The organism is Albidovulum aestuarii (assembly GCF_029961185.1).
Taxonomy (GTDB): domain Bacteria; phylum Pseudomonadota; class Alphaproteobacteria; order Rhodobacterales; family Rhodobacteraceae; genus Albidovulum; species Albidovulum aestuarii.
In genome coordinates this window covers 114,238-170,830 of sequence record NZ_JASBQQ010000008.1, presented here as the reverse complement: position 1 = coordinate 170,830, position 56,593 = coordinate 114,238, and the positions used below count along the sequence as shown (strand labels likewise).

54 protein-coding genes and 1 pseudogene (2 of these 55 running past the window's edge) are annotated in these 56,593 nt (G+C 63.4%); 19 read left to right on the top strand and 36 right to left on the bottom strand.

Annotated features, from left to right (window positions below; genetic code table 11):
* Window positions 1-250: the 3' portion of a CaiB/BaiF CoA transferase family protein gene (locus QKW60_RS17015; RefSeq protein WP_282370429.1), read on the top strand. Its footprint begins 869 nt before the window's first position; 250 of the gene's 1,119 nt are visible here — the last part of the coding sequence; its start codon lies off the left edge, out of view; the stop codon is at window positions 248-250.
* A 26-nt stretch (window positions 251-276) separates the two neighbouring features.
* Here QKW60_RS17015 and lpxK read toward each other — a convergent pair whose 3' ends face one another.
* From lpxK to QKW60_RS16990, 5 genes are all read right to left on the bottom strand, one after another.
* The gene (gene lpxK / locus QKW60_RS17010; RefSeq protein ID WP_282370425.1) at window positions 277-1,275 is read right to left on the bottom strand and encodes a tetraacyldisaccharide 4'-kinase; all 999 of its coding nucleotides are present in this window, start codon (window positions 1,273-1,275) and stop codon (window positions 277-279) included.
* Window positions 1,275-2,504 (bottom strand): 3-deoxy-D-manno-octulosonic acid transferase, encoded by a 1,230-nt coding sequence (locus QKW60_RS17005; RefSeq protein WP_282370423.1) that lies wholly within the window; start codon window positions 2,502-2,504, stop codon window positions 1,275-1,277. Before QKW60_RS17005 ends, lpxK begins: the two co-directional genes overlap by 1 nt.
* Window positions 2,505-2,826: 322 nt before the next feature.
* Entirely contained in the window at window positions 2,827-3,606 is a 780-nt protein-coding gene (locus tag QKW60_RS17000; protein ID WP_282370421.1) for a 3'(2'),5'-bisphosphate nucleotidase CysQ, read from the bottom strand.
* Window positions 3,593-4,939, bottom strand: coding sequence for a TldD/PmbA family protein (locus tag QKW60_RS16995; RefSeq protein WP_282370419.1), 1,347 nt, complete (start codon window positions 4,937-4,939; stop codon window positions 3,593-3,595). Before QKW60_RS16995 ends, QKW60_RS17000 begins: the two co-directional genes overlap by 14 nt.
* 186 nt (window positions 4,940-5,125) lie before the next feature.
* Window positions 5,126-6,610, bottom strand: coding sequence for a DUF2125 domain-containing protein (locus QKW60_RS16990; RefSeq protein WP_282370417.1), 1,485 nt, complete (start codon window positions 6,608-6,610; stop codon window positions 5,126-5,128).
* Window positions 6,611-6,751: 141 nt separating this feature from the next.
* Between QKW60_RS16990 and QKW60_RS16985 the strand changes: the two genes are divergently transcribed.
* A complete protein-coding gene (locus QKW60_RS16985; RefSeq protein WP_282370415.1) occupies window positions 6,752-7,366 on the top strand; it encodes an enoyl-CoA hydratase/isomerase family protein in 615 nt (204 codons plus the stop codon).
* 6 nt (window positions 7,367-7,372) lie between these two features.
* Here QKW60_RS16985 and QKW60_RS16980 read toward each other — a convergent pair whose 3' ends face one another.
* Window positions 7,373-7,675, bottom strand: coding sequence for an HNH endonuclease family protein (locus QKW60_RS16980; protein WP_282370413.1), 303 nt, complete (start codon window positions 7,673-7,675; stop codon window positions 7,373-7,375).
* A gap of 53 nt (window positions 7,676-7,728) precedes the next feature.
* Here QKW60_RS16980 and QKW60_RS16975 point away from each other — a divergent pair, with 53 nt between their 5' ends.
* Entirely contained in the window at window positions 7,729-9,042 is a 1,314-nt protein-coding gene (locus QKW60_RS16975) for a mechanosensitive ion channel family protein (protein WP_282370411.1), read from the top strand.
* Complete coding sequence (locus QKW60_RS16970) at window positions 9,030-10,202, top strand: TIGR03862 family flavoprotein (RefSeq protein WP_282370494.1); 1,173 nt, start codon at window positions 9,030-9,032, stop codon at window positions 10,200-10,202. The genes QKW60_RS16975 and QKW60_RS16970 overlap by 13 nt, the downstream gene beginning before the upstream one ends.
* Before the next feature lie 269 nt (window positions 10,203-10,471).
* Here the strand turns inward: QKW60_RS16970 and QKW60_RS16965 are convergent, their stop codons facing one another.
* Window positions 10,472-10,684: a hypothetical protein gene (locus QKW60_RS16965; protein WP_282370499.1), complete on the bottom strand. Its 213-nt coding sequence runs from the start codon at window positions 10,682-10,684 to the stop codon at window positions 10,472-10,474.
* An 8-nt stretch (window positions 10,685-10,692) separates the two neighbouring features.
* Here QKW60_RS16965 and QKW60_RS16960 point away from each other — a divergent pair, with 8 nt between their 5' ends.
* From QKW60_RS16960 to QKW60_RS16935, 6 genes are all read left to right on the top strand, one after another.
* The gene (locus QKW60_RS16960) at window positions 10,693-10,860 is read left to right on the top strand and encodes a hypothetical protein (RefSeq protein ID WP_282370498.1); all 168 of its coding nucleotides are present in this window, start codon (window positions 10,693-10,695) and stop codon (window positions 10,858-10,860) included.
* Window positions 10,861-10,917: 57 nt separating this feature from the next.
* Window positions 10,918-11,139, top strand: coding sequence for a hypothetical protein (locus QKW60_RS16955; protein ID WP_282370409.1), 222 nt, complete (start codon window positions 10,918-10,920; stop codon window positions 11,137-11,139).
* Window positions 11,140-11,532: 393 nt separating this feature from the next.
* Window positions 11,533-11,976: a hypothetical protein gene (locus QKW60_RS16950; RefSeq protein ID WP_282370407.1), complete on the top strand. Its 444-nt coding sequence runs from the start codon at window positions 11,533-11,535 to the stop codon at window positions 11,974-11,976.
* A gap of 59 nt (window positions 11,977-12,035) precedes the next feature.
* Complete coding sequence (locus QKW60_RS16945; RefSeq protein WP_282370405.1) at window positions 12,036-14,708, top strand: cation-translocating P-type ATPase; 2,673 nt, start codon at window positions 12,036-12,038, stop codon at window positions 14,706-14,708.
* A 97-nt stretch (window positions 14,709-14,805) separates the two neighbouring features.
* Window positions 14,806-17,202, top strand: a complete 2,397-nt coding sequence (gene ppsA / locus QKW60_RS16940) for a phosphoenolpyruvate synthase (RefSeq protein ID WP_282370403.1) — start codon at window positions 14,806-14,808, stop codon at window positions 17,200-17,202.
* A gap of 16 nt (window positions 17,203-17,218) precedes the next feature.
* On the top strand, window positions 17,219-17,950 hold the full coding sequence (locus tag QKW60_RS16935; protein WP_282370402.1) for a sulfite exporter TauE/SafE family protein: 732 nt from the start codon (window positions 17,219-17,221) through the stop codon (window positions 17,948-17,950).
* Here QKW60_RS16935 and QKW60_RS16930 read toward each other — a convergent pair whose 3' ends face one another.
* From QKW60_RS16930 to QKW60_RS16890, 9 genes are all read right to left on the bottom strand, one after another.
* A complete protein-coding gene (locus tag QKW60_RS16930) occupies window positions 17,951-18,196 on the bottom strand; it encodes an acyl carrier protein (RefSeq protein WP_282370401.1) in 246 nt (81 codons plus the stop codon).
* Entirely contained in the window at window positions 18,193-19,368 is a 1,176-nt protein-coding gene (locus QKW60_RS16925; protein ID WP_282370400.1) for a dihydrolipoamide acetyltransferase family protein, read from the bottom strand. The genes QKW60_RS16930 and QKW60_RS16925 overlap by 4 nt, the downstream gene beginning before the upstream one ends.
* Window positions 19,365-21,368, bottom strand: a complete 2,004-nt coding sequence (pdhA, locus tag QKW60_RS16920) for a pyruvate dehydrogenase (acetyl-transferring) E1 component subunit alpha (protein ID WP_282370398.1) — start codon at window positions 21,366-21,368, stop codon at window positions 19,365-19,367. Before pdhA ends, QKW60_RS16925 begins: the two co-directional genes overlap by 4 nt.
* The gene (gene acsA / locus QKW60_RS16915) at window positions 21,365-23,110 is read right to left on the bottom strand and encodes an acetate--CoA ligase (protein WP_282370397.1); all 1,746 of its coding nucleotides are present in this window, start codon (window positions 23,108-23,110) and stop codon (window positions 21,365-21,367) included. Before acsA ends, pdhA begins: the two co-directional genes overlap by 4 nt.
* A gap of 9 nt (window positions 23,111-23,119) precedes the next feature.
* The gene (locus tag QKW60_RS16910) at window positions 23,120-24,385 is read right to left on the bottom strand and encodes an ABC transporter permease (protein WP_282370396.1); all 1,266 of its coding nucleotides are present in this window, start codon (window positions 24,383-24,385) and stop codon (window positions 23,120-23,122) included.
* On the bottom strand, window positions 24,382-25,509 hold the full coding sequence (locus QKW60_RS16905; protein ID WP_282370394.1) for an ABC transporter permease: 1,128 nt from the start codon (window positions 25,507-25,509) through the stop codon (window positions 24,382-24,384). The genes QKW60_RS16910 and QKW60_RS16905 overlap by 4 nt, the downstream gene beginning before the upstream one ends.
* Window positions 25,506-27,017 carry an ABC transporter ATP-binding protein gene (locus tag QKW60_RS16900; RefSeq protein ID WP_282370393.1) on the bottom strand — a complete coding sequence of 504 codons (1,512 nt, stop codon included), beginning with the start codon at window positions 27,015-27,017 and terminating at the stop codon, window positions 25,506-25,508. Before QKW60_RS16900 ends, QKW60_RS16905 begins: the two co-directional genes overlap by 4 nt.
* Before the next feature lie 18 nt (window positions 27,018-27,035).
* A complete protein-coding gene (locus QKW60_RS16895; RefSeq protein ID WP_282370391.1) occupies window positions 27,036-28,064 on the bottom strand; it encodes a BMP family lipoprotein in 1,029 nt (342 codons plus the stop codon).
* 95 nt (window positions 28,065-28,159) lie between these two features.
* Entirely contained in the window at window positions 28,160-28,543 is a 384-nt protein-coding gene (locus QKW60_RS16890; protein ID WP_282370389.1) for a hypothetical protein, read from the bottom strand.
* A gap of 115 nt (window positions 28,544-28,658) precedes the next feature.
* Between QKW60_RS16890 and QKW60_RS16885 the strand changes: the two genes are divergently transcribed.
* Genes QKW60_RS16885 through QKW60_RS16875 form a run of 3 tightly spaced genes read left to right on the top strand, consistent with a single transcriptional unit; the run spans window position 28,659 to window position 32,542 of the window.
* Window positions 28,659-31,097, top strand: a complete 2,439-nt coding sequence (locus QKW60_RS16885) for a Lon protease family protein (protein ID WP_282370388.1) — start codon at window positions 28,659-28,661, stop codon at window positions 31,095-31,097.
* Complete coding sequence (locus tag QKW60_RS16880) at window positions 31,090-31,833, top strand: hypothetical protein (protein WP_282370386.1); 744 nt, start codon at window positions 31,090-31,092, stop codon at window positions 31,831-31,833. Before QKW60_RS16885 ends, QKW60_RS16880 begins: the two co-directional genes overlap by 8 nt.
* Before the next feature lie 49 nt (window positions 31,834-31,882).
* Window positions 31,883-32,542 carry a phosphoribosyltransferase gene (locus tag QKW60_RS16875; RefSeq protein ID WP_282370384.1) on the top strand — a complete coding sequence of 220 codons (660 nt, stop codon included), beginning with the start codon at window positions 31,883-31,885 and terminating at the stop codon, window positions 32,540-32,542.
* Here QKW60_RS16875 and QKW60_RS16870 read toward each other — a convergent pair.
* From QKW60_RS16870 to QKW60_RS16825, 10 genes are read right to left on the bottom strand one after another with little or no spacing between them, the layout of a single operon-like run.
* On the bottom strand, window positions 32,493-33,671 hold the full coding sequence (locus QKW60_RS16870; protein WP_282370382.1) for a cation:proton antiporter: 1,179 nt from the start codon (window positions 33,669-33,671) through the stop codon (window positions 32,493-32,495). The two genes, QKW60_RS16875 and QKW60_RS16870, sit on opposite strands and share 50 nt — an antisense overlap.
* Before the next feature lie 4 nt (window positions 33,672-33,675).
* Window positions 33,676-34,074 (bottom strand): CBS domain-containing protein, encoded by a 399-nt coding sequence (locus QKW60_RS16865; RefSeq protein WP_282370380.1) that lies wholly within the window; start codon window positions 34,072-34,074, stop codon window positions 33,676-33,678.
* Window positions 34,067-34,243: a hypothetical protein gene (locus QKW60_RS16860; RefSeq protein WP_282370379.1), complete on the bottom strand. Its 177-nt coding sequence runs from the start codon at window positions 34,241-34,243 to the stop codon at window positions 34,067-34,069. The genes QKW60_RS16865 and QKW60_RS16860 overlap by 8 nt, the downstream gene beginning before the upstream one ends.
* A 9-nt stretch (window positions 34,244-34,252) precedes the next feature.
* The gene (locus tag QKW60_RS16855) at window positions 34,253-35,206 is read right to left on the bottom strand and encodes an FAD:protein FMN transferase (protein WP_282370377.1); all 954 of its coding nucleotides are present in this window, start codon (window positions 35,204-35,206) and stop codon (window positions 34,253-34,255) included.
* A gap of 3 nt (window positions 35,207-35,209) precedes the next feature.
* Window positions 35,210-36,430 carry an NADH:ubiquinone reductase (Na(+)-transporting) subunit F gene (nqrF, locus tag QKW60_RS16850; RefSeq protein ID WP_282370375.1) on the bottom strand — a complete coding sequence of 407 codons (1,221 nt, stop codon included), beginning with the start codon at window positions 36,428-36,430 and terminating at the stop codon, window positions 35,210-35,212.
* The gene (gene nqrE, locus QKW60_RS16845; RefSeq protein ID WP_282370373.1) at window positions 36,427-37,029 is read right to left on the bottom strand and encodes an NADH:ubiquinone reductase (Na(+)-transporting) subunit E; all 603 of its coding nucleotides are present in this window, start codon (window positions 37,027-37,029) and stop codon (window positions 36,427-36,429) included. The genes nqrF and nqrE overlap by 4 nt, the downstream gene beginning before the upstream one ends.
* A complete protein-coding gene (locus tag QKW60_RS16840; RefSeq protein ID WP_282370371.1) occupies window positions 37,026-37,676 on the bottom strand; it encodes an NADH:ubiquinone reductase (Na(+)-transporting) subunit D in 651 nt (216 codons plus the stop codon). Before QKW60_RS16840 ends, nqrE begins: the two co-directional genes overlap by 4 nt.
* Window position 37,677: 1 nt before the next feature.
* Window positions 37,678-38,475: an NADH:ubiquinone reductase (Na(+)-transporting) subunit C gene (nqrC, locus tag QKW60_RS16835; RefSeq protein ID WP_282370369.1), complete on the bottom strand. Its 798-nt coding sequence runs from the start codon at window positions 38,473-38,475 to the stop codon at window positions 37,678-37,680.
* A complete protein-coding gene (locus QKW60_RS16830; RefSeq protein ID WP_282370367.1) occupies window positions 38,468-39,235 on the bottom strand; it encodes an RnfABCDGE type electron transport complex subunit D in 768 nt (255 codons plus the stop codon). The genes nqrC and QKW60_RS16830 overlap by 8 nt, the downstream gene beginning before the upstream one ends.
* Window positions 39,232-40,467, bottom strand: a complete 1,236-nt coding sequence (locus tag QKW60_RS16825; protein ID WP_282370365.1) for a hypothetical protein — start codon at window positions 40,465-40,467, stop codon at window positions 39,232-39,234. The genes QKW60_RS16830 and QKW60_RS16825 overlap by 4 nt, the downstream gene beginning before the upstream one ends.
* A gap of 154 nt (window positions 40,468-40,621) precedes the next feature.
* Here QKW60_RS16825 and QKW60_RS16820 point away from each other — a divergent pair, with 154 nt between their 5' ends.
* Window positions 40,622-41,701, top strand: a complete 1,080-nt coding sequence (locus tag QKW60_RS16820) for a cytochrome c3 family protein (RefSeq protein WP_282370364.1) — start codon at window positions 40,622-40,624, stop codon at window positions 41,699-41,701.
* Window positions 41,702-41,754: 53 nt separating this feature from the next.
* On the opposite strand, the gene QKW60_RS16815 is transcribed toward QKW60_RS16820, so the two are convergent.
* The 4 genes from QKW60_RS16815 to QKW60_RS16800 form a co-directional block, all read right to left on the bottom strand.
* A complete protein-coding gene (locus QKW60_RS16815) occupies window positions 41,755-42,564 on the bottom strand; it encodes an outer membrane protein (protein WP_282370362.1) in 810 nt (269 codons plus the stop codon).
* A gap of 108 nt (window positions 42,565-42,672) precedes the next feature.
* Complete coding sequence (locus tag QKW60_RS16810; protein WP_282370360.1) at window positions 42,673-43,467, bottom strand: hypothetical protein; 795 nt, start codon at window positions 43,465-43,467, stop codon at window positions 42,673-42,675.
* A gap of 109 nt (window positions 43,468-43,576) precedes the next feature.
* Window positions 43,577-44,344, bottom strand: a complete 768-nt coding sequence (locus QKW60_RS16805; protein ID WP_282370359.1) for a hypothetical protein — start codon at window positions 44,342-44,344, stop codon at window positions 43,577-43,579.
* A gap of 162 nt (window positions 44,345-44,506) precedes the next feature.
* Entirely contained in the window at window positions 44,507-44,992 is a 486-nt protein-coding gene (locus tag QKW60_RS16800; protein WP_282370358.1) for an Hsp20/alpha crystallin family protein, read from the bottom strand.
* Window positions 44,993-45,142: 150 nt separating this feature from the next.
* Between QKW60_RS16800 and QKW60_RS16795 the strand changes: the two genes are divergently transcribed.
* Together QKW60_RS16795 and QKW60_RS16790 are read left to right on the top strand one after the other, a co-directional pair.
* Complete coding sequence (locus QKW60_RS16795) at window positions 45,143-46,333, top strand: DUF8173 domain-containing protein (RefSeq protein ID WP_282370357.1); 1,191 nt, start codon at window positions 45,143-45,145, stop codon at window positions 46,331-46,333.
* 25 nt (window positions 46,334-46,358) lie between these two features.
* On the top strand, window positions 46,359-46,790 hold the full coding sequence (locus QKW60_RS16790; RefSeq protein ID WP_282370355.1) for a DUF2267 domain-containing protein: 432 nt from the start codon (window positions 46,359-46,361) through the stop codon (window positions 46,788-46,790).
* A 49-nt stretch (window positions 46,791-46,839) separates the two neighbouring features.
* Here the strand turns inward: QKW60_RS16790 and QKW60_RS16785 are convergent, their stop codons facing one another.
* Window positions 46,840-47,517 carry a helix-turn-helix domain-containing protein gene (locus tag QKW60_RS16785; protein ID WP_282370353.1) on the bottom strand — a complete coding sequence of 226 codons (678 nt, stop codon included), beginning with the start codon at window positions 47,515-47,517 and terminating at the stop codon, window positions 46,840-46,842.
* 180 nt (window positions 47,518-47,697) lie between these two features.
* Here QKW60_RS16785 and QKW60_RS16780 point away from each other — a divergent pair, with 180 nt between their 5' ends.
* Window positions 47,698-48,435 (top strand): response regulator, encoded by a 738-nt coding sequence (locus tag QKW60_RS16780; RefSeq protein WP_282370352.1) that lies wholly within the window; start codon window positions 47,698-47,700, stop codon window positions 48,433-48,435.
* Here the strand turns inward: QKW60_RS16780 and QKW60_RS16775 are convergent.
* The gene (locus tag QKW60_RS16775) at window positions 48,430-49,965 is read right to left on the bottom strand and encodes a PAS domain S-box protein (RefSeq protein WP_282370350.1); all 1,536 of its coding nucleotides are present in this window, start codon (window positions 49,963-49,965) and stop codon (window positions 48,430-48,432) included. The two genes, QKW60_RS16780 and QKW60_RS16775, sit on opposite strands and share 6 nt — an antisense overlap.
* 56 nt (window positions 49,966-50,021) lie before the next feature.
* Window positions 50,022-51,203, bottom strand: a complete 1,182-nt coding sequence (locus QKW60_RS16770) for a site-2 protease family protein (protein WP_282370348.1) — start codon at window positions 51,201-51,203, stop codon at window positions 50,022-50,024.
* 489 nt (window positions 51,204-51,692) lie between these two features.
* Between QKW60_RS16770 and QKW60_RS16765 the strand changes: the two genes are divergently transcribed.
* Window positions 51,693-52,730, top strand: coding sequence for a sodium:calcium antiporter (locus QKW60_RS16765; protein ID WP_282370346.1), 1,038 nt, complete (start codon window positions 51,693-51,695; stop codon window positions 52,728-52,730).
* Between the two features lie 312 nt (window positions 52,731-53,042).
* Window positions 53,043-53,724: pseudogene (locus QKW60_RS16760) on the top strand (IS6 family transposase).
* Between the two features lie 146 nt (window positions 53,725-53,870).
* On the opposite strand, the gene QKW60_RS16755 reads toward QKW60_RS16760, so the two are convergent.
* The 3 genes from QKW60_RS16755 to QKW60_RS16745 form a co-directional block, all read right to left on the bottom strand.
* The gene (locus QKW60_RS16755; RefSeq protein WP_282370344.1) at window positions 53,871-54,884 is read right to left on the bottom strand and encodes a prolipoprotein diacylglyceryl transferase; all 1,014 of its coding nucleotides are present in this window, start codon (window positions 54,882-54,884) and stop codon (window positions 53,871-53,873) included.
* Window positions 54,885-54,954: 70 nt separating this feature from the next.
* Window positions 54,955-56,313: a TolC family outer membrane protein gene (locus QKW60_RS16750; RefSeq protein ID WP_282370342.1), complete on the bottom strand. Its 1,359-nt coding sequence runs from the start codon at window positions 56,311-56,313 to the stop codon at window positions 54,955-54,957.
* Window positions 56,314-56,371: 58 nt separating this feature from the next.
* Window positions 56,372-56,593, bottom strand: partial view of a protein-L-isoaspartate O-methyltransferase family protein gene (locus QKW60_RS16745; protein WP_282370340.1) — the 3' end only. It continues 432 nt past the right edge of the window; 222 of the gene's 654 nt are visible here — the last part of the coding sequence; the start codon falls outside the window, past its right edge; the stop codon is at window positions 56,372-56,374.

Sequence of the window (56,593 nt, the reverse complement as noted above, 5' to 3'; positions counted from 1 at the left end):
GGCGATCACAGCGAAGACGAAAGGCTGGGCGAAGGCCGACCTTCTGACCGCCTGCGAAGCCGAGGGTGTGCCCGCCGGACCGATCAACGATATGGGCGAGGTCTTTGCAGACCCGCAGGTCGTGGCGCGCGGCATGCGGATTGAACCCGGCGGTGTGCCGGGCGTGCGCTCGCCCTTCAATTTCTCCGGTGCGGATCTGGCGCTGGACCGCCCCTCACCGAAACTCGGTGAGCACGGCGGGAAGGACTGATCGGGACAGGTGGGTTCGAACCCGCCTTACTTTTTAAATCCCAACTCTGAGAGCCGCGCATCAAGCGGCGCCCAGTCGTCCAGTTCCAGCCGCACCGGAACGGTCAGGACCTGCGCCCGGAACTCCTGCGGCAGGCGGACGGCGTCCTTCTCCGTCGTCACCAGTTGCGCGCCGAGTGCCGCTGCATCGCTTTCCAGACGCCGCAGGATCGCGGGGGTCAGCGGCTGGTGATCGTCGAGCGGCACCGACCGGACAATTTCGGCCCCTAGGTCGCGGAGCGTCGCGAAGAACTTCTCGGGATGACCGATGCCGGCGAAGGCCAGCACTCTGAGGCCGGGCCAGTCCATACCGGTGGGCAGCGGTTTCAGGCCTCCTGTGAGGTGTGGGATGCGTATCGCGTGCCCCCATCGCGCCTTGAACGCCTCCTGCGCCGGGGGATCGCCGATAGAAAGGATCATGTCGGCGCGGGCAAGGCCCGCCTCAACCGGTTCCCGCAGGGGACCGGCGGGCAGGCAGAGCCCGTTGCCGAAGCCACGCGCGGCATCGACGACGACGATGGACAGATCCTTTGCCAGCGCCGGGTTCTGGAATCCGTCATCAAGCAGGATCGCCCCGGCCCCTGCCGCAGCGGCCGCGCGCGCACCCGCAGCCCTGTCACGGGCGATCCATGTGGGGGTGAAACCCGCCAGCAGCAGCGGCTCGTCACCGCATTGCGTCGCATCATGCCGTCGTTCGTCAACGCGGACCGGCCCCGTCAGCGATCCGCCATGGCCGCGGCTGACGACATGGGCAGTCACGCCCTTGGTGGCCAGTCTCTGCGCCAGCGCAATAACGGTAGGCGTCTTGCCGGTGCCTCCGGCATTGATATTGCCGACACAGATGACCGGAACGCCGGGATGATCGCCGCGCCCCGACGACAGCCGGCGGGCGGTCTGGCTGGCATAGATCCGACCGAGCGGCGACAGAAGCCGGGCGGCAAGGCCGGGTGCTGCGGGATCGCGATACCAGAATCCGGGCGCCCGCATCACACGGCCGCCTTTCTGGCCGTCGCATCGAGCGCCTCAAAGACCGCCTGCGCCACCCGTTCCGCAACCTCTGCGCCACCGGACGACGCCGCCCACGCGTTGTGCGCAAGGATCGCCGCCTTGTCCGCCGCGATCATCTCGCCAACGGCTTCGGCGAGCGTCGCGGCGCTGTCAACCCGGCGCACCGCCCGGGCCTCGGTCAGACGGGCATAGGCATCGGGATAGGGGCCTGGACAGGGTCCATGCAGGATCGCCGAGCCGAGGGCCGCCGGTTCGAACGGGTTTCGGCTGGGCCCGCCTTCGATCAGGGTACCCCCCATGAAGGTCACCGGGGCAAGCCGGTACCAGAGGCCAAGCTCCTCCTCGCCGTCAGCTACGAAGGCCTGCACCTCCGGCTCGGGTTCTTCCTCGCGCGATCTTTCGGCAATCATCCAGCCCACCTGGCGCAGCCTTTCTGCAAGCGGTCCGGCGCGCGCGGGATCTGCAGGTACAATGATCAGCAGCATCCGGTGGGCCAGCCGCATCGCATGGGCGTGTGCAGCGATCACCGCGTCCTCCTCGGCTTCGGTGCATCCGGCGACCAGCCAGATGGGCCGGGCCATCAGCAGTTCGGCCAGCGAGAAGCGTTCGGCCTCGCTGCAGGTCAGCGGTTCGGTGGTCTCCTCGATCCGTCCGGCAACGTCGATCTGCGCAAGCCGCCCGCCCAGACGGCGCAGCCGCGCCGCGCTGTCGGGATCCTGCGCCATGATCCGACGGAATCGCGCCAGAAGCGATGCCGCCATGCCACGCCGCCAGCGCCAGGCGCGTTCATCCGCTTGCGTCACCCGGATATTCACCAGCATCAGCGGGACGTTCCGCCGGTCAGTTTCGCAGATTAGGGCGGGTGGCAGGCTGCCCCCGGCAAGGACGCACAGATCCGGCCGCCAATGATCGAGAAAGACGTGCATCGCGGATTGGTTGTCGGGCGGGCACAGATCGGTGATCGCGCCTTTCGGAAAATTGTCCGCATCAGGCACGCCATCCCCTTCGCGGGTAACCAGCAGGTTCAGTTCTGGCCGCTCGCGGACGAGCTTCTGCGCAAGTTGCCCGAGCCGGCGGGGGGTGGCATCCCGTCCAAGATGCAGCCAGACCAGCAACCCATCGGGCCGGGCCGCCCGCGATGGCGCAGGCGGGACCGTACCTCCCCGTGCGGTCAGCAGATAGAGCGCGAGCGCAATCGAACGTCCCATCGTCGCCTGCGGCTCAGAAATCGCGTTCGCAAGTCGGCCCGCTGGAGGATCGCCTGTGGGCAACATCCGCAAGGCGCTTGGTCATGGGTCGGCTCCGCTAATGGCATGGTTCGCGTCACACTATGCGATGGGGCGTATACCCTCAAGGCGGCGGAAACGTCCGTACCGGGCGCGCTTCGAAGGCGGTGCTTCCGTCCAAGCATCACCGTTTTTGTCGTGGAACGGATCGAACCCGAACCCACCACGCCTGAACACCGCTTTCCGGGTCAGCTCGACAGGGTGCCGGTTCAGGTCATCGTCACCGGAGAGATCGGCTTATTGCCTACGAAATGAGCCCTTCGCGCAGCGAGGTCCACAGCGGCCCCGGTGCGGCGATCACGCCCGGCGCGCGCGGATCGGCGGCGTTGTAGGTCAGGGCCGCGCCGTGGCGGTCTGTCACCGTGGCACCCGCCCGCCGCGCGATCAGGTCGCCCGCCGCGATATCCCATTCCCAGCTTGGCCGCAGTGTCAGCATAGCGTCGAACCGCCCCTCGGCCACAAGGCAAAGCCGCCATGCCACCGAAGCCCGGAACTTGCGGGTGAAGGGCGGAGGGGCGCCGGCCTTCCACAGATCCGGCGACAGGTTGGATTTGGCGGTCAGAATCGTCGCCTCGCCCGCTATGGCCTTGGCTGAAGCGTGGATCGGGGCGTTGTTCAGAGTAGCCGGGCCATCCTCGGTCGCGGCATAAAGCGCCTCGCGCATCGGCAGAAAGACGACAGCGGCGGTGATCCGCCCGCCTTCCGCTACGGCCAGCGAATGGGACCAGCTCGTATCACCCTCGATAAAAGAGCGGGTGCCGTCGATCGGGTCGATGATGAAGCAGCGTTCCGCCGTCAGCCGCGCGCCGTCGTCCGGCGTTTCCTCCGACAGCCAGCCATAATCCGGCCGGGCTGCGCCAAGCTCGGCATGCAGCATCCGGTTCACCGCCAGATCGGCCTCTGTCACCGGCCCGGCGTCTCCGGGTTTGTGCCAGATCCCGGGATCGCGGCGGAAGAACCCCCGCGCGACGCGGCCGGCCTCCTGCGCGGCGTCGAGCAGAAGGTCAAGATCATTCGCCGGCAAGCGTTAGCCCTTCAACCAGCAGCGAGGGGACAACATGGCTCAGATGCCCTCGCGCATCGTTCGCGGGCGTGATCCGCATCAGCACTTCGCGCAGGTTGCCCGCGATCGTGCATTCGTTGACCGGATAGGCGATCTGCCCCTTCTCCACCCAGAATCCCGAAGCGCCGCGCGAATAATCCCCGGTCGTGGGATTGATCGACGCGCCGATCATCGAGGTGATCAGAAGGCCCGTGCCCATCTCCTCCATCAGCTGTTCGCGGCTCTTGTCACCCTGCGTCATCGCGATGTTCGAAATACTGGGCGATGGCGGGGAGGACGGACCGCGCGTCGCATTGGCGGTCGAGACCATGCCGAGCCTGCGGGCCGTGCCGAGGTCCAGCGTCCAGCCCATCAGCACGCCATCGCGCACCACGTCGCGCGCGACAGTCGGTAGACCTTCGGCATCGAAGGGGCGCGAGCCCGAAATGCGCGGCCGGTGCGGGTTCTCATGGATCGAAAGCCCCTTGGGCAGCACCTGCTGGCCCAGCGCATCCCGAAGCCATGACGATCCGCGCATCACCGCCGAACCGTTGGCGGCCGCCAGCAGATGACCGATCAGGCCCGAGGCGATGCGTTCATCGAAGATCACCGGATAGGCCCCGGTCTTGGGTTTTCTTGCGCCTGCCCGTTCCACGGCGCGCGTTCCCGCCAATGTGCCAATATCGGCCGCGTCGGGCAGATCGGACTGATAGGTCCGGCTCTCTGCCGCCCAGTCGCGCTCCATCTTCAGCCCCTCGCCGGTAATGGCGACGGCCGAGACCGACCGCCCGGTGCGGCCATAGCCGCCGGAAAAGCCGTTGGTCGCGGCAATATGGATGTGACGGCGCGAATAGCTGGCCGAAGCCGCCTGACACTGGCTGACGCCTTTGACGGCCAAGGCGGCAGCTTCGGCACGGCGCGCATCCTCCTCCAGATCGGCGGCGGCGGGTTCGGATGCCGGGTCGGTCAGGTCGAGTGCCGCAAGATCCCAGGCCCGCGCCAGATCAGCGGGATCGGCCAAGCCGATGCTATCATCCTCCGGTGCTTCGCGGGCCATGGCGGCGGCGCGCTCGGCCATCTCGGCGATGGTGCGGTCAGAGATGTCAGAGGCCGAGACACAGGCCTGCCGCTTGCCGATGAGGACACGCAGCCCGATCTCGACCCCTTCGGACCGTTCGGCTTGTTCCAGCCTGCCACCCCTGACATCGACCGAAACGGAGGTTCCGTCGATGGCAATCGCATCGGCAGCCTCGGCCCCGGCCTTCGTCGCCGCCGTCAGAAGCGCTTCGGTCAGATGGGAAAGCCGCTCGGTCATCGCTGGGTCCTGCTCTGGATCAATTGTCTAGGACCTAGTCCGGGCCGGAACGACGTGCAAGGGCGACGGGACGGATGTCGGGACGGATGCCATACGCAGGCCATACGCTTGCGGGACGGATGCCATACGCCCGAAAAGAAACCGCCTACCGGATGGCGGGCGGTTCACCTGTCTCAGGTCCGGGTGTTACTGAACCCGCTGCCCGTTGGCATAGACGCCGCCATCTTCCTTGAACTCGATCTTGGAGGTCAGCGTATCCTCACCCGACGGCACCGCGAAAAGACCCAGCATCATGCGCGCGCCCATCGCCTGATCCTCGGGTACGAACCCCATCGCGACAAGCTTGTCGATCAGGCCATTTCCGCCGACCAGTTGCAGGTCAACCGCGCCAAGCGGCTTCGGCATTCCGGCGGTATTGTCAAAGGTCACCGCCCCCGTTCCGGTCAGTTCCGCACCGACGGCCGAGACCTTCAACTCATTGATATCAAGCGCTTCAAGCGACCCCGGCGGCGTCGCGCCGAGCGTTTCGGCCTCTTCCGGGTCGAGGATATTGATCAGCATCTTCGCCGCACCCGACAGGTCGACGATCAGCGTTGCCGGGTCACGCGGCAGCTGCGCCGCCGGGTCGAAAATACCCCAGAGGCCTTCCGACACTTCAAGATCGACGAATTTCATCAGCATACCGAAGGGCTGCGCGTCGTCGCTCTTGGTCACCGGAAGCGTCAGGTTGAACGCGCTCTGCGCGACCGACAGGTCGATCGGCAGCGGGAAGGACGAGACCTGCATCGACATCTTGGAATCGTTCCCCGTCACGCCATAGGACAGGCCAGAGGACGACATGTCGAGCAGGAACGACCCCGCACCCATGGTGGATTCGGCATGCATCGTCTCTTCGCCCTCGGCGAAGTCCATCACATAGCCGCCACCGGAGAACGAGAAAACACCATCGACCGCCCAGCCGGCCTGAATGGCGGCATTCATGTCCTTCATGTCGACGCCGTCGGGCATGATCATGTTGGCGGTGCCGTCCAATTCGGCAAACGAGCCGGAGGTGGAGAACCTGCCTTTGCCTCCCGGATCCTCGGCGGACATTGAGAAGTCGACCTTTTCGGTTCTCATCTCCTGAACCATCTTGCGGTCGCCGACGCTTTGCATCCGCATCATGCCGCTGTTGCCGGTGGCTTTCACGTTCAGCGACAGAGGTACTTCGGCCCCATCTACGGACATACCGCCCATCGCCATGGCGAATTCCGGTGCCGTGTAGTCGTAGGTCGTGTCCTCCGCACTGCCCGACACGATGACCGACAGGCCGGTTTGGGTCATGGTGATCTGGGTCTCGACAGCCTCGCCCGTTGCGGGCTTGGACATGACCGTCATCGGGATGGATTCGGCAAAGGTCATCTCGACCCGTCCGTCCCCAAGCTCTTTGAAGCGCATTTCCCCGACATTGATGGACGCCGTGACTTCCGGCAGTTCGTTGGACAACGTCACGCCGGAAACCACGAGCGTGTCGCCCTGTTTTTCCATTGATTCAGTTGTCACCGCATAGCCGGTATCAGCATAATAGGACTCGATTCCCGTCCAGACCTCCTCGGCCGTGACATCGGCCTGCACGGCGGTCGAGGAGAGGAGAAGCGCGGTAAGGGTCGCCGGACCCGCAATGTGTTTCATCAGCATGCCTGCCTTGTTTGCAATGTCATCCCACAGCATCCAGCCGCGCACGGGCGTGGTCAAGGGCCGCAAGGGGATGGAATTCCACCATCAGGCGCTGTTACAGGGGAACAATCGGGCGATATCAAGGCGGTGGAGCATATGATCCGGCTGGAAAAGAATGGTGGTTTGTGGCGGGTCACATTATCGCGACAGGAAAAGGCGAACTCGCTGACACGCGCGATGCTGGGGGAGCTTGCCGATATTGCCGAGGCGGCGGGCAGCGAAGATGTACGTGCGCTCGTATTGACCGGCGAGGGTAAGGTCTTTTCCGCCGGCGCCGATCTTGATGAGGCGCGCGCGGGGCTTGCGACCGATCCGGTTTGGGAGCGACTTTCCGGCGCCATTGCGTCGCTGCCCTGCCTGACCGTCGCGGCGCTCAATGGTACTGTGGCGGGTGGCGCCTTCGGCATGGTGTTGGCTTGTGATCTGCGGATCGCCGTGCCTGGGTCGAAGTTTTTCTACCCGGTGATGAAGCTTGGCTTTCTCCCCCAGCCCTCCGATCCGGTGCGGATGGCGGCACTGATCGGGCCAGCGCGGGCCAAGATGATCCTGATGGCGGGCGCAAAAGTTGCGGCGGAAGAGGCGCTGGCATGGGGGCTCATCGACCGGATCGTCACGCTGGAAGACGTCGACGCCACGGTCGCGGAACTTACCGCCGACGCGCTTGCGGCCCAGCCCGATCATGTCGCGGGGATCAAGCGCCTCTTCGGCTGATCCGTCCTAGCGCGACCGGCGCGGACCTGGAATGCGCGACCGGAAACCGGGCGGCCGCGAAGCCACCCAGCCCGCGAATTTCGCCAGTCTCGGATGGGCACGTAAAGCCTCCATCGTCGGATAATCGCGCGCCAATTCTGTTTCGGTGAGCGTCGCGTGAATCTCGGCATGGCAGATCGCGTGCAACAGCACCGTCGGTCCGCCCTTGCCGCCCCGTAGCTTGGGTACGAGGTGATGGCGGCTCTGCGCCACGTCCGGCGGGATCGGGCGCAGGCAAAGCGGGCAGATCGGATCGGGTGCTTGTGTCATGGCCGGTTTCTTGTCACAGGATGGGCTGAGCAATCGCAGGGGGCAAGAGCACCATGGAGGGACAGCCAGAGATCGTTGCCAAGGCGCTTGGCTATCTGGACCAGTTCTGGGCCATCGCGATCGACTGGGCAACGAGCCCCGCCGCATGGTCGCAATTCGCGCTTTTGGTCGTATCGTGGGCAATTGCAGTCGTCGTCGCGAAAAAGCTCGGGGTAAGGATCGCTACTTTTGTCGCCCCGCCAACCGGTGCCAAGGGGCCCTTCGCGATCCTGCGGCGGTTTGTGCTGCGCTTCCTGCCGCTGCTGCTGCCGCTTCTGGCCTATGGGTTCACCGCAATCGGCGAAAGCGTCACCCGGTCGATTTTTGGTTCTGGCGCGGTCATCGCCTTCGGTAAGCGCGTCTTCCTGTTCATCGCCGCGCGGGTCTTTGTCGGCAAGGTGATCAGCGACCCGTTCCTGAAACTGCTTGGCCGCTACGTTCTGATCCCTGTCGCGGCACTCTACGTCCTTGGGCTGACCGATCAGGCGGCGGAATGGCTTGAAAGCCTGACGGTGGAACTGGGCAATATCAGCTTCTCGATGATGGCGCTCATTCGCGGTGCGATTGCGGGCAGCCTTCTCTTCTGGCTCGGCTCATGGTCGAACCGGCGCAGCGCCGATTACATCAAGGCGCAGGAGGAACTGCGCCCCGCAACCCGCGAACTGGCGGCCAAGGCGGCCGAGATCACGATCTTCGGCTTGGCCTTCCTGCTGCTCCTCAACATCATGGGGATCGACCTGACCACCGTCGCCGTCCTTGGCGGTGCGCTGGGCGTGGGCATCGGTCTGGGTCTGCAACAGATCGCGGCGAATTTCATCTCGGGCATCATTCTGCTGGTCGAGGGCCAGACAACGGTCGGCGACTATGTCGAACTCGATGGCGGCGAGGCGGGGATCATCGTCAGAATGACCGCGCGAGCTTGTATCCTTGAGACCTATGACGGAAAATGGATCGTCGTTCCGAACGAACATTTCATCACGACCCGTGTGGTGAACTATTCCGATCAGGGCAGCGCCAACCGCTACGAGGTCGCGTTTTCGGTCAGCTACGACACCGATATCAACACTGTGCCCGATATCATCAACAAGGCGGTCTCGGCGCTGCCTTTCGTGCTGTCGAAGCCCGAAGGCCCGGATTGCGAGTTGAAGGGTTTCGGCGAAAGCGGCATCGATTTCAGTGTCGAATACTGGGTCTCGGGCATCGATGACGGGCGCAACAAATATGCCAGCCACGTCCTCTTCGCCGTCTGGAATGCGCTGAAGGATGCCGGGATCGAGATTCCCTATCCGCACCGTGTCGTCGAACTGAAGGGCGGATTGCCGAAGTGACCGATGCCCTTGTAATCGGCGCGGGCCCTGCCGGGCTGATGGCCGCCGAGGCGTTGGCAGCGTCCGGGCGGAAGGTCGAGATCTGCGAAGCAAAGCCAAGCCCCGCACGCAAGTTCCTGATGGCGGGAAAGTCAGGGCTCAACCTGACCAAGGACGAACCCTTTGCGGCGTTTCTCACTCACTACGACACAGACTGGCTGCGCCCGATGCTGGAGGCGTTCGGCCCCGATCAGGTCATGGACTGGGCACGGGGGCTGGGGCAGGAGGTCTTTTCCGGCTCTACCGGCCGGGTTTTCCCCAAGGCGATGAAGGCTTCGCCGCTTCTCCGCGCATGGTTGAGACGTCTGGATGCGGCGGGGGTGAAACTGCGGACGCGCTGGCGCTGGGCGGGGTTTGAGGACGACGGGCTTGCCTTCGAAACGCCTGACGGGCGACAGGTCCTGCGCCCGCATGTCACCGTTCTCGCGCTGGGCGGCGCAAGCTGGGCGCGGCTTGGATCGGACGCGGCCTGGGTGCCATGGCTGACGGAAATGGGTGTCGAGATCGTTCCGTTCAAACCAGCCAATATGGGTTTTTGCGTGAACTGGTCGCCCCATATGACGCGGTTTTTCGGCCAGCCGGTGAAGGGCACCGCCCTTATCGGAGGTGGTCAGATTGAGCGGGGCGAGTTCGTGGTTTCAGCCAGAGGCATCGAAGGCGGTGGCGTCTATGCGATATCCCGTGCGGTGCGAGACGGTGCGAGCCTGATGCTCGACCTTCTGCCCGACCGCAACCTGCCTGAGATTAACGAGCGCCTTGAGGCCGGGCCGGGCAAGGAAACCGTTGCCAACTGGCTGCGCAAGGCGCTGCGCCTTGACCCGCTGCGCATCGCGCTCTTGCAGGAATGGGGGAGGCCCCTGCCGAAAGGTGAGGCGCTGGCCCGGTTGACCAAGGCGCTGCCTGTGCGCCACCGCGGACCCCGCCCGATGGATGAGGCGATATCGGTTGCAGGCGGAATCGCGCGTACTGCTGTGACCGACAAACTCGAGCTCATCGCCATTCCTCGGGTGTTTGCCGTCGGTGAGATGCTGGACTGGGAAGCGCCGACTGGCGGCTACCTGCTGACGGCCTGCCTTTCGACCGGGCAATGGGCTGGCCGCGCGGCGGCCTCAACAGAATAGAACGGATTGCAGAGCGGCCGCGCGGTGGGCGCAATTTCCCCGATTGTGCAGGCGGGTTCGATCAGGGCACCACACTACTATGGCCGAGGACTTCCACGGCCGCAAAGACGCACCGGGAAGCTGTGTGCTTATATCGCGATTACAGTCGACGTTAGTCCTCCGGTCGCGCGGGTGCACGGCCTTTCGAACCGTCCAATCCGGTCGATGGTGTAGAGCGCCTTAGGAAAAAACGCCGCGACGCTCCGCAAGGATGGCCTGTTCTTGTTGTCTTATGATTTTAGCACGGTGATCTGCGTCGCCGAGTTGTCGGTACCGGCTGGTTCCGGCAGTTCACCGGTCCATTCGCAGGCCTTAGTGCCCGGCGGGTTCTGGGACCAGCCCCAATCGGCGTAGTCGTCCCTACCGATACCTTCGCGCACCTTCACGACCGAGAACATGCCGCACATTTCCAGTGGGCCATAGGGACCAGTCCCCGCCGTCATCGGCTGGGGTGCTGATCAAGAACGCCGAGGCGCTTGAGCGGTTCGAGAAGGTCGATACGCTTATCGTCGAAAAGACCGGTACACTGACCGAAAGCAAGCCGAAGCTCGTTAGCGACTTCCCCGAACCGGGCGATGATGAGGCCGAGGTACTGCGCCTCGTAGCTTCGCTTGATTGATTTCGTACATCCAGTCTGAACCCGGCAGTCGAACCTTGTCAGGCTGGGGGGCGACAGGTGGCTGCGGATTTCCCTGGCCCGGCTAAGCGCGTAAAGATCGCCAAGACTGTGATCGCGGCTGCGGTGGACCATGAGGAGATCGGCTTGCCACCGAAGGAGGCGAGTAGGTCGCTGGCTCAGTTGCGGGAGAGGTCTCAGCCGGAAGGCGCGCAGGAAGAGGAGCGAGAGCACCGCGCGTCGTTGGCCGAGGGTGATGCGTTCCGGCTTCAAGGGACGTGACGATGGCGAAGGACCATGCCGATTGAGAACTCGACCAGGAACTCGAAGACTCCCCGGTCGAGCTGCGCTGACATGAATAGATGTAGCGGATTGAGACGTTGCTGTTTGCCTCCACGTCGCGATGAGTCACGCGCGTGTTCCGTACCGCCACAGAAGAACTGGATGTGGCGGAACGGACTCTGGTCCACGCCAATGCAAAGGACGTGCCGGGCAATGGCGACGCCGCTCATGGCTGCGCTGGACCGGCTGACCACCGTCTTTCTGTGAACCGGTTCTCTGTCCTGGTGCCACGTGCCTCTGCGATGAGAGGCGCAGTTGACCCGCATCAATGCCCGCGGATCACGGGTGCCCTAACCTCAGGCGGACGGCCCGCTGAATCGAAGGAGAATGAAGATGGTTAAGCGCAATGCGTGTTCCGACAGTGATGCTGTCACCGACCTGTCGCGTCAGGTCTTGGCCGTGTATCGACTCAATCCTCTGATCGGTCCGCATACGCGGCATTTTTGGGAAATACAGGAACAGATTCTGAATGAGGCCGAGGCGTTTTCCCGCCATTGGTTTGCGCGTCGCCACATTGCGGCCCGCACCGCGCTAAAGGCGAGCGAGGAGGTGGCTGGCTTTGGTGGAGCCGATCCAGAGGAGATGATGACGGCCCTGAACGCATGGCAGCATCACTCGGCCGAACGGATCGCCGAGGATATGCGGGAATGGGCAGGGTTCTGCTTACGCTGCGCCGGTCATCTTGCAAGTGGCGAGGCGGCGGCGGGCCGGGAGGCGTTGGAGAAAACGTCGCTAGAGATCGCAATGGTGACGGCCAAGCACGCCGATCCGGTTTGAATGGCTGACCGTCCGGCGCGGTCGGAGATATGACAGGAGTTTGGGCACGGGGGTGAGATGTGACGAATCCGGTGCTCACGCATGCTTTCACACTGGCCGCTGACGCAGCAGCGGCAGCCTTGAACTGCAATCCGACCGAAGGTCTTGCGTCCGGTGAAGTGTTGCGTCGACGGCAGGTGTACGGTCCCAACCTGCTGTCTGTGCACAAGCCGCAGAGCGTCATCTCGATCCTCTTGCACCAGTTCAAAAGCGTCATCGTCTGGCTTCTCGCTGGCGCTGCCAGTCTTTCCTTTCTGCTTGGAGATCTTGTCGAAGCCACCGCGATCGTCGTTGTTCTCATGATTAACGGGGCGATCGGTTTTTTCACAGAATATCGTGCCGCCCGGTCGATGGAATCCCTGACGCGTTTGGCCGAGATGCGGACCATGGTGCGAAGAGATGGCGTTACCAAAAAGGTCGATGCGCGCCACCTTGTGCCCGGTGATGTCGTCCTTCTGGAGGCGGGCGATGTTGTTACCGCTGACCTCAGGCTACTTGAGGCGTCGTCCCTACAGGTCGACGAATCTGTCCTCACCGGGGAATCCGCGCCGGTGCAGAAGGCGCTTGACGCGCTTGCGCCGGAGACCGCTGTCGCGGATCGCGCGAATATGGCCTTCAAAGGAACCGCGATCACCCGAGGCTCGGGAGAAGGGCTGGTCGTCGCGACGGGGATGAAGACGGAAGTTGGTCGCATCAGCGATCTCGCGTCAACCGCCGAGGGCGAAGCTTCACCTTTGGAACGCAAGCTCGACAGGCTTGGTCGTCGTCTGGTCTGGTTGACGCTTGGACTGGCGGTGATGACGATCGGCGCAGGTGTGCTGCGCGGGCTTTCTATCGGCGTGATGTTGCAGACCGGTATCGCGCTTGCGGTGGCGGCGGTGCCTGAGGGATTACCGGTGGTGGCGACACTCTGCCTTGCGCGGGGCATGTGGCGGATGGCGGCCCGCAATGCGGTCATTACCCGGCTCTCCGCAGTCGAGACGCTGGGCGCGACGACGCTGATCATGACCGACAAGACCGGCACACTAACCGAGAATGAGATGGCGGTCGTCCGCTACCTGCTGGCGGGCGGCGATATCGAGTTCGGCGAGGAATTGGAACCGGATGAGCGTCTTGCCATGGCGCTTCGGATCGGCGTCCTGTGCAATACCGCTGACCCCGGTGACGGATCGATGGAGGGTCGCAAAGGCGATCCGATGGAATTCGCGCTTCTCGCCGCGGCGGAGCGGGCCGGGATGAGCCGGGCCGGGCTGATGGACCGCCATCAGAAGGTCGCCGAACATGCATTCGATCCCGACCGAAAGATCATGGCGACCGTCCACGCCACAGGGGGAGGTTTCCTCTATGCGGTAAAGGGCGCACCGGAAGCGGTCATGGAATTATGCAGCCACGAATTTGGATCGCAGGGGCCGCATGGGCTGGACGCACAGTGCCGCGCCGACTGGGTGCGGCGGCAATCGCAGGCGGCGGGGAGCGGCTTGCGGCTTCTGGCGCTGGCGATGAAACAGGAACATTCAGCCGATGCCCCGCCCTATGAGGGCCTGACCCTTGTCGGGATCGCCTGCCTTCTGGATCCCCTGCGACCCGATGTGCCTGAGGCCATCCGGGCAAGCCGCGATGCCGGGGTTCGTGTTGTGATGGTCACGGGCGATCACGCGGATACCGCAGCACGCATCGCGCGGGATGCAGGCCTTGGCGGGCAGAAGGTCGCGGTGATCGAGGGGCAGGATCTGGGCCCGCTTGCCGTAGACGATCCCGATGCGGGCGTGTGGGACCGCAGACTGGGCGCCGATGTCTTCGCACGGGTGGCGCCCGATACGAAACTGAGGCTGGTTTCGCTGTTTCAGGCCGACGGCCATATCGTCGCGATGACCGGCGACGGTGTGAATGACGCACCGGCGCTGAAGAAAGCTGATATAGGCATCGCGATGGGCCTGCGCGGTACCGCCGTCGCGCGTGAGGCTGCCGATGTCGTGCTGAGGGACGATGCCTTCGCGACAATCATCGCGGCGATGCGGCAGGGGCGGGTGATCTTTGCCAATATCCGCAAATTCGTCGTCTACCTCATGTCCTGCAATGTTAGTGAGGTTCTGGTCGTCGGTATTGCCGTGGGCGCCGGATTGCCGCCACCGCTTCTGCCGTTGCAGATTCTGTTTCTGAACCTCGTCACGGACGTCTTCCCCGCCTTCGCGCTCGGCCTTGGTGGCGGCGATGCGGATGTGATGACCGTGCCACCCCGCGATCCCCGCGAACCCATCGTCGGCAGACCGGAATGGTGGCAGATCGGTCTTCTGGGCGGCGCCATAACCGCCGCGACGCTTGCTGCATTCGGTGCTGCGCTCGGCTGGCTCGGGCTCGACGCGCCGCGCGCGGTGACGGTGGCCTTCGTGACCCTTGCGCTGGCACAGCTCTGGAACGTCTTCAATCTCCGCAGCGCCCAGTCCGGAATCTGGGTGAACGAGGTGACACGGAATCGGTACGTCTGGGCCGCACTGGTGGTTTGCGCCATGTTCATCGCGCTGGCGCTTTGGGTGCCGGGCCTGTCGCTCCTTCTCGGCCTTCCTCATCCGGGCAGACAAGGGCTCCTTCTGGCGGTGGTTCTGAGCACAGGCCCTCTCATGGCCGGGCAACTTGTCCTGAGCGTCCGGCGCCAGCAGCATCGCGCAACCGCCCAAGAGCGTCCGCACGGCTGACACGGGGGCGCAAAGAACCGGATTGCATTGAGCGGGATCAGTCAGCCGTCACCCGCTTCAGGCGAAAATCGTCCGGACCGATTGCCTGGAGGAAACAATGAAACGGGATGACCGCCTTGTGTGTGATCTGGACAGCGTGACGCGCGCCGATATTGCCGTTGTCGGCGGCAAGAACGCCTCACTCGGTGAAATGGTGCGCGAACTGGGGGCGAAGGGCGTTCGCGTGCCACCGGGATTTGCAACGACGGCGCGTGCGTACCGCGATTTCCTTGCGGCGAATGATCTTGGCCCGATGATTGCCGACCGCATCGCCCGGCTGGATGCGGACAAGTTGACGCTGCACGAGGCCGGTGAGGCAATCCGCCGGATGATTGCCGAGGGGGATTGGCCTGCGGAGACGGAGACCGCGATCCGTAAAGCCTACCGTGACCTGGCGGACCGAACCGGCGGTTCCGAACCCGCCGTCGCCGTCCGCTCCAGCGCCACGGCCGAGGACCTGCCGGACGCGAGTTTCGCGGGTCAGCAGGAGACCTTTCTGAACGTCCGGGGCGAAGAGGCGCTGCTGGCCGCCTGCCGTCGTTGCTACGCATCGCTATTCACCGACCGGGCGATCACATACCGGAAGATCAAGCGCTTCGACCACGACAAGGTGGCCCTGTCCGTCGGCGTGCAGCAGATGGTGCGGGCCGATCTGGGTGGATCGGGGGTGATGTTCTCCATCGATACCGAGACGGGCTTTGACAAGGTCGTGCTGATCAATGCCGCCTGGGGGCTGGGCGAGAATGTCGTGCAAGGTGCCGTCAACCCGGACGAATACCAGGTCTTCAAACCATTCCTTGGCAAACGCGGTCTCGTCCCGATCCTCGAAAAGCGTCTGGGGGCGAAGGAAAAGAAGATGATCTATGCCGGTGCGTCCGGGCGCGAGACCCGGAACGTGCCGACCTCGAAAGCCGAGCGGGCGGCATTCGTCCTCAGCGACGATGAGATTCTGACACTGGCGCGTCAGGCGCAGGTGATCGAGGATCACTACGGCCAGCCGATGGACATGGAATGGGCACGGGACGGTGAAACCGGTGACCTTTTCATCGTGCAGGCGCGGCCCGAGACTGTGCAGTCACGACTGGAAGCTGGCGTACTGAAATCCTACGCGGTCGCGAAAGCGGGGCCGAAACTGCTTTCCGGGCTCAGTGTCGGGGATGCGGCCGTCAATGGCCGGGTCTGCCTGATCGAGACGGCGGCCGAGATCGATCGTTTTGTCGATGGCTCGGTCCTTGTCACCTCGACGACCGATCCCGATTGGGTGCCGATCATGAAACGCGCGGCGGCCATCGTGACCGATCACGGCGGGCGCACATCGCATGCCGCCATCGTCAGCCGCGAACTTGGCCTGCCTGCCATTGTCGGCTGCGGCGAGGCCACGCATGTTCTGCATGATGAGCAGGAGATCACCGTCTCATGTGCCGAAGGCGAGGACGGGTTCGTCTATGCCGGACATGCCGAGATCACGGTGGAGGAACAGGATCTGGCCGGGATCGAGAAGACCCGCACCGGCGTGATGCTGAACCTCGCCAATCCCGCCGCCGCGTTTCGCTGGTGGCGGCTGCCGATGGACGGGGTGGGGTTGGCGCGGATGGAGTTCGTGGTGAATTCGGCGGTCAAGGTGCATCCGATGGCGCTGGTCGAGTATGACCGCCTGACCGACCCTGAGGCGCGCAAGGCGATAGCCGATCTGACGCGGGGCTATACGGACCGAACCGAATACTTTGTCGATCACCTCGCGCGTGGCCTGTCGCGGATTGCCGCTGTCTGCCACCCGAAACCTGTCATCGTGCGGATGTCGGATTTCAAGACCAACGAATATGCCGATCTGCTGGGCGGCCGTCAGTTCGAGCCCGAGGAGGAAAACCCGATGATCGGGTTCCGTGGCGCATCGCGCTATTATTCCGACAGCTACCGCGCCGGTTTTGCGCTTGAATGCCGCGCGATCCGGCGGCTGCGCGAGGAGATGGGGTTTGACAATGTGATCGTCATGATCCCCTTCTGCCGCACGCCGGATGAGGCGGATCGCGTCCTGAAGGTGATGGCGGAAAACGGGCTGAAACGCGGGCGAAAGGGGCTTCAGGTCTATGTGATGTGCGAAATCCCGTCGAATGTCGTGCTGGCTGCCGACTTCGCCGAACGGTTCGACGGGTTTTCCATCGGTTCGAACGACCTGACGCAACTGACTCTTGGTGTGGACCGGGATTCCGAGGTGCTCGCGCCGCTCTTCCGGGAAAGCGATCCGGCGGTGATGTGGATGATCCGGACGGTGATCCGCGAGGCGCACAAGGCGGGGTCCAAGGTCGGGTTCTGCGGTCAGGCACCCAGCAACGACCCAGCCTTTGCGCAAAGGCTGGTGGGCTTCGGGATCGACAGCATTTCGGTCACGCCGGACAGTTTTCTGAAGGTGAAGCGCAATGTTGCCGAGGCGGAAGGGACGCTGCCACCGCACTAGTCGCGAGGGGACGGGATTGCCGTGGGATGGGCTTCTGATCGCTGCCGTCGTGATCTTCGCGGCAGCCCTTCTGCGTGGTTATGCTGGCTTTGGCTTTTCCACCCTGCTGGTGGCGGGACTGATATTCCGCTTCCCCGCAAGCCAGATCGTACCGCTTTCCATCGCGCTGGAAATTCTCGCCTCACTCGGGCAGGCGCGGGGTATCCACAGGGATATCGACCGCCGGGCGTTGGTTTTCCTGCTTCTGGCCGGGTTTGCCGGAAATCCGATCGGTGTGGTTTTGCTCAGTCACATGCCGGATGCACCGCTGCGGATCGCCGTGCATGTCGTTATTCTCGTCGCGGTGTCCGCGCTGCTCTTTCACCCGACCCGTCCGGTGGCGCGGCAGGCGCCCGTTCTTCTGATCGCGGGGTTCGTTGCCGGGGTGGTGAATGGTGCGACGGCGCTCAGCGGTCTTGTATTGGGTCTGTTCCTGACGGCGACGGACATCGATCCACGCGCGATGCGGGCGACGATGATCGCCTATTTCTTCGTCACCGATATCTGGGCCGGTGGATTGCTGGCCATTGCGGGCCACTATGACCGCGATACTCTGGCCGCCATCCTTGCGGCAGTTCCGGTTCTGGCGCTGGGCGTCTGGCTGGGCGGTCGTGCCTTCGCGACGACGGCATCAGCACTGTTCCGGCGGCGTGTCCTCTGGCTTTTGCTGGCGCTTAGTATAGCGGGTTTGGCAATGGCCATTCTGTGATCAGCCGGACTTGGCGACAAGATAGGCGTGCAGATGGTCGAATGTGTCCATCTGCGGATAGTCGGCCTCGGGCATGTCGAGGCCGAAGCGTTTGCCAAGGGCGGTGACAAGGTTCAGGAAGTCGATGGAGTCTATGTCGAATTCTTCGCGCAGGTCGTGGCCGCGATCCACATCCTCCAAATCAATGTCTGGGGCGATGCGGCTCAGTTCGGCAATCAGGGCCGTTTCGATCTCTTCCTGGGTCATAGCGCCTCGGGGGTTTGCAGATGGGTGTCGATGGCGCGCAGGAAAAGCGCGCCGCGATGACCGTCGCTGACGCGGTGGTCGGCGGCGAGGGTGAGCGTCGTGACGGGTCGGGCGACAACTGCACCGTCCGCAACCCAAGGCGCGGGGCGGGGCGTTCCTATCCCGACGATGGCGGTCTGGGGCGGGTAGATGACGCCGTAGAGACCATCGACCCCGCGGTCTCCGAGGCTCGTCAACGTGATCGTCGCGTCCGACAATTCGCGCGCCTTGAACCGCCCGGCGCGGGTGCGCGCAATGAGGTCGCGCATCTCGGACATGAGCGTATCGAGGTCCTTGGTGCCGACGTCGAACAAAGCTGGGGCAACCAGTCCCTTGCCGCGCAGATTGATGGCAAGGCCGATATGGGCGGCATCGGAAGGTATGAAAGCGCCGTCGACGTAGCTGCCGCTGAATTCGGGATACTTCCGCAACGCCCCGGCGACGGCTTTCAGATATATCGCGGCAGGCGAAAGCCTCTCTTCGGGCGCACGGTCGGCATTGGTCCGGGCGACGAACTCTTCGACCGCGCTCAGGTCGCTTTGATGTAACAGGTAATAGTGCGGAATCTCGCGCTTCGACCGCGCCATAGCGGCGGCAATGGCGCGGCGCATGTCGGGCATTCCGGATTGGCGGGGTCCGGCCTGCACGTCGGCGTAACGGATCGTGCCGTCTGCTCTGGCGGAGATACGGCCAAGGTCGATCCCGCTTTGCGCCGCCAGTCGCCTCGCGGCGGGCGAGGCGCGGGCGCGCAGTTCCGGAAAGGGCTGTTCGGGTTGCGGCAGGTCCGGCGGTGGCAGTTCCGGGCCGGGTGGTTGCGGAAGGGGTTCCGGACGCGGGGGCGCCTCAGGGCGCGGCGGCTTCGGCACCGGGTCCTGCGGCTGCGGCGTTTCGGGTTCGCCTTGCGCCCGGATCATCGCCAGCGGAGTTCCGACCGGCACCTTTTCGCCCAGATTCACCAGCCAGTCCTCAAGCCTGCCATCTTCGAACACTTCGATTTCGATGGCGCCTTTCTGGGTCTCGACTACGGCGATGATGTCGCCGCGATGAACCTCCGTTCCGGGAGAGATGAGTTGTTCGACCAAGGTTCCGGCCTCCATATCCGCGCCGAGCGAGGGCATGAGAAACGCGCTCATGGTTTTGCCCCCATCACGGCCCTGACGGCTTCAACGATGCCCGCGGTCTGCGGGATCGCCGCCTGTTCCAGATGCGCGGCGTAAGGGATCGGCACCTCGGCGCTGCAGACCCGGGCAAGCGGCGCGTCAAGCTCCCAGAACGCCTCTTCGGCCAGCCGCATGCCGATCTCGGCGGCAAGACTGCCGGTTTTCCAGCCTTCGTCGACCATGACCGCACGGCGGGTCTTGCCGACCGATGTCAGGATTGTCGGCAGGTCGAGAGGGCGGAGCGTGCGCAGATCGATCACATCGGCCGAGATACCTTCCGCCGCCAGCACCTCGGCGGCATCGAGAGTCTTCCAGAGCGATCCGCCATAGGTGATGAGCGTGACGTCGGTCCCGTCGCGCCGGATCGCGGCGCGGTCGATATCGACGGGCCCGGCATTTTCGGCAAGCTTCCCCTCGCGGTTATAAAGCATGACGTTTTCGAAGATCAGCACCGGATCGGGGTCCTGAAGCGCGGTCCAGAGCATTCCCCGCGCGTCCTCCAGCGTCGCGGGGGCAAGAACACGCAGGCCGGGGATATGCGCGTACCAGCCTTCGAGCGAATGGGAATGTTGCGCGGCCAGTTGCCGGCCCGCACCGGTCGCCATGCGGATCACCACGGGCACGCCGAACTGGTTGTTCGACATGTGCCGGAAGGTGGCGGCGGTGTTCAGGATCTGGTCGAGCGCCAGAAGCGAGAAGTTGACCGTCATCACCTCGACAATCGGCCGCATGCCCGCGATCGCGGCCCCTATGCCGGCCCCGGTAAAGCCGGATTCGGAAAGTGGCGTGTCGCGGATGCGGTCAGGGCCGAAGCGGTCGAGAAGCCCCTTCGACACGGCATAGCATCCTCCGTAACGCCCGACATCCTCGCCCATCAGGAACACGCGGTCATCGCGCTCCATCGCGTCGGTGATCGCGGCCTTGACAGCCTCGCGGTAGGTTGTCGTAGCCGTCTTGCCGGGCGGTTCCGCGACCGGCGGGTCGGGCCGATCTGGCGACATTACAAAGCGGGTCAGGTCCGGGACGGGTTCGTCATGGCCTGCCTCGGCAAAGGCGACGGCCTCCGCGATCTCGGCATCCACCTCGCCCGTCAGGGCGGTTATCTCTTCCTCGTGCAGAAGGCCGTTTTCCAGAAGCCAGGTCTGGAAGCGGACGATGGGCCCCTTGGCCCGCCATTCCTCGACCTCTTCCTTCGGGCGGTAAAGCTGGGCGTCGAACATGGAATGCGCCCGGAAGCGATAGGTCCGGCATTCAAGAAACTGCGGCTTGCCCGTGGCTGCGATGGCCTTCAGTGCCTTGCGCGCGGCGGCCTCGACGGCGACGACATCCATCCCATCAACCACCACACTGTCGATGCCGTAGCTGCGCGCCTTGACGCTGATATCGGTCTCAGCCTCGGAAATCGCCAAAGCCGTGCCCATCGCATAGCCGTTGTTTTCACAGACGAACAGGACCGGCAGGCCCCAGAGTGCGGCGAGGTTCATCGCCTCATGAAACTCGCCCTCGGCCACCGCGCCTTCACCGAAAAAGCAGGCGGTGACGGCATCGCTGCCCTGCATCCGGTCGGCAAGCGCAAGGCCCGTGGCCAGCGGCAGGCCGCCGCCGACGATGGCGTTGCCGCCGTAGAAGTTGCGTTCGGCGCTGAAGAGATGCATCGACCCGCCGCGCCCACCCGCGCAGCCTTCGGCCTTGCCGTACATCTCGGCCAGAACCGCACCCATCGGCACGCCCCGCACCAGCGCGTGGCCATGTTCGCGGTAGGTGGCGACCAGCCTGTCCTTGGCCTCCAGCAGCGGGATGATGCCGGCGGCGATGGCCTCCTCTCCGTCATAAAGGTGCAGGAAACCGCGGATCTTCTGCTGGGTATACAGTTCGGCGCATTTGTCCTCGAAGCGCCGGATGCGGATCATCGCCTTCAGAAGCTCGCGGACATGGGCATGGTCGAGCCGGGGTTTTTCTTGGCTAACGGTCATTGTTCATCGCTTTCAAGGGTCGAGATGTCGCCTTCAGGCAGCCCGAGTTCGCGCGCCTTCAGAAGCCGGCGCATGATCTTGCCGCTGCGGGTCTTGGGCAGGTTCTTGCGGAAGACGATGTCTTTCGGGGCCACGGCAGGCCCAAGCCGCTTGCGGGCATGACCGAGCAGGTCGAGCTTCAGCTCGTCAGTCGGTTCGAAGCCGGGTTTCAGGGCGACATAGGCCTTGACCAGTTCGCCCGCCGTCTCGTCCGGTACGCCGATCACTCCGGCCTCGGCCACAGCCTCATGTTCGATCAGCGCGCTTTCGACTTCAAACGGGCCGATCAGGTGGCCCGCGCTCTTGATCAGGTCGTCGGCGCGGCCGACAAACCAGAAATAGCCGTCGGCGTCGCGCATCGCGAGGTCGCCCGACAGGTACCAGCCGTCCCGGAAACACTTCTTATAGCGCGCCTCTTCATGCAGATAGCCGCGCATCATCGACGGCCAGCCGGGGCGCAAGGCCAACTCGCCGATGGCGCCGGGTTTCGTGACCTCGGTCGCGCCCGCCTCGGTCAACTCGACGATCCCGGCCTCGATTCCCGGCAGGGGCTTGCCCATTGAGCCGGGTTTCACATCCATCGACGCATAGTTGGCGATCATGATGCCGCCGGTTTCCGTCTGCCACCAATTGTCATGGAAGGGTCGGCCGAAGACCTCGTTGGACCAGACCACCGCTTCGGGGTTCAGGGGTTCGCCGACGCTTGCCATGAAGCGCAAGGCCGAGAGGTCGCGCCCTTCGACTGCCTCCGCCCCGGCTTTCATCAGCATGCGGATCGCGGTCGGCGCGGTGTACCAGACCGTCACGGCTTCGCGCTCAAGAATGTCGTACCAGCGGCCCGCGTCGAATTCCGCCTCATCCACGATCATGGTCACGCGGTTGGTCAGGGGCGCAATGATCCCGTAGGAGGTGCCCGTGACCCAGCCTGGATCGGCGGTGCACCAGTAGATATCCCCCGGATTCAGGTCGAGCGCGAACCGGCCGGTGATGTGATGGGCGACGACGGCTTCGTGCACATGGACGACGCCCTTGGGTTTGCCGGTCGTGCCAGAGGTGAAATGCAAAAGTGCCATGTCCTCCGGGTCCATCGCTTCGGTCGCGAAATCCTCCGGGGCTGCCTGCATCAGGGGCGGAAGGGCCACGCAATCCGTCGTCTCGCCATCGGTCAGAAGGACGGTCCGCAATTCGGGTAGTCGGTCGCGCAAGCCAGCGACCTTGCGTTTATATAGCCGCGCGGTGGTGATCAGGGCGTTAGCGCCGCCGATCTCCATCCGAGCATGGATCGGTTCGGGCCCGAAGGCAGAGAAAAGCGGGCAGAAGACGCATCCTGCCTTCAGCGTGCCAAGGGCGGCGATGTAAAGATCGGGCGTGCGGCCCATCAGGGCATAGACTCCGTCGCCTTTGCCAAGGCTCTGCGCACGGAGGACGTTGGCAAAGCGGTTGGTTAGCCGTTGAAGGTCGAGATAGGTGAGATCCCGCACCACAGCGTCCTTGCCAAGCCAGCGGATCGCCGTCTGGTCGCCGTTCCCGGCAGAAACGTGCCGGTCGATGGCCTCATGGGCGATGTTCAATTTGCCATCCGGCAAGCCATCGATCAGGCAGCGCGCCGTATCCCAGGTAAAATCCGCGCGCGTCGCCTCGTAGTCCGGCATGTTGGCGCCGCGTCTGACTTTCTCGGGCTTGGTGATGCGGTCCTTTGTCATTCTCTGCCTCTATTCCTTGACATAGGGCTGGCCATCGGCGGCGGGTGCGCGGGCGCGGCCGATCAGGCCGGCCACGACGACGATGGTGGCGATGTAGGGCGCCATGGCGAGGAATTCGGACGGGATCGGCGTCTGCAGCAGCGCGAGTTTCTGCTGGAGCGAATCCGCGAATCCGAAGACAAGCGCGGCAGCGAGCGCGCCGACCGGGTGCCAGCGGCCGAAGATCATCGCGGCCAGCCCGATGAAGCCGCGCCCGCCGGTCATGCCCTCATCGAAACGGCCGACTGCGCCCAAGGTAAACCAGGCCCCGCCAAAGCCCGCGACCATGCCCGCAACGGTGACATTGATATAGCGTGTCCGATGGACGTCGATGCCGAGCGTATCGGCGGCGCGGGGATGTTCCCCCACCGCACGGGCGCGCAGACCGTAACGGGTGTAGAACAGGTAGTAGGTCGCCACAGCCACCATGATCAGCGCGCCATAGACAAAGATATTCTGTTGAAACAGCATCGGCCCGATGACCGGGATATCTCCCAGGAGCGGGATCTTCACCGCGCGGAAGACCGGGGCGTCGTTCAGGCTCCGGTATTGCTGAAAAACCTGGCTGCTAACGTATGAGGTCAGGCCGAGGACAAAGAGGTTGATCACAACGCCCGCGATGATCTGGTCCATGCGGTAGGTCACGACGAGGGCAGCGAGGATGAAGCCGAAAAGCCCGCCGATCGCCACGGCGGCGACAAGCCCGCTTACCCCGCCCATCAGTGAGCCCACCAGCGCGCCGGTAAAGGCGCCGGCCAGCAGCATCCCCTCGATGGCGATGTTTACAACTGCAACCCGTTCGGAAAGCACACCCGCGAGCCCCCCCAGGGCAATGGGCACCGCGCGCACCATCGTCGCCTGCAACATCCCGGTCAGCGAAAACGCCTTGCCCGTTGCCGCCCAGACGAGAAGCGCCATGACGGCAATTCCAAATCCCAGGCCAAGCGACAGGGCAGTCCATCGCCCGCCGCCCCGAATGAACTGGCGGGCACCGAGAAAGGCGAGAAACGCGGCGGCGATGTAGAGGAACGGCGACGATGGCACGGCGAGGTCGGGCAGCGGCAGCGCGTCGGTCGGGCGCGAGAGGCGGAACGTGGCGCTGCCGGTTGCGCCGGGTGCGAAGATGAACAGGACAAGCACCGAAAGTGCGACAAGGACGGCCCCGGCAATGCGGGCCTGACGCTCTCGCCCGGTATCAAGCTTTGTGATTTGCGGAAGGTCGGCGGCGGTGGTCATGGTCTTCGCCCTCCCGATGACGGCCTGCGGAACCCCCAGGGAAAGATGGCGCGGACCAGAAGCGGGGCGGCGACGAAGACGATGATCAGCGCCTGGATGATGCCGATGAGGTCAATGGAGACCCCGGCATCGACCTGCATCTGCCGCCCCCCGGCCTCCAGCGCACCAAAAAGAAGCCCGGCAAAGAGGACACCTACCGGATGCGACCGGCCGAGAAGGGCGACCGCGATGGCGTCAAAGCCGATCCCGGCGGAGAAACCGGGCGTCGCGCGGCCCAGCACGCCCAGCACCTGATTGGCCCCGGCAAGTCCCGCAAGCGCCCCCGCCGTGCCCATGGCCAGCACGATGACAAGGCCTGCGCGAATGCCCGCATAGCGCGCCGCATCGGCGCTTTCGCCGCTGGCACGAAACTCGAACCCGATGCGTGAACGAAAGAGCACCCACCAGACCAGCGCCACCATCGCCAGCATCAGGAAGACACCGGCATGCAATCGCAGGTTTGGGTCGATGAAGCTCAGCAGGCGCGGCAGTTCGGCAGCTTCGGGCACGGATCTGGAAATCGGATCGGCGCGACCCTCCTTCTGGATCGCAGGCATGCGCAGCATGTAGTCCAGAAGCCGATAGGAAATGAGGTTCAGCATGATGGTCGAAATCACCTCATGCGCGCCCGTCGCCGCACGTAGCCAGCCAGCGATCGAGGCATATAGCGCGCCCGCCAGCGCGCCGACCAGAAGCGCCAGCGGCAGGTGAATCGCGGCAGGCAGTCCCGACAGGGCAAAACCCGCGATCACCGCCGCCATGCCGCCCATCAGCAGCTGCCCCTCGGCCCCGATGTTGAAAAGCCCCGCCCTGAAGCCGAGCGCGAGGCCGAGTCCGGCAAGGACCAGCGGAATGGCGGCGGTCAGGGTTTCAGAAAGCGCGTTCAGCGACCCGAGCGAACCGCGCGCCAACGCGATGTAGGAGTGCCCGATCGTGGCTATGTCGACATTCGTCGCCAGCATCGTCAGCGCGCCAAGGACCAGTGCGACAATGACGGCGAAAAGGGGCACGATCACCAGATCCTCGACCTCGCTCCGGCCCCAGACCGGGCGTTCCAGAAGAGCCTTCATGTCACGCCCGCTCATGCCGCCGCCCCCGCCATGGCAAGACCGATGGCGCCCTTGTCGACCGGCCCTGCGGCGGCGTCGAATTCGGCCACGACCCGGCCCTTGAACATCACCAGGATCCGGTCCGCGAGCGACAGGATCTCATCCAGCTCGGATGAGATCATCAGCACGCCGTCTCCGGTGTCGCGCGCCTCGATCAGGCGTTTGTGGATGTATTCGATGGACCCCACGTCGAGCCCCCGGGTGGGTTGCCCGGCGATGGCCAGAAGCGTATCCCGCGACAGCTCCCGCGCCACGACCAGCTTCTGCTGGTTGCCGCCCGAAAGGTGCCCGGCGGCGGAATAGACCGACGGCGTGCGCACATCGAAATCCATGACGGCTTCGGCCGCCTTCTCGGCGACATGGTCCCACATGACCGACGGGCCGCGGCTGAACCGGTCGTCATAGTAGGTGTCGAGCACCATGTTCTCGGCCACCGTGAATTTCGGGATCAGGCCGCTTTTTTGCCGGTCCTCGGGAATATGGGCGATGCCCGCGCGGTGGCGCGCACGGACCGAGGCATGGGTGATGTCGGCTCCGTCAAAGGTCACCGTGCCACCGGCCACGCGGCGCAGACCGGTCAAAGCCTCGATCAGTGCCGACTGGCCATTACCTTGCACTCCCGCAATACCGACAATCTCTCCACTGTGGACGGTCAGGTTCAGGTGATCGACGGCCACCGCATCGTCGTCGCGCAGCACGGTAAGGTCGCGCACCTCAAGAAGCGCGCGGCCCGGACTGAATGGCGTCTTGGTTACATCGAAGCTGACGGGCCGACCGACCATCATCTCGGCAAGCGTTTTAGGTGTCAGGTCGGCGGGCCTGCCTTCACCGGTGATGCGCCCGCCCCTGATCACCGCGATCCGGTCAGAGATGTCGAGGATTTCGTTCAGCTTGTGGGTGATGAAGACCAGAGCCTTTCCGGCATCCCGCAGGGCCCGGATCACCGCAAAGAAATCCTCGACCTCCTGCGGGGTCAGGACCGCTGTCGGCTCATCCAGGATCAGGACATCGGCGGCGCGGAAGAGGACCTTGATGATCTCCACCCGCTGCTGAACGCCGACCGGCAGGGTTTCGACCAGAGTGTCGGGATCGACCTCCAGCCCGTATTTCCGGCTGATTGCGGCGACTTCGGCGCTGGCCTTCGCCCGGTCAAGCCGGTCAAGACGCCCGACCGGCTCAACCCCCAGCACGACGTTCTCGGCGACGGTAAAGACCGGCACCAGCATGAAATGCTGATGGACCATGCCGATTCCGGCGCGGATCGCATCGGCCGGGCTGGCGAACGCGACCGGTTTGCCATCGATCAGGATTTCACCTTCGTTCGGGCGGTAAAGGCCGCAAAGCACGTTCATCAAAGTGGACTTGCCCGCGCCGTTTTCACCGAGAAGCCCCAGCACCTCGCCTGCGCGGACCCGGAGGTTCACACCCTCGTTGGCGACAACCTCGCCGAACCGTTTGGTGATGCCGCGAAGCTCGATATCCATCGCCTGTCCCCTAACCTGTCAGGGGCTGACATCTATGCTGCCGTCGATGATGCCCTGCCGGATCGCGGCCAGCTCGGCCTTCAGCGCATCGGGCACGTCGCCCTCCATGTCATGGAACGGGGCGAGGTCGACGCCGCCATTGGCCAGCGTGCCGGTGAGGATGCCACCCTCGAACGTGCCATCCGTCACCGCCTTGATCACCTGAAGCACCGTCGCATCCATGCGTTTGGTGATCGAGGTCAGGTAGACATGCTTCTTCGCCGGGTCAGTGAAATAGAGGTCCGCATCGACGCCGATGATCTTTAGCTTGTCGGTGCCTAGTTCATCGGCCAGCGCGGCCGAGCCGAGCCCGACAGGCCCAGCGACAGGCAGCACGATATCGGCACCTTCGTCGTAAAGGTTCTGGGCAAAGGCGCGACCGTCGTCGAGCGAGTCGAAGTTGTTGGTGAACAGACCCTCGCGCGTGATCGGGTCCCAGCCGAGGACGGTGACAGCGGTGCCCTTCTGGCTGTTGTAGTAACTGACGCCGTGATGAAAGCCGTCCATGAAGATCGTCACTGGCGGGATGTTGATCCCGCCGAAAACGCCGAGGGCCCCGGTTTGCGTCATCCCGGCTGCAAGATAGCCTGCCAGGAACGCAGCCTCATCCGTCGCATAGACCTGACCCAGCACGTTCGGAAGGGCTGGATCGTAGGAAAAATCGACGATGGAAAATTTCTGATCGGGGTTCTGCTCGGCCGCGGTCTTGGTCGCGTCGCCGAGCAGGAACCCCACGGTAATGATCACGTCGCAGGCTCCGCCGAGCAGCGAGTTGATATTCGCCTCATAGTCCGTTTCGGCCTGGGATTCGAGGAACCGGCCCGTAACGCCCAGTTCGGCTTGGGCATCCTCGACGCCCTTCCAGGCCGTCTGGTTGAAACTGTTGTCGTCGATACCGCCGGTATCGGTGACCTGACATGCGGTAAAGGCCCCCGCCGAAACGGCGGATACGGCCAAGAGGGCGGCGGCAGTCGCGGACTGGCGCAAGAATGGGGCGAAGGTCTTCATGGCGATCTCCTTCCAATGCGATGCCGAACCGGCATCCGGGCGTTCCTGCTGTTCTGAGCGTAGTTCATGGCAATGATCCTCTGCATTGACGGCAATCAGTCGGCCGTCTTCGGAGTAGTGCGCAACGCCGCCACACGGACCATCGCGGCGAGGATCGCGCGCGGCAGTGCAGGTCCCCGGCCGATCCCGATCAGAAGGTCATCGTCCAGCGTGTCCGACCGGCGCAGCGTGCAGGTCCAGTGCCCGTCAGTGTCATTGGTGCGGCCCTTCAGGCTGATCGACCAGTCCGGCAAGGCGAGGTCGACAAGGTGGATCACTTCGTCGCTGGACTGGATCGCCGGCATCCGGTCGGCGGGCCACCTGTCCTTCACCGGAACAAGCGGCCGGATCAGCGCAAGCACGGCTGCGGCGGTTTCGGGGCTGAGATCGGCCGGGCCTTCCAGCGCGGCGGCCAGCGGTTCGAAATCTGCTCTGGTCATCATTCCCTCCGGGTCTTCGGTGAAGTTTAGCGGGGCCGGGGCAGGACCGACTGAGCAGGATCAATTCGTATGGGCTTTGTTGCGGGATACTTGGCCAGAAGAAGATGAGGACGACATGGCCAAGACGCTCGGACCGGAACCTCTGCCCGCCGCGAAGCTCTCGGCACAGGTCAAGGCCGAGGATTTCACATTCACAACCAGCGCCGAACTGCGCGAAAGCGGCTGGATCGGACAGGACCGGGCGCTGGGTGCGATCCGCATGGCGGCAGAGATGCGGCATGGTGATTTCAACGCGTTTGTACTTGGAAATCCCGGCAGCGGGCGGCGCAGAATGACGAGGGCGATCCTGTCCGAAGCAGCAATGAACCGGCCCCGCCCCGCCGACTGGGTCTATGTCAACAACTTCGGCGCCCCTCACAAGCCGGTGGCGATCAAGCTTCCCGCGGGGATGGGAACGGCATTCCGCAAGGCGATGGAGGATCTGATCGACGAACTGGCGAACGACATTCCGGCCTTGTTCGACTCCGAAGACTACCAGACCCGCAGGCGCGGTATCGAGCAAAGCTATTCCGAAGAGCACGAAGCAGAGATGAGCAAGGTCTTCGAGCAGGCCCGCGCCCGCGACGTTGCCATTCTGCGCACACCGATGGGGTTCACCGTCGTCGGCACCCGTGATGGCGAAGTAATGACGCCCGAGAAGCGCCGGAGCCTGAGCGACGACGAACAGGCCGCGATCGACGCGGCGGTCGATGAGACCGAGCAGGAGCTGGCGGCAGCGCTGAAGGCGGTGCCGGGCCGTGAAAAGCAGCACCGCCGCGAGGTTGAGGACCTGAACTACGCGATGGCGACCGGCGGTGTTGATGTTGCCATCCGCACGCTGCGCGAGGCATTTTCCGGCATCCGAGCGGTGCAGGATTACCTCGACGCGGTGCGCGGCGACCTGATCGAGAATGCCGAGATCTTCCTGGTCCGCGAGGATGGCGCCGAGGCAGGACCGTTCCCCGTCGCAACCACCCGCCACTACGCCAAGCCGCGGTTCCAACGGTACACGGTCAATGTCATCGTCGCGCAGGACGGGGATGGCGCGACGGGCGCGCCCGTGATCGAGGAAGAGCTGCCGACGCTCGCCAATCTGATAGGACGGATCGAATTTGCTTCGGAAATGGGCGCGTTGGTGACCAACTTCACCATGATCAAACCCGGTGCCCTGCACCGCGCCAATGGTGGATTTCTCATTCTGGACGCGCGTCAGGTCCTGTCCGAACCTCTGGCCTGGGACGCGCTGAAACGCTGCCTCAGAACCCGCGAGATCGCGATCTATTCCCCCGCCGAACGGTTCAGTCTTATTTCCACCGTCTCGCTGGCGCCTGATCCGGTACCACTCGACCTGCGGGTGATCATGGTGGGCGAACGGATTTTCTACTATCTGCTTGCCGCGCTCGATCCCGACTTTACCCAGCTTTTCAAGCTTGAGGCTGATTTCAACGACCACATCGCGGTGAGTGCGGATGGTCCTGCGGCCTATGCGGCAATGATCGCGGGGATCGCGCGGGATGGTGGTCTGAGGCCACTCGACCCCCCGGCGATGGCATGGGTCTTTCACGAAAGCCACCGCATGACGGATGATGCCGGGCGGTTGTCGCTGGGTCTTGACCATCTTTCCGATCTCCTGCGCGAAGCGGATTTCTGGGCCGGTGCCGAAGGGCGCGACGTGATCGGGGCCGGGGCGGTCGAAAAAGCGGTGAGTGAGCGTGAGTTCCGCGCCGGGCGGCTGCGTGAGCTTGGCGCGGATGCGATCCTGCGCGAAACGCTGATGATCGACACAGATGGCGCTCGGGTCGGTCAGATCAACGCCCTTTCGGTGCTGGAGATCGGCGGCACCCGCTTTGGCCGGCCGTCCCGGCTGACCGCGCGGACCCGGCTCGGCACCGGCAAGGTTGTCGATATTGAGCGCGAGACCGAACTTGGCGGCCCCATTCATTCCAAGGGTATGCTGATCCTTCAGGGCTATCTCGCGGCGGCCTATGCCACCGATGCGCCGATGTCCCTTTGGGCCAGTCTTGTATTCGAACAGAGTTACGGCGGCGTCGATGGCGACAGCGCCTCTGCTGCCGAACTGCTCGCGTTAATCTCGTCGCTTTCGGATACACCCATCGACCAGTCGCTGGCGATCACCGGGTCGGTCAACCAGTTCGGCGACATCCAGGCGATCGGCGGGGTGAACGAAAAGATCGAAGGGTTCTTTGATATCTGCGCGGCGCGCGGCCTGACCGGGCGGCAGGGCGTGCTGATCCCCGCAGCCAATGTCAAGCATCTGTCGCTGCGCCTCCGTGTGATCGAGGCGGTGGAGGCGGGACAATTCCGCATCCTGCCGATGCGAAGCATCGCCGACGGGATCGAGGCCCTGACCGGCTTCGTTGCGGGCGAGCGCGGAGAGGACGGCGTCTATCCCGAAGGCAGCGTGAACCGTCGCACCGAAGACCGGCTTCGCGCCTTCGCCGAAAAGCGTAAGGCCTTTGGCCGGTTGGGAAAGGAGGCGAAGGCGGATGTCTGAGACCGCTTCACCTCATGCCCGCGTGATCCTGAGTGCCACCTGTTATGCCGATGCCGAGGCGGCACTGCATCTGGCCGTTCTTCTGGCGCGGACGGCGGGCGCCGGTCTGCACGGGATTCTGGTAAGCGATGAAACGATCCTTTCCGCCGCCGCGCATCCCCATGCGCGGGCGGTTTCGTTCTCCGGGCAGGCGGTGACACAGGTGACGGTCGAGACGATGCACGCCGCCTTCCGCGCCGATGCGCGGCTGTTCCAAAAGCGGCTGACCGAGGCGGCGCAGAAGGCGGTGCTGGAGACCAGCTTCAGTGCCATCCGCGGTCGGATGATGGCGGTTCTGGCGCGGTCCGCGGAGGCCCGGGATATCATTGTTATTGGGTTCCGCCGGTCGATCAAGGATGGCGACGCCTTGGTGCTGGTCCTTGGCGACCGTGATGCCGGGCACGATCAACTGGCGTTCGCGCTGCAACTTTCGGCACTCACCCGCAAACGTCTTATCGTCTTCGCCACGCCACGGCGGGAAGGAGAGGTGGTGGCCATCCTCGCCCGCCAACGAGGCAACTTGCACGAATACCGCCCCTATCTCGGGACCGCCAACCTGCTGCGGGAGCTTGAGCGGATGAGCCCTGCCGCCGTGATCATCGCGACAGGGCAGGAGGAGGTGCCCCCCGTCGGAGCCCTGATCAACGCCGCGCGCTGTCCAGTGGTTCTCACCGGTCCTGCGGCGGATGGGGTGTGAAGATGTGGCATAAGTCGGGATTATGAGATCAATAGGGGGTGGTCGAGTCATGCGCTACCGCGATCGCAGGGAAGCAGGAGAGAGGCTGGCAAGGGAATTTGCGGGCCTCCATCTGGCCAATCCCGTGGTTCTCGCCCTTCCCCGGGGAGGCGTTCCCGTCGCCTATGAGGTTGCACGGGCGTTGGCTGCTCCGCTCGATTTGGTGATGGTCCGCAAGATCGGCGTGCCATCCCAACCGGAACTCGCGGCTGGGGCCGTGGTCAACGGCGCCAATCCCGAGATCGTGGTGAATGAGGACATCGCCCGCCAGACAAGACTGTCTCATGCAGATATCGAACGCCTGGCCGAAGCGCAGCTGGACCTGATCCGTGATCGCAGACGGCTTTATCTGAGGGGGCGTGCGCAGATACCGCTGAAGGATCGCACCGTCATCATCGTTGACGATGGCATCGCCACCGGCGCCACGATGCGGGCTGCGGTCAAAGCGGTGCGGCGGCATGGGCCTGCGCGGATCGTCCTTGCGGTACCGGTCGCGGCCCCCGATACGCTTGAAGAGATGCGCAGTGAGGTCGATCTGGTGATCTGTCCGAACGTGCCAGCCTATCTTGGTGCCATCGGGGCCTTCTATGCGGTGTTCGATCAGACGTCGGATGATGAGGTCATCCGGCTTCTCGATGCGACCGCCGGGCCGCCTGCTTCAGCGCGATAACGGTGATCAGGGGGCCGATCACCTCGAAGACGACGGTGCTGGCGATGGTGACCGCGAGGATCGTCTCGGCCTTGTCCGGAAAGTGTTCGCCCGCGATCAGCGCCATGCCGATGGCGACACCCGCCTGCGGCATCAGCGCAAGGCCGACAAGCCGCCCCTCACGCCCGGGTAGACCGGCAATCGCACCGCCGATCCAGCCGCCCAGGATACGGGAACCAGCACGCAACGAAATATACGCCGCCCCGGCCAGGCCCAGACCCCCAAGCGATCCGGGGTCGAGCGACGCGCCCGCCATCACGAAAAGAAGCAGCATGAACGGCCATTCGATCCGCTCGATTTCGTGAAAGGGCCGGTCGTGATGACGGGCGAAGTGGACGATGACGATGCCGCAGACCATGCCGGTCAGCAGGAAGGGCAGGCCCAGATAGATCGACAATCCGGTGCAAAGAAAGACAAGGCCAAGCGCCTCCATCAGCGTCGGCTCCCCGGGTTTGAGGCGGCCGGTCAGATAGGCGGCGGGCAGGCCGATTGCCGCGCCAAGCGCGACGGAGCCGCCAAGCTCCACCAGCGCCCGGAAGAAGGGTTCGGGCGTCGACCCGCCCATGACCACTTCGGCAAGCAGCATGAGAAGGCTGAACAACAGGATGCCCCAGGCATCGTCGATGGCCACGATGCCAAGAAGGTTGGTCGCGAACCGCCCCTTCGCGCCGACGGACCGGATCACCTCATGCGTTGCCGCCGGATCCGTCGCCGCCGCGAGACCCGCGAGCATCAGCGCCAGAACGCTGTCTCCGGTCAGAAGCCAGATCCCCGCCCCGACGCTGACCGCCGAGGTCAGGACCACAGCCACCGACAGCGCCATGATCTCGCGCCCGTGGGCACGCAGCGTGTCGGGCTTGAGCCTGCCGCCCAGTAGGAACGCGACCATGGTCAGCGCGGTCGGCGCGACCGCGTCGTCGGTGCCCGCCAGAGCGGTCGGCAAAAGGTCAAGTCCGGGTGGACCGATCGCCACGCCGAAGAGGACCAGAAGCGTGACCCGCGGTACATGGACCCGGCGGCCAAGCGCATCGATGGCGATACTGGCGAGGAACAAGGCGCCGATGGCCAGAAGGGTAAGCGCCTCGTCCATCACCTCAACCCCATTGGTCTGCAAGTGCGCGCAGCACGTCGGCCCGGCTGATCTGCCCGACAAGCCGCCCTTCCTGCATCACCGGAAACCGCCGGTAGTTGCTTTGCAGGAACGACTCGGCCGCCGCGACAATATCGAGACCGGCATCGAGTGTGTGGACATCCGTGCTCATGTAACTGGCGACGCTGTCACCCCAGTTCTGATAGTAGCTCGCGTTGAGCGCGGCGCGCAGGCAATCCTTTTTCGACAGAACGCCGACCAATTGGGCATCGTCGTCCAACACAGGTGCGCCGGAGATTTTGTGGTTGAGCAGCAGATGCAGCGCGCGGTTGATCTCCATGTCCGGGGTCAAGGTCACAAGATCGCGGGCCATGTAATCGGCGATGTTCGGGCGGTCAGTCATGATCCTTCCCTTCCATCTTCTGACGGCGGCAGGCCGTGCAGGAAGCGCCCGGAATACAAGTGAGGCCGACGCAGGAACCGGCCGGAGGGCGACGCCCGAAGACTGGACCGATGCCGAGCCCCGCAAGGGCGAGAAGAAGAATGCCAAGCGTGGCGAGGAAGGTGGTCATCGGATGCTCCTACCTGACGATATGGCGCGCGAAGGTGCCGGTCATGGCTTCCTGAACTGCCGGGCCTGTCCCGGTCAGGAACAGCGCGTCGATGCCCCGCGCCCGGGCAAGGTCCGGTCCGGCCTCTGACCCAAGCACCAGAAGCGCGGTCGCAAGCGCGTCGGCCCGTTCCGCCGTTTCGGCCAGGACTGAGGCCGAGGCGAGGTTCGGCGCGGCGGGCCGTGCGGTTCCGGGATCGATGACATGGCTCAATCCCAGACGGGGGAAGCCGTTCGCCGCATGGCCCGAGGTGGCCAGCGCTTTACTGCCGAGTTTCAGGACGCGCTGCGCTGCACCGCCGCCGGGGGCTTCCACCGCGACCAGCCAGTCGCGGCCTTCGGGATGGTGGCCCCGGCAGGCGATCTCTCCGCCAAGCTCGATCAGGAAATCGGTGTGCCCAAGCGTCGTGAGTGCCGCGACCATGCGATCGAGCGCATAGCCCTTGGCGATGCCGCACAGGTCGATCGTCAGATCCGGCACGGCCTTGCGGATGGCATCCGGGCTGGTATGCAGACCCGCAGGATTGCCCGCCCCCGGCCCCACAATCGGGCCGAAACCGTAGCGCCGGACCAGCGGTCCGATAGTCGGGTCGAAAGCGCCGCCACTCAACCGTGTGATGTCCAGCGCGACGCTGAGCGTATGGGCCAGCATCGGCTCAACCTGCTGCCAGCCCGTGTCGCGCGACCGGTTGAACCGGGTCAGGCCAGAATCCGTGCGATAGGGCGACATCGCCGCATCGACCGCCGCGATTTCTTCCATCAGAGTACGCCGCGCCGTGATGGCGTCGATCCCGCCCGGCAGAACCGCATGCCAGCTGCTGCCGAAGGCAGGCCCGGCGATCTTTGTTGCCGCTTGTGCGGCCCGGGCGGGCAGGACCGCGCCGGCGAGCGCCGATATGAGGAACAGGCGACGGGTCAGGTCCATGGCTCAACCTCCAAAATCGTCGTTGAAGATCGCATCAGGCTCCACCCCGGCATCGGTGAGTATGGCCAGAACGGCCTTGATCATCAGGGGCGGTCCGCAGAGGTAGTATTCGCAGTCCTCGGGCGCGGGGTGCGAGGCAAGGAAGTGTTCGGCCACAATCGCGTGGACAAACCCCGTTGCTCCTTGCCAGCCGTCCCCCGGCCTTGGGTCCGACAATGCGACGGTCCAGTGGAAATTCGGATGGGCGGCCGCCAATGCGTCGAATTCGTCGGTGTAGAACAATTCATCGCGGTTCCGCGCGCCGTACCAGAAGCTCATCCGCCGCGTCGTGCCTGCCCGCTGCAACTGGTCGAGGATAATGGCGCGCAGGGGGGCCATGCCGACGCCGCCGCCGATGAAGACCATTTCGCGCCCCGTCTCCTGTGCGCGGAAGCTGCCGAAGGGGCCGGACAGTCTCAGCGTGTCGCCGGGCTTCACGCTGAAGAGGTAGGACGACACCTTGCCCGGCGGCGCGTCGGAAAGCTGCGGTGGTGGTAAAGCGAGGCGAATGTTGAAGACGACCCGCCCGGCATCGCTGTCCTCAAGCCGGTTGGAAATCGAATAGGCGCGGGTTTCCGGCTTCGGACAGTCGGAACGCAGCGCACGGATCGGCGCCCAGACTTTCGCATGGGTATCAGGAACCTCAAGCGTTGCGAAATCCAGCCGGTAGGGCGGCGCGGTGATCTGGAAAAACGATCCGGCGGGCAAAGCGGGCCGGGCGCCTTCGGGCAGGTCCACCACAACCTCGCGGATCAGGGGGGTGAGGAACCGTGCGGCGCTAACCGTGCAATCGTAGGACTTTGCGCTTGTCAGATTCTCGGGCAGCTCGACCGCCATATCGCTGCGCAAAGTCACCTGGCAGGCCAGCCGCAGTCCCGCCGCGATGTCGGCCCGGCTCAGCTGCCCTCGCTCGGTCGGCAGCGGCGCGCCGCCGCCCTGCGTGACCCGGACCCGGCACAGACCGCAGGTTCCCGCCCCGGCGCAGGCCGAGGGAATAAGGATGCCGCCGTCGCCAAGCGCGGTCAGCAGCCGCTGGCCGGTGCGGGCGGCGATGTTTTCCGTCCCGTTGATCGTCACCGCGACGGGCCGTTCGGGCAGAAGCACGCGCCGCGCGCCCATGACGGCAAGCGCCAGCAGCAGAAGAAGGGCGGTCAGAAGCGCGGTGCCAAGGAGGATCGCGGTCATGGCGCCCCCAGTCCCGCAGCGGCGGAGAGGCCGAGCGACATCAGCCCGGTAATCAGAAAGGCCGAGCCGAGGCCCTGCAATCCCGCCGGGATCAGGCTGTATCTCAGCCTTTCGCGGATCGCGGCGAAAGTGACGATGGCCAACGCCCAGCCGATGCCGGTGCCGAGCCCGTAAACCACGGATTCGGCGAACGTGTACCGGCGTTCAACCATGAAAAGGCTCGCGCCTAGTATCGCGCAGTTCACGGTGATGAGTGGCAGGAAGATACCAAGCGCCCGGTAGAGCCAGGGCGCGAAACGGTCGAGACCCATTTCAAGAATCTGCACCATCGCGGCGATAACGCCGATGAAGGCGATGAGCCTGAGATGGGTCAGGTCGAGTTCGGGCATCCCCGCCCAGGCCCAGGCGCCTTCGCTAAGCAGGTATGTATGAATGAGGTTGTTCGCGGGCACCGTGATCACCTGAACAACGATCAGTGCTAGCCCAAGCCCCGCCGCCGTTTCGACCCGCTGCGACACGGCAAGGAAGGTGCACATGCCGAGAAAGAACGATAGTGCGAGGTTCTCGCCGATCATCGCGGTGAGGAAGACGTCGATCATGCGTCCTCCTCGTGGCCGGTGACCCGGAATTCCGGTGTTTCGACCTGCGTGGGGCGCCATGCGCGGAGCGCCCAGATCAGAAGGCCGAGGATGAAGAAGGCCGCCGGTGCACGCTGCATCAGGGCAATCGGCGTGAAGCCCTCAAGCCCGAGCATCGGTGCCAATGGCACAGCGAGGATCGTCCCAAGCCCGAGACCCTCGCGCAGGGTGCCGACGACAATCAGGATCAGGCTGTAGCCAAGCCCGTTGCCAAGCGCATCGGCGAAACTCGCCCCGGGCGGATGGCGCATGGCAAATGCCTCCGCCCGACCCATGACGAGGCAGTTGGTGACGATGAGGCCGACGAAGACCGAGAGGCGCTGGCTCATCTCATAGGCGAAGGCGCGCAGAAGCCCGTCCATGACGATGACGAGGGCCGAGATGATGGTGATCTGGATGATGAGCCGCACGGACTGGGGAATATGGTTGCGGATCAGGCTGATGAGCGTTGCCGAGAGGCAGATCACCACGGTCAGCGCCAGCGACATCGTTAGCGCGGTGGCGAGCGTCGTTGTCACGGCAAGCGCCGAGCAGATGCCGAGGATCTGCAATGTGACCGGGTTTTCGTCGATCAGCGGGCGAGTCAGGCGGTCGAGAAGGCGTGTCATGTCACGCGCCTCCGTCCCGAAGCCGGTCAAGGAACGGTCCGAAGCCATGATCGCCGAGCCAGAAGGTCAGCATCGCGGTGATGCCGTTGCCAGTACGGGTGGCGCCGGAAATGCCGTCGACCTCATAAGGCCCCTCGGCCCCTCGGGCGACGCGGATCATGATCCGGCCGTCTTCGTCGGCGATCCGGTGCCCGGGCCAGAGCGCCTGCCAGTCCGGTTCGGCGATGCGCGCGCCGATGCCGGGAGTTTCCGCGTGTTCGACGATGGTCAGCGCGGCGACGGTCGTCAGGTCGGGTTCCAGCGCCAGATAGGCACGGATCAGCGACTGATAGCCAATGCCAGAGACGGGAAGGACGATGAGATGCAGCCTGCCGTCCCGTTCCAGCAGATAGACCGGCGCATGGGTGGCGATGCGTTTCAGACCGGCGGGGTCGGCGTCGGGCGGCAGGTCCCGGCTCGTGGCCGGATCCTTTGCCGCCGCAACGGGATCAAAGGCGGCCGGGTCTATGGTGGGGTCGTACTGCCCCGATTGCAGATCGACGATGCGGGTTTCCAGCGCGTCGATCCCGGCCTCGACCATCAGGTCGCGCAGACCCGGCAATGTATTCAGCATCGCGTCAAGCCGGGCCTGACGTTCGCGCTCTACATGGACTTGTTGATAGGGTTTCAGCACCGTCGCGGCGGTGGAAACGCCGAGTGCGGCAACGAAGGCCACCAGAACGGTCATGCCCAATGCTTTACGTGGGTCGTCGTTTTGCATGGCAAAAAGGCGCCACCAGGAAACGGAGTTGTCAGCCACGGGCAGACCTCCTGCCGACTTGCGCGCGGATCACGATGTCGTCGATCAGCGGCGCGGCCAGTCCCGCGAGAAGGGCGGCGAAGACAAGCGCCTCGGCCATGCCAAGCGGGGTGAAAAGCGCGGCAAGCAGCCCGGCGGCAAACCCATAGAGCCAGCGTCCGGCCTGTGTCGCCGCCGAGGCCACCGGATCGGCGACAAGGAAGGTGACCGCGAAGATCGCGGGCAGGACAAGCCCGACCCCGGGTGGTGTTCCGGCGTTCATCGCAAGCCCGACCAGCAGGCCAAGGGCCAGCGCGACAACCACCCGCCAGAACACAAGCCCGGCGGCCAGCAACAGTGCGAGCCCCGGCAGCGTCGCATAGCCCAGGGCGGGGCTTGCCTCTTGCAGGGCCGTGCCCGGGAAGGCGAAGACAAGGAAGGCCAGCGTCACTGCAGCGGCATTCAGAAAACCGAAGCCACGTCCACCAAAGACCTGTTCGCCGATGACAAGACCGAAGCTGAGCGCCAGGGCGAGTTGCCAAAGCGACAAAGTGGGCAGGGTCATGACGGTGACGATCAAGGCGGCCGGGAGACTGTGCCACGACGGCTGCTGCCACCGAGCGCGGGTAAAGATGAGGTCCCAGATCAGGCTGACAGCCAGCGCGGCGGCAAGCAGCTTCAGCCCTGCGGCGCCACGTTCGGTCAGCGTCACGGCAAGGGGCGGGATCAAGGCGCCGATCAGGACCAGCGTAATCTGCCAGGGGTGGCGGAGCGTGATCATTCCGCGGCCTCCATCATCTCCAGCATGCGGCGCAGTCTTGCCCCGTAATCGGTGCCGCTGGTGCAAAGGTATTGGGCATGCAGAAGGTCTTCCTCGATCAGATCCCGACCGCCGAGCCGTTCGACCCCGTCAAGATCGCCCGCAGACAGCGCCCTCAGGAAGGGGACGGCCGGAACGCCGGGCGGCAGACTGGCATCGAGCGCCGCATGCGGCAGGATCGGGCGGGGCGTGCCGCCCGGCGTTCCGAACATCCGGTGCATGAGCGAATGGCCGGGCGCAGCGATACGCGCAGCCTGGGTATCGTAGCGGCCAAGCCAATGCGCCTGCTTTTCGCGCATGACGGGGCCGGAAACCGGAATCGCAGGCCCCGCTGGATGCCCTTCGAAAAGATCAGGCAGGCTCGCGCCCAGGATTGTCCGCGCAAGTCTGGGCGCGGCGGCGGGTGACGGGTGCAAGGCGACAATCCGGTCACCCGCATAAAGCCCTGTTGTCAGCAAGCGACCGATGGCGATGACATCCTGCCAGTCGATGGTCCAGACCGGCCGGTCGCGTGTGGGCCCATGGAGGAGGGTTATGTGATGGGCCGCCATGGAGGATTGCCGTCGCGGTGGGAAATGGGCGATCCGGACACGCTCCACCCCAGGCATGGACAGGGTCAGACCGACGGGAAGGCAGGCATGAACCGGCCCATGTGTCAGATGCGCCAGCAGGCGCAGACCTTCTGCGAACTCTCGCACAAACTGCGGAAGAAGGGCGGCCGGATCGGGGGCGCCGTCATATCCGGCCATCGCGTGAACGAAGATGGCTGCGGCCTGCGCGTCCGGTGCGGGAATTTGGCCGAAGGGGCGGCGCCGGAAGGCGGGCCAAAGGCCCCGCGCCAGCAGCAGTTGGCGGGCGTCGTCGCCGGTTTTCAAGGTCAGGGGGGCGGCTTCGACGGGTGTATCGTCCCGCACAAGGTCAAGGACCAGCGCCGACAGGCGCCTTCCGGGTCCAAGCTCGATCTTCGCAACTCGCGCCTTGGCCGGGGCTACGAACGCGACCTCAGCGTGTTTCCGGTCGCAAAACAGCGCCCCGCCGGCCGCGACCTTATCACCCTCGCGCACCCGCAGCTCCACGCGCAGGCCGGGATAATCGGTTCCAAGCAGGGCGACCGAGCGTGGCAGGATCAGTGGTCCAACCGGACCGCCCACGGCCCGGATACGCGGGCCAAGTCTGAAGTCGGCAAGAGGCATCTGAGACATCCGGAACACGTGCCTGGCCGAGAATGAACGGGCCCGGCCGACGGCGCCTTGATGCGTGTCAACGACCGGCATCGAGGATGCGCCAGAATGGCCACGCATCCGTTCCATGGTCGCACCCGGCCAGTTCAGACAGGAGTTTCGACTCATGACCGCCATTCGTATTCTGGCCACATCCTGCATTCTCGTCGCGGGATCCTTCTCTCTGGCTTTGGCGCAGGAAACAGCAGGTCCCCTGGTCAGCGCAGTCGAGGCGTGGCTCGCCTCGCCCCATGCGCGGCGCGGATCGGAATCCTTCACCCACTGGAACGAAGACGGCGAAATCCCTGCGCAATGCGCCACCTGCCATTCAAGTATCGGGATCAGGGATTTCCTTGGTGGCGATGGCAGTGCGGCGGGTCTGGTCGATCAGCCCGTGGCGCTCGGGGCACTGATCGACTGCACCGCCTGCCATTCGGCGGCGGCCAGCGTGCTGGATCAGGTGACCTTCCCCAGCGGGGTCAGCATCGGCGATCTCGGTTCCTCGGCTGTCTGCATGGTCTGCCATCAGGGGCGGCAATCGTCCGATGGGGTCGAGGCAGCGCTGGTGGGCCTTGATGATGCGGTGTCCCCGGAGCTTGGCTTCGTCAACATCCATTACCGCGCGGCGGCGGCAAGTCTCATGGGAACCGAAGCGCGCGGCGGGTTTGAATATCCCGGCAAAACCTATGCAGGGCGTTTTGCCCATGTGCCGGACTTCAATACTTGCACCACATGTCACGACCCGCACGGGCTTCAGGTCAGGCCCGAACCCTGCGCAGAATGCCACAAGACAGCGGATCTGACCGCGATCCGGACCCGGCCCGCTGATGTGGACGGCGATGGCGATACGGGCGAAGGCGTGGCAGGTGAGATCGCGAGCTTGCACGACGCGTTGGGCCGGGCGATATCGGCTTATGCGGCCCAGATAGCGGACGCGTCGCTCGTCTACGCGCCTGACGCCTATCCCTATTTCTTTGGTGACCTGAACGGAAACGGGGCGCTGGACGCAGAAGAAGCCGCCTATCCCAACCGCTACCAAAGCTGGACACCGCGCCTGCTGCGGGCAGCCTACAACTACCAGTTCATCGCCAAGGATCCGGGGATCTACGCCCACAATCCGACCTATGCGATCCAGCTTCTGATCGACAGCATCGACGATCTTGGAGAGTCGACCGGTGTCGTCGCAGGCAACAGTATCAGACCGTAAACCGCAGGGGACAGGGCCAGCCCGTCCCCGGCACGGTCACACAACGATGATGGTCAGTACCGCTGCAACGGGATTCGGACCCCAAGCGAGACAACGCTGTCGCGCCGATCAAAACTGAGGGCTTCTCGTGGAGTGCCGCCGGTGCCGGTGACAGAGATTGTACTGCCTTTGGCGGTGCCGAAATCATAGTATCTGTAAGAGAAATCGACCAGAATTGGACGTTGACCTGCGCGCGTCACTTGAACGGATATGCCGACACCGAGGGAATAGGCGAGATCCACATTGGAATCGCCCTCGAATGTGCGGACCGGATTGGTCGAGGCGGGGTTGGTTCGCGTCCAGGCACTCATCGAATTCCGGGCCAGACCCAAACCAAGTACGAAGTACGGCTGCACACGCGAATTCACGCCACGCTGCTCCAGCGGAGAATAGAACACGTTGCCCATCAGCGCCGTGGTCCGGACCGTTGCGTCTGAGATGGTTGCATGTGGGCCAGAGGTGGTTGGCACCGTATAGCTCCATGGTCCGGTAGCGTCGATCTTACCGGCGGACAGCAGACCGATATCGGCGCGAAACCCGTTCATCCAGTCGAAACCGACAGCGGCGCCGACAAATGTGCTGTCCTGATTGGCGAAGTCGAAAAAGACCCTTGGATCGGACTGTCCCGGCGGCAGCCAGTTCGGGTCTGTCAAACTGCTACTGCTCGGTCCGACCTCAAACCGCAGATAGGGACCGTAGGTGACGCTTGCTGAGGTCTTTCCGAAAAGGGTCGCGCCTTGATTGACCATGGTATCGGCCGCGTTACCCGTCGCAGCGGCGAGGGCGGTTGCACACAAACTGATGATTGCGAATCCTGTTTTCATTACCTGTCACTCCTCATCGGTGGATAGTCGCTCCGACCTGTTTGCATGTTGGGCACTTTTGATCTTCTCAGGGGAGAGCGCTAGGAGTGCGCCACCCGGCAGAACACCTCAACCGTGTCCGGCGAGCACTGCAATCCGCACCGCCTCGGCATCCGCGGCAAGCGCCTTCGCCGCAACTCCTGTCACCGGCGTGCCGAGAATCGTCGAGACCGCTGTCACGGTGTCGGGCGTGATCGGCATCGTCTTGTCCGACGCGACCCCGAGGAAAGCGGCCATCAGTGTATCGGTGCTGTTGACGATCTCTCCGGTGCTGGTCAGGACTGATGCCCCGTCGAGCGCCTCCTGAAAAAGGGCGAGGTTCTGCAATGGCGAGTCGATGAAGCTCAGATCGTCGAAGTTGGTCGACAGCTCGACGATCATCTCGTTGAGATTCATCGAGTAGAATTCAGCCATCTCGGGCGAAAGACTTGCCAGTGCCTCCTCCAATGCGCGTTGAAGCACCTGACCGGGTGATCGCGCGACATTGAGGCGGCCAAGCTCAACCGCCGGAATACCTTCCCGCGCCCAAACCGGCCTGCCGCCGGTCCCGGCCGAGCCGCCCTGACCTTGCCCTGCACCTTGCCCGGCGCCGGGGGTTGGATTGCCTGCACCCTGATGGCCACCCTGTCCACCGGTATGGCCGCCGTCGTCGTCATGGGCATGGTCGTCTTCATGACCGCCACTGCCGCCTTGACCGCCACTGCCGCCCTGGCCGCCGGTATGGGTCTGAGCCAGGACGGCGGTTCCGGCACCGTAGCTGCCCGGATGGTCTCCGGGCCAAAACGCGAACGCTGCTGCGCAAAGAGCCAAGACGGAAATCCCGCGCATGCCCGCGGAGCGCCCAGCCTGAGAGTAACGTGTCATTCTGGCAGATTCCATTTTCGCCCTTTCGATGTACGGAGTGATGAAAAACGGCCCGGCGCACCCAATCGCGCGCCGGGAGGGGGTAGTCTTCCGCCCCGCTGATCACCGATCAGCCATGGCCAGCCAAAACCGCGATCCGGATCGCTTCGGCATCTGCTGCAAGTGCGTCCGCTGCGGCACCCGTAATCGGCGTCCCGAGGATGGTTGATACCGCGACCACCGTGTCGGAAGAGATAGGCACCGCCTTGTCCGAGGCGACTCCAAGGAACGTTGCCAGCAATGTATCGGTGCTGTTGGTAACGCCGAGCGTTGTCAGCACCGACGTGCCGTCAAGCGCGTCCTGGAAGAGCGCGAGGTTCTGCAAGGGCGAGTCGAGCAGGGAAACGTTGTCCCAGTTTGTCGACAGTTCGTAGATCATCTCGTCGAGCGACAGCGAGTAGAAGTCGATCATCTCAGGCGAGAGGCCGGCCAGCGCCTCTTCAAAAGCACGCTGCAATACCTGATCGGGCGACCGTGCCACGCTTAGCCGGCCAAGCTCCACTTCCGGGATGCCTTCCTGCGCCCAGACGGGCTTTCCGCCACCGCTGCCGGTGTTGGCCGGTTCACCAGCCTGCGGCCCCTTTGAATCGGAATCCGGGTCCGGCCCGCCCTGGCCAGCGCCTGATCCGCCCTGATTGCCTTGGCCTGACTGCGATCCCTTGCTGCCTTGACCTTGACCGCCCTGGTTGCCGCTTCCCTGACCTTGTCCGCCGCTGCCGGTGTCGGCGGCATAGGCAGCCCCACCAAACGCTTCCGGCGTACCACTCCAAATTGGGAGATTCAGAATCGCCGCAAGTGCAAGCGCCGAGACCGCAATTCCCGCTACCTTTCTTCCCATTTTTGTCCGACCTTTCCTAAGCAGCTTGTTTCGATGGAAAGACCATGCATGATCAATAAATTCACCAATTGATATGTATCAGTCCGGACAACAAAAAACCGGCCGCGAAACAACATCCGCGACCGGTCGCGGCACAAGCTTTGGCGTCGGGGACAGACGCGGTCAGCTTTTGCCAATCTTGATCTTGCGCGTCTTGGAGGCTGAGCCTTCGGGTTTTTCGATATGCAGCTTCAGTACACCGTCCTTGAAGCTTGCCTGAACCTTGTCGTCGTCTGGTGTGAAGCCAAGCGAGATCGACCGGCGGAAGCTGCCATAGCGGCGCTCGACAAGATGATAGTTCTCTTCCTTCTCTTCGTGATCACTGGATTTTTCGCCCTTCAGCGTCAGAACGCCGTCGGTGATCGACACGTCGATATCATTTTCCGCGACACCGGGAATTTCGGCCGAGATGTCGATGCTCGTGTCGGTTTCGGCAACGTCTAGTGCCGGCATCAGGCTGTCTTCGCTGCGCTCCCAGAAGTCTCGGGCGGATATCGGAAATCCGCTGCCAAAACGGTCGAAAACACGTTCAACCTCATCATGCAGGGATCTGAAGAACGGGTTGCCGTGCGTGGCTTCGACACGGCTGGGAAGGGTTCGCTGTTTCATACTGACTCTCCTGACGGAAATCTTGACCGCCCTGATTCCGACGGCACGCTCAATCTTAGAGAGGGTGAGGGGGGGCAGGCCTGATCTCGATCAGTCGGGCAGGTGTCTGGGCGGCCTATTCTTCCAGCCGCAAAGCCCGGAGGACCGATCATGACGTTTCGCGCTGCAGTCTTTGCCGTTTTGGCAGCCTTGGCCTCACCCGCCGGGGCCGGGCCCGAGATCGACAGCCATGGTGGCGATCTTTTCATCGGTGGTTCGGGGACGGCGCGATCGCTGGATGCGGCGCGTGATGTCTTTGCGGGCGGGGCCTCGCTGACCATCGACGGAGAGGTTGCCGAAGACCTGCATGTGAGCGGTTTCGATGTCGATGTCGACGCACGAACTCACGGTGACCTTTATGCGGCGGGCGGAGCGGTGAAGATCCGCGCCGCGACGGGCGGCGATCTTAGCGCTGCCGGCTTTTCGCTGCGCACGACGCCCGACGCCGAAACCGGCGGTAATGCGCGGATGGCGGGTGGAACACTGACGATCGAGGGGCCGGTCCGGGGCGCCTTGATTGCGACGGGTGGCGAGATCATCATGGATGCGCCGGTCACGGGCGATGTGCGCTTGACCGGTCACACCATCAGCTTCGGTGATGCCGCGAAGATCGGCGGTACGCTGATTTATTCCGCACCTTCCGAAATCATCATTCCCCCGGATGTGATCGATGCCGACCGCGTCACCTACCGGCCGCTGGAGCGGATGAAGATGTTCGACGAAGCTCGCGAGGCCTGGAAGGGGCGCGAATATCCGACCCTGTCGGGTTTCATGTCGCTGTTTGCAGGCTTTCTTCTGATGCTCGCCTTCTTTGTCGGGCTTGGCGCGATCTGCCTGGCCTTCCTGCCCCGGCAGGTCGCGCATCTGAAGCTGATCGCCGATGACCGACCGGGCACGACGCTTCTGACCGGCGTTGTCGGATTGGCGATTCTGTTCGGCATGGTCCCGGTCAGCGCAATGACCGTGATCGGTTTGCCGCTGGTGCCGATCGTCATCCTGACCATCATCGCACTCTGGGTGCTGGGGTACGTCCTTGGCACCTATGCGGTGGCGATGCGACTGGCCGGGGCCTTCGGGCCAGGGGATGCACCGGAGCGGATTGGCGAGCTTGGCCTGCTCGCGCTGACGCTGACCGTTGCCGCGGTCCTCAACTTCATCCCGGTGCTCGGCTGGGTCCTCAATTTCGGGCTCGTGCTTTTCGGCATCGGCGCGATGGCAAGTGCGGTTTTTGAACGATTGATCGGCCCGGTCGGGCCAGTGCGCGACGCGGCACTAACGCCGTTGCCAGACGAAAACGCGTGATCCAGCTTGGAAGGAGAAAACACAGATGTCTGCCAAGGGACTTGAGGTCATCGACCACACGGTGCAGCTGACCCATGAATGGATCAATGAGCTGCGCGAGCGGCTGAGCTGGGCCAGCGCGCGGGACGCGCTGCGGCTTCTGCGGGTGACGATTTCGGCGATCCGCGACCATCTGAGCCATGATGAGGCGGCCGAGTTCGCGGCGCAGATGCCGATCCTGATCCGCGGCATGTGTTACGAGGGTTGGAAACCCTCTTCGACTCCCATAGCGGATCGCAGTATCGGGAATTTCCTTGGGCGGATCGAACGCGAGATTTCCGGCGTGGCGGACTATGAAGGACACGAGGACATCCGCGCGGTTTTCCACCTCTTGAACGGTCGGATTTCTGCCGGCGAGGTCGCGGATATCCGCGGCGGGCTTCCCAGGACCATCCGCGAATTCTGGCCGGAACCCTAGCCGCTGCGGTTGGAGCGCCTGATGTTCCGGCCGCTTTCCGGCGTTCCGCTCAGGATCCTTCCGCCATGTCCCGCAGTCGCGACACATCAAGGACTATCATCGTATGGGCATCTTCCAGTGCGACGATCTTCGCTTCGCGAAACTGGGTGATTGAACGGCTGATCGTTTCTGGTGTCAGGCCGAGGTAATCAGCGATGTCGGAACGGTTCATCGGCAGGCGGATCATCCGATAAGTACCAACAGCCTCACCGATCCGGTCGAGCAGCAGACAGAGGAACGCTGCGACTTTCTCACTGGCGAGCCGCCGGCCGAGCATCAGGAAATGATCCTGAAGCATGCTGATCTCGTCCAGTGCGGCCGCCATGACCACAGAATGAAGCGAAGGGTCGCGGTCGGGCCGCCCGAGGGGGTCACAGCGATGCGCAACGACCTCGGCCGCGGTCACGGCGTCGCATTCCGTCGAATGCCGGCCATTGCTTGGCAGGCCGACCAGATCGCCGGGAAATCCAAAGGCAATCACCTGCCGCCGACCGTCCTTGTGCAGGCGGGTCAGGCGGACGACACCGGAGACGACTTCGTAAACAAACCGAGCGGGGTCCGATTCAAAGAAAAGATGCTGGCCTTCGCCCAGCCGCCGCGGCAATCTTTCTGCCTCTGGTTTTAGAACCGCGGGAATGTGGCGCAGGGTTTGCTGAACGGAATGAATGTTGCGTGCTGGTGCTGTCATTTTGATGGCCCCCATAATATGCCGGAGCAGGTTGAAACCACCATGTCGCAGCCGTGTCGGCGGTTTTGTATCAAAATGTATCCGGGGCGAAGAACCGCCTAAGTTTGAATTCATAATGCTGAATGTTATATGTACCGCAGCGGGTCGTGATAGTCGTAGCAGGGGTGATAGGGGGATCGCGTGGTCAGCCGTCGAATTCTCGTCGTTGATGATGATGATGCTGTACGGACTCTGCTGCGGCGGTGCCTGGAAAGCGACGGATATGACGTGACCGAAGCCACTGGTGGCAAGGATGCCATGGAGGCTATCCAGGGCGGCGGCGTCGACCTCATGACACTCGACATCAATCTTGAGGGTCAGAGCGGCCTTGATGTGGCGCAGGCAGTCCGAAAACACTCGGACGTGCCGATCGTCATGGTGACCGGACGCGGCGACGTAATTGACCGGATCGTCGGGCTGGAGATCGGAGCGGACGACTATATCACCAAGCCGTTCCATGTGCGCGAGGTTCTGGCCCGCGTCCACAGTGTGCTGAGGCGGAGCGGTGGTGATGCGCCGCATATGGCAGGCAAGAGCAGTCATGAGGCCTGCCCCGAATATGCCTTCGCCGGGTTCCGAGCCGTCCCGGACCGGCTGGAGCTGTTCGACCCAAAGGGCGCTCCGATCGAACTGACGGGCGGCGATTTCCGCCTGCTCAAGGTCTTTCTCGAAAGACCCCGGCGAGTCCTCTCGCGCGAACAGATCATGGATCTTGTTAACGGCGCCGACTGGTCGCCCTTGGACCGCACCATCGACAATCAGGTAGCCCGCCTGCGCAAGAAGATCGAGCTCGAGCCGGGGACGCCGAAACTGATCAAGACGGTGCGCGGGGTTGGCTATACATTCGCCGCCGAGGTGACCGTATCGGGACGACTATGAAACGCGGCCTGACAAAAGGATGCGCAGACGGGTCGCGAGCTCTTCCTGACGGTAGGGTTTGGACAGCAACTGAAAATTCGTCGAAAAGCCATTGCCAGGATGGATCAGGTCGCCGGAAAAGCCTGAGGTCAGCAGGATTGCGATGCCTGGCCGGTCCGCCCGGACTTTGCGGGCAAGGTCAAGCCCGTTCATTCCGCCCGGCATCACGATATCGGTAAAGAGCGCGTCGATCTCGGGGTTCGATGCGAGAATGTCCATGGCTTCGTTTGAGTCCGCAGCAGGCAGTGCGCGATACCCGAGCGCCTCGATCCGGCTAACCGAAAGGCGCAGAATGGCCTCGTCATCCTCGACGACCAGAATGGTTTGGCCGGTATCCTGCGCCCCGACGGTTTCGGGACGGTCATCATCCGGTGCAACCGGGCTGCCAGTGGCCGCCGGAAAGTGCAGGCTGATGGTCGTACCCAGTCCAACCTCGCTATAGAGTGTCACATGCCCTCCCGACTGGCGGACAAAGCCGTAGACCGTTGCAAGTCCAAGACCGGTTCCTTTTCCGGCGGCCTTTGTCGTGAAGAACGGCTCGAAAGCTCGCTGTTTTACGTCTGACGTCATGCCCTGACCGTTGTCCGTGATCGAAACGCGCGCGTAGCGGCCCGGTGTCGCGCCGGTTTCTGCTGCGATGAATTCATCCGTTTCAACATTCGATGAACTGATGACGATCTCACCACCGTCAGGCATCGCATCCCGCGCATTGACAACAAGGTTTATCAGTGCGTTCTGCAACTGTGCCGGATCGGCATCAATTGGCCAGATACCAGCCCCAAGCGCCGTGCTGAGCTTGATGCGAGGCGAGAGGGTGCGGGACAGGAGCCCAGTCACTTCGCCGATGACGGCATTCACATCAAGCCGTATGGGTTGAAGTGGGCCCCGACGGCCATGAACCAGCAACTTTTCGATGACCTTTGTGCCAATTTCGGCCGCGGACAGTGCTTCGTTCAGCAGTGACTTTTGGCTGTCATCCGCAAGCTTCGCCTCGAGCAGTTCGAGATTGCCGATGATGATCGTGAGCAGATTGTTGAAATCATGTGCAATACCGCCCGTCAGCCGGGCGAGCGCCTCCATGCGCTGCGCGGCCTCGACGGCCTGCTGCGCCTGCTGTCGGGCAGTCAGGTCGTGTAGGGAACCAACGAAGACCGGCTGATCGCCGATAGTACCGCGGCCAACCGTCAAATGGGCCGGAAAGATGCTGCCGTCCTTTCGGACCGCCTCAACATCCCGGCCGATACCGATGATGCGGGCCTGCCCGGTGGCCAGATAGTCGGCGATCTTTTGACCGTGATCGACACGCTCAGTGTCAGGCACCAGCATGTCTATTGACCGGCCCGTCATGTCATCCGGGCCATAGCCGAACATGGTCGCGGCTGCCGGATTGACCCGGATCATCCGTCCATCAGCATCGGCCACGATGATCGCATCGACCGCCGCGTTAAGAAGTGTTTCGAGCAGGACGGAATCGTCGGTTTCACGCGTCATGGCCGGGTGGTATCCCTTGTCGCCCGGCCCCAGCTTGTCCGCCGGAGCGCCCGCCGTCAATCCAGAGAACCGGCCCGCCGGGACAGTTGCCCGGCAGTTCCTGTCGAGCGGACCTGACCAAGATCCTGCAACACTGCGAGATAGGCCATGAGGTCGGCAAGCGTGATGACTCCCATAAACCGCCCGCCCTCGGCAACCAGAAATTTGCGCCGCCCACCCGACGCCATGCGTGCCATCAGCGCATCTGTCGCAACGTCAGGCGTGATCGTATTCGTGGGATCGCTGCCCACGTAGATATCGGCGATATGGGTGTCGCCCCAGTTGTCCCGGTCGATCTTTTGCAACAAAGCAGTATCGACAAATCCCAAAAGATGCTCGCCCTCGGTCACTGGCACGAAACTCACCGAATGGCGTAGCATGATGCGGTCGACCACATCGGTGAGCGTGTCCTCAGGCGATGCGGTATGGATGTTCCGGCTCATCATCGATGCGACGGTCTTGTCCCTGAGCGCTGTCTTGATCATCAGTTGCTGATAGGTCCCGCGCGCGGCTGACAGCAGGAAAAGCCCGATCAGCGCCTGCCAGAAACCGCCGATGATCGCCCCCGAAAAGAGCGAGACGAAACCAACGGCGATCAACGCATAGGCCAGGATCGCTGAAGCGCCCGTCGCGCTGCGCGTGGCGCGAACGAGGTCGCCCGACCAGTGCCAGAGCGCCGCCCGCAGCACCCGCCCGCCATCCAGCGGGAAGGCCGGAAGCAGGTTAAAGAGCGCCAGGACGAGGTTGATGAATGCAAGGTATTCCAGCACCGCCTGCAAGGGTTCGGAGATGCCGGCAGCTTGCGACAGTTTGAGTAAGAGATAGGCGATACCAGCAAGCGCGAAGGACATCGCCGGCCCGGCAATCGCGATCCAGAATTCTGAGCGCGGATCGACCGGTTCCTCGTCCAGCTCGGCCACGCCACCGAAGATGAACAGCGTGATGCCGCCAATGCCCAGCCCGAACCGGCGCGCCACCAGCGAATGCGCCAGTTCATGCAGGATCAGACCGGCAAAGAGCGCGACCATCGCGATGATGGCAAGGACGAGGTAGTCACCCGGCCTCAGCCCGGGCACCTGCGCCGGAAAGTAGCCGGACATCAGTGACCAGACGACCAGAAAGGCGATAAATAGCCAGCTGGCGTCGATCTTGACCTGAAAGCCGAAAATCTCGATCAACCGAACCGTACGCGAAAACATCCGACTGCCTCCAGCTCGTGGATAGCCGTAAGTCTAATCCAATGCAGTGGGCACAGGCTGATCCGGATCACTTCCATGCGGGTTTTTCATAGGAATGCGTCCTCCCTCTCCGCAACAGAGATCATCCACGATGTTTCGCTGAATCGTACAATCCTATACTTCGCGGCCTCTTTCTTTTTGGCCCTCTTTGAACGCAGCGAATGCGGCATTAGGGGCGTGCAATGCCCGGATAGACCAACAGCGCTTCCGCTGTGTGCATCCCGATCACGTGGGCATTTTTTCTGCGCGCCTCGGATGCGCCCTGCTTCAATAGATCGTCGGCGCTTTCAACTGTCGTGAGGCATACGAGCTAGGCTTTCCGGCCCATCGTCGTCTTTATTGCAAAAGGGAGGGACTTTGGAGCGCCTACTCCCCATCTGCCAGCACGCAGAAGATCAATGGGATTGACGCCAATCAATCGAATTGCCGCGCGTTACGCGAGTAAAGGGAATGAATATTCCGTCGACGTCTCTGATTGAAAGCATCCTGCTCTTTCTCTTCGCTGCCGGCGTCGTGTGGGTGGCGGGCGCGCGGCTTGCGTATCTGGTCGATACGCTGGCCGACCGGTTCGCGCTTGCCAAGTCGCTGATGGGCCTTTTGGTGTTGTCGCTGGCAACGTCGCTTCCGGAAGTCGCAACGACACTGACGGCCGCCGTTCAGCAAGCCCGCGATCTGGTCCTGAACAACCTCTTTGGCGGCATAGCCTTGCAGACAGCTATTCTCGCGATGTCCGATTTCTGGGCTCGAGGGCCAATTACCAACTATCCGCGCAAGGCCAATCATGCACTTGAGGCGACGTTGCTTGTGTTTCTGCTCTCGACTGCGCTGGTCATCACGAACCTTGGTGAGACGGTCGCGGTATTCGGAGTTGGACTCGGCAGCGTTTTCATCGCCTTCGCCTATTCCGGTGCGATCTGGGTTCTGCGTCGTTACGACGGCACTAGCGATTGGGTTCCCGTGGACCTGCCGGATCCCGAACCGTTGCCCTTCCCGGCGCCCTACGGGCTTCAGGACAAAAGTAACAGCAACCTCGTCTGGTGGGCCGTTGCGGCGAGCCTGGCAATCTTGGTCTTCGGACTTCTTCTCGTGGTCTTCGCAGAGCGGATTGCAGAGCAATCCGGCCTCGGCTCTGGCTTTGTGGGCGTGACCTTCCTTGCGGCGGCGACATCGTTACCGGAGCTTACGACCAGCATCACTGCCGTCCGGATCGGGGCCTATACAATGGCGATCTCGAATATCTTTGGCAGCAACCTGATAATGCTGGTTCTGGTCTTTCCTGCGGACATCCTGTTTCGATCCGGACCCATCCTTAAGGACGCATCGCGCACAGTCAGTCTGGCGTTGGCCTTCGGCATTGTCGTAACGGCTATCTATCTGACCGGTTTGATTATCCGGAGAAAGCCGAAGGTAGGGACGGTCGGTTTGGACTCGATACTCGTTCTTATCACGTTTATCGGGAGCCTCGTCGCCTATTACTTGGCCCGTTAAGAGTGATGATCGCGAGGGAGAACCGATCGAGAAACGAGGCCACTGTCCGTCGTCGGAGTTCCCCAGAACGCGCTGGTCCTTTCGTCACGTTGGTTCTGTTTCAGGTTAGGCGGCCGCGACCTAGTGCTGCAACCGATACCTGCGCTGGGCAAAGGATTGCATCGATCGCAACGCGGCGGTTCCTTGACGACGTGTTCTTTGGCCGAGTCAGCAGCGATACGGTGGGTTCTGTCGCAAGCCTTGGTTCTTGATGGATTTGTGCTGGAAGATCGACGATCCCGGTGGGTTGGGGCACCGTCTGGAGGGCGTAACATGGTATCGTTCAAAGGCGCTCAGTTCCCGAAGGACGTGATCCTGTTCGCAGTCTTCTTCGACGTGCGCTACACAGTTTCGTGCCGTGATCTGGAAGCGATCGTGGCCGAGCGCGGCGTTAGGGTTGATCATGCGACGCTCAACCGTTGGGTAAAAAGGGTTATTCTCCGCTGATTGCTGCCAACGCGCGCCGCAGGAAAGTGGCCGCCGACCGGTCCTGGCGCATGGATGCGACCTACATCAACGTGACTGGCGAATGGGTCTACCTTTATCGGGCGGTCGACAAGCTCGGGAAGACCCTTGATTTCATGCTTTCGAAGCGTCGCATCAAGACTGCGGCCACTGGATTCTTCGCCAGAGCCTTTGAGGTAAACGGCCTGCCGCGAAAATCGTGATCGACCTAAGCGCGGCCAACACTGCAGGGATCAACGCCATCAACCGCATGCTGAAGTCCTTCGGTTGCAGGATCCCGATTGAGACGGTGAGGATCAAATATTTCAACAATATGGTCGAGCAAGTTCACCGCTCGATCAAAAAGCGGATCCTGCCGATGCTTAGTTTCAAGTCCTTCACAACAGCCTCGGCCAAACTCGAGGGCATCGAGGTGACGAATATGATCCGCAAGGGTCAGCTGACGCCAGGACTGTGCCCATTTACCCAATTCGCGGTGTTGGCTGCTTAATCGGCCCAAAACAGAGGCATCATCCAATCGGCACAAGCGTTAACCACAAAGCCAGCTGTGTTCCCGCTGTGCAACAGGGACATTGCCTGTCTTTTGCTCAAATGTGGGGCAATGCCCCAAGGAAAAGGGATATAGCTTGACGCGGACTAGCGCACTTTGTGGCTTTCCAAGGCCCGGTTGACCTCACGGCGGACAAGCATCCGAATATTGCGCGTCATGCGCTCTCCCATCGGACCTTTGAATTCCTGCCGGACAATCTCGGTCACAAGTTCGCGCAGTATCTCCATTTCGAGATCATCGGTATACGCAGATTCGCCGCTGCTCGCGGCGGCCGGTCCTGCGTGTGTCGTGCCCTCGGCGTCCGGCTCACGTGCTGTAGCATCGGCCCGGTCCCATGGGGCGGCGTCCGTGACCATGTCCTGAGCAGTCAGGTTCAGTCGACGTCGAATGCGTCGGCCTGTTGTGCCGACAGCCGTAGATCGCGTCGTGTCCGACGGCAACGGATTCGAGTCGGATAGGTCGTAGTCCAGTTCAGCGGCCTCTGTCGACGCGTTTGCGGCTTCGGCTAAAATCGCGGGGTTCTCAGGCTTCGGGTCACTGCCGGCCGCTGACCGTTCGGAATCTTGTGTCTGCGCCTCTTCGGTCTGATTGGCCGGTTCATCGGAGTCTACCGCCTCCGGCTCGTCCTGGACCTGGGGCGCCGTTTGCCCTTCGTCATCGGCGGCCACTGGGGGTGAGGACATCCGGGCAGTAGGTCCTGAAGCGCCGGCTTCCGCGCCGATATCGACCTCGAATCCATCTTCGAAAGCCTTTTCGAGTTCGGCATCCGCGGCATCGGAATACTCGCGGACGACCTCGCTTCCGTCGGGCTCAAAATCCCCGCCGATACCTGCAACGGCAGCCTCCAGTTCGGCGATCGTGTCTTCGAGGGCGGCGCCGCCAGATCCACTCGGTGCTGGTATCTTGCGTTCTGCGCTGTCAATCCGTTGAGCTGACGTAAGTATCAGCTTGTCGTCCGGTTGCTTTTCCAAGCCTTCGGTACCGCCGGGAGACGTATGGGAAGTGTTGGGGCGACCGGGGTCACGCTTGTCCTCGGAGATCAGCCGTCGAATTGAAGAAAGCACATCCTGGATTTCCAAATTCGTCAACGGTTCTGACATGTTGTTTCCTTCTCGCCCCCGAACGCAACTTTAGGCCTGTCGGCCCGCTCGGACAACCGTTGTCATGCCATCAGTTCTTCCCGATTGCCTTCAGGACGCGATCCAGGCTTTCGCCCTGCACCGAGGTGGCCGGTGCGGATTTGACCGCATTGTAATAGGCTTCGGGGTCGTAGATCGGCACGCCCAGGTTCAGATACTCTGCCGTCAGAAGACCCATAGAAGACAAAAGCGAATAAATCGCTACCTGCAGATTGGCCTCGGCCGTGATCCTGTTGGACCGGGCATCGAGAAGCGCCTGTTCGGCATCCAGAACGTCGAGCGTCGTGCGCGCGCCCAGCTTGGCCTCTTCGCGCACCCCATCATAGGCAATCGTCGCCGCGGCGATCTGGCGCTCGGTCGCTGTAATCTGCGCACGGGCGACTTCAATATCGGCCCAACTGCTGCCGACATTCTGCGTGACGATCACGCTTGTTTGCAAAAGTGCCGAGCGTGCGGCATCGCGGTTGGCAATCGCCTTCCGGTGAACAGCCGATAGCGCGCCACCTGAAAAAATCGTTTGCCGCATCTCGATGCCGATTGCGGTCGTATTCGCCGATTTCTCGTTCAGGTCTATTCCGGCGGTTCCGTTGACCACGGGCAGACGCTGGGCAGCGGCGAAGGCGACACCCAGATCGGCGCCGGCGGCCTGATGCTGCGCCTGCCGGATCGCCGGATGCGAGCGCTGCGCGATTGAGCGCGCATCATCAAGCGCGCGCGGCAAAGCCGGCGGGGTCGGGGCGATGGCAAGCGCGCCCGGATAATTGCCCGTCGTCGCCTTGTACGCTTCGCGCGCCGCCGCAAGCTGACCTTCCGCCGCCGCCAGCGAGGCCCGTGCCGCTGCCAGCCTTGCCTCGGCCTGCGCGACATCGGTACGCGTCACCTCGCCCACGTCGAACTGGTCTTGCGTGGCCCGCAGCGTCTCATCAAGGACGCGGACCGAGTTCTGATTGATCGCGACGTTCTCCATCGCGCTGCGAACGCCGAAGTAGGATGAAACAGCCGCGAGAAGCACGTCCTGCTCGACATTGACCAGCGCCTGGCGCGTGGCGAGAACTGCCTGTTCAGCGATGTCGATGTTAATGTTTGAGCGGCCGAAATCCGTCAGCAGGACGCGGCCCTGAATGGCGAGCGAAGAGGAGATGCCCTGAAACTGCGGCGTATCCACAAGCGAAGTGCTGGCGACCCATTCAAGAACCGGACGCAAAGCGGCAACTGCCGAGGCGACGTCTTCATCGGCGGCGCGCAGGACCGCGCGGTTCTGTTCGATCAGGTTAGAGTTCTTGTAGGCCGAGACCAGCGCATCGGCCAATGTCTCGGAACGGGCCGGGCCGGAAAGTCCGAATGCGCATATGCAAGCAACGATCAGCGCCCTGGATGACGGAAGTTTCATCTTGTTTCAACTTTCGGTTCGTTTCCCGAACCCGTCGACATGGTCTGGCCGGGTCGGGTCACAAGGTGAATGCGCGTTCGGTTTCGAAGCCCGGCAGAATCGGGGCGGAGGCGTTGAAGGCAAAGCGCCAGGTAACACGGCCTTCGTTCTTGTGGCCGATCCGGCACAGCCCGAGCGCCCCGTCCATGAAGAGGCAGGCAATGCGGCCGCCTTCCTTCAGCTGGTCAAGAATTGCCGCAGGCACGGTCTCTGCCGCACCCTGAATGGTAATGACGTCGTA

Coding starts and splice junctions, on each gene's coding strand:
- QKW60_RS16785 (WP_282370353.1), bottom strand. CDS start 47,517: ATGACAGCACCAGCACGCAACATTCATTCCGTTCAGCAAACCCTGCGC.
- QKW60_RS16985 (WP_282370415.1), top strand. CDS start 6,752: ATGATCCGGCTGGAAAAGAATGGTGGTTTGTGGCGGGTCACATTATCG.
- QKW60_RS16770 (WP_282370348.1), bottom strand. CDS start 51,203: ATGTTTTCGCGTACGGTTCGGTTGATCGAGATTTTCGGCTTTCAGGTC.
- QKW60_RS16840 (WP_282370371.1), bottom strand. CDS start 37,676: ATGACACGCCTTCTCGACCGCCTGACTCGCCCGCTGATCGACGAAAAC.
- QKW60_RS16815 (WP_282370362.1), bottom strand. CDS start 42,564: ATGAAAACAGGATTCGCAATCATCAGTTTGTGTGCAACCGCCCTCGCC.
- QKW60_RS16860 (WP_282370379.1), bottom strand. CDS start 34,243: ATGACCACCTTCCTCGCCACGCTTGGCATTCTTCTTCTCGCCCTTGCG.
- QKW60_RS17005 (WP_282370423.1), bottom strand. CDS start 2,504: ATGGGACGTTCGATTGCGCTCGCGCTCTATCTGCTGACCGCACGGGGA.
- QKW60_RS16965 (WP_282370499.1), bottom strand. CDS start 10,684: ATGACGGCGGGGACTGGTCCCTATGGCCCACTGGAAATGTGCGGCATG.
- QKW60_RS16885 (WP_282370388.1), top strand. CDS start 28,659: ATGGCCAAGACGCTCGGACCGGAACCTCTGCCCGCCGCGAAGCTCTCG.
- QKW60_RS16905 (WP_282370394.1), bottom strand. CDS start 25,509: ATGAGCGGGCGTGACATGAAGGCTCTTCTGGAACGCCCGGTCTGGGGC.
- QKW60_RS16875 (WP_282370384.1), top strand. CDS start 31,883: ATGCGCTACCGCGATCGCAGGGAAGCAGGAGAGAGGCTGGCAAGGGAA.
- QKW60_RS16950 (WP_282370407.1), top strand. CDS start 11,533: ATGGTTAAGCGCAATGCGTGTTCCGACAGTGATGCTGTCACCGACCTG.
- QKW60_RS16880 (WP_282370386.1), top strand. CDS start 31,090: ATGTCTGAGACCGCTTCACCTCATGCCCGCGTGATCCTGAGTGCCACC.
- QKW60_RS16795 (WP_282370357.1), top strand. CDS start 45,143: ATGACGTTTCGCGCTGCAGTCTTTGCCGTTTTGGCAGCCTTGGCCTCA.
- QKW60_RS16870 (WP_282370382.1), bottom strand. CDS start 33,671: ATGGACGAGGCGCTTACCCTTCTGGCCATCGGCGCCTTGTTCCTCGCC.
- QKW60_RS16830 (WP_282370367.1), bottom strand. CDS start 39,235: ATGATCACGCTCCGCCACCCCTGGCAGATTACGCTGGTCCTGATCGGC.
- QKW60_RS16750 (WP_282370342.1), bottom strand. CDS start 56,313: ATGAAACTTCCGTCATCCAGGGCGCTGATCGTTGCTTGCATATGCGCA.
- acsA (WP_282370397.1), bottom strand. CDS start 23,110: ATGACAAAGGACCGCATCACCAAGCCCGAGAAAGTCAGACGCGGCGCC.
- QKW60_RS16775 (WP_282370350.1), bottom strand. CDS start 49,965: ATGACGCGTGAAACCGACGATTCCGTCCTGCTCGAAACACTTCTTAAC.
- QKW60_RS16995 (WP_282370419.1), bottom strand. CDS start 4,939: ATGACCGAGCGGCTTTCCCATCTGACCGAAGCGCTTCTGACGGCGGCG.
- QKW60_RS16930 (WP_282370401.1), bottom strand. CDS start 18,196: ATGACCCAGGAAGAGATCGAAACGGCCCTGATTGCCGAACTGAGCCGC.
- QKW60_RS16825 (WP_282370365.1), bottom strand. CDS start 40,467: ATGCCTCTTGCCGACTTCAGACTTGGCCCGCGTATCCGGGCCGTGGGC.
- QKW60_RS16895 (WP_282370391.1), bottom strand. CDS start 28,064: ATGAAGACCTTCGCCCCATTCTTGCGCCAGTCCGCGACTGCCGCCGCC.
- pdhA (WP_282370398.1), bottom strand. CDS start 21,368: ATGACCGTTAGCCAAGAAAAACCCCGGCTCGACCATGCCCATGTCCGC.
- ppsA (WP_282370403.1), top strand. CDS start 14,806: ATGAAACGGGATGACCGCCTTGTGTGTGATCTGGACAGCGTGACGCGC.
- QKW60_RS16765 (WP_282370346.1), top strand. CDS start 51,693: ATGAATATTCCGTCGACGTCTCTGATTGAAAGCATCCTGCTCTTTCTC.
- QKW60_RS16805 (WP_282370359.1), bottom strand. CDS start 44,344: ATGGGAAGAAAGGTAGCGGGAATTGCGGTCTCGGCGCTTGCACTTGCG.
- QKW60_RS16865 (WP_282370380.1), bottom strand. CDS start 34,074: ATGACTGACCGCCCGAACATCGCCGATTACATGGCCCGCGATCTTGTG.
- QKW60_RS16910 (WP_282370396.1), bottom strand. CDS start 24,385: ATGACCACCGCCGCCGACCTTCCGCAAATCACAAAGCTTGATACCGGG.
- QKW60_RS16900 (WP_282370393.1), bottom strand. CDS start 27,017: ATGGATATCGAGCTTCGCGGCATCACCAAACGGTTCGGCGAGGTTGTC.
- lpxK (WP_282370425.1), bottom strand. CDS start 1,275: ATGCGGGCGCCCGGATTCTGGTATCGCGATCCCGCAGCACCCGGCCTT.
- QKW60_RS16980 (WP_282370413.1), bottom strand. CDS start 7,675: ATGACACAAGCACCCGATCCGATCTGCCCGCTTTGCCTGCGCCCGATC.
- QKW60_RS16755 (WP_282370344.1), bottom strand. CDS start 54,884: ATGTCAGAACCGTTGACGAATTTGGAAATCCAGGATGTGCTTTCTTCA.
- QKW60_RS16990 (WP_282370417.1), bottom strand. CDS start 6,610: ATGAAACACATTGCGGGTCCGGCGACCCTTACCGCGCTTCTCCTCTCC.
- QKW60_RS16800 (WP_282370358.1), bottom strand. CDS start 44,992: ATGAAACAGCGAACCCTTCCCAGCCGTGTCGAAGCCACGCACGGCAAC.
- QKW60_RS16925 (WP_282370400.1), bottom strand. CDS start 19,368: ATGAGCGCGTTTCTCATGCCCTCGCTCGGCGCGGATATGGAGGCCGGA.
- QKW60_RS16790 (WP_282370355.1), top strand. CDS start 46,359: ATGTCTGCCAAGGGACTTGAGGTCATCGACCACACGGTGCAGCTGACC.
- nqrE (WP_282370373.1), bottom strand. CDS start 37,029: ATGATCGACGTCTTCCTCACCGCGATGATCGGCGAGAACCTCGCACTA.
- QKW60_RS16855 (WP_282370377.1), bottom strand. CDS start 35,206: ATGGACCTGACCCGTCGCCTGTTCCTCATATCGGCGCTCGCCGGCGCG.
- nqrF (WP_282370375.1), bottom strand. CDS start 36,430: ATGACCGCGATCCTCCTTGGCACCGCGCTTCTGACCGCCCTTCTTCTG.
- QKW60_RS16810 (WP_282370360.1), bottom strand. CDS start 43,467: ATGACACGTTACTCTCAGGCTGGGCGCTCCGCGGGCATGCGCGGGATT.
- QKW60_RS16890 (WP_282370389.1), bottom strand. CDS start 28,543: ATGACCAGAGCAGATTTCGAACCGCTGGCCGCCGCGCTGGAAGGCCCG.
- QKW60_RS16975 (WP_282370411.1), top strand. CDS start 7,729: ATGGAGGGACAGCCAGAGATCGTTGCCAAGGCGCTTGGCTATCTGGAC.
- QKW60_RS16820 (WP_282370364.1), top strand. CDS start 40,622: ATGACCGCCATTCGTATTCTGGCCACATCCTGCATTCTCGTCGCGGGA.